Source organism: Brevundimonas sp. NPDC058933 (assembly GCF_049315965.1).
GTDB lineage: Bacteria > Pseudomonadota > Alphaproteobacteria > Caulobacterales > Caulobacteraceae > Brevundimonas.
On the sequence record NZ_JBMOSL010000006.1, the window covers coordinates 1 to 57,671 of the forward strand.

Annotated in this window: 44 protein-coding genes (1 of these 44 running past the window's edge); 23 read left to right on the top strand and 21 right to left on the bottom strand. The window is 66.9% G+C overall.

The features are described from left to right. Positions 1 to 128 precede the first annotated feature (128 nt). The 5 genes from fdxA to gcvA all read right to left on the bottom strand — a co-directional run bounded on the left by fdxA (position 129) and on the right by gcvA (position 5,259). Positions 129 to 473 (bottom strand): ferredoxin FdxA, encoded by a 345-nt coding sequence (gene fdxA / locus ACOZBP_RS11580; protein WP_422676594.1) that lies wholly within the window; start codon positions 471 to 473, stop codon positions 129 to 131. A 27-nt stretch (positions 474 to 500) separates the two neighbouring features. After that, entirely contained in the window at positions 501 to 2,351 is a 1,851-nt protein-coding gene (cysC, locus tag ACOZBP_RS11585) for an adenylyl-sulfate kinase (RefSeq protein WP_422676595.1), read from the bottom strand. Further along, on the bottom strand, positions 2,351 to 3,295 hold the full coding sequence (gene cysD, locus ACOZBP_RS11590; protein ID WP_422676596.1) for a sulfate adenylyltransferase subunit CysD: 945 nt from the start codon (positions 3,293 to 3,295) through the stop codon (positions 2,351 to 2,353). Before cysD ends, cysC begins: the two co-directional genes overlap by 1 nt. Before the next feature lie 109 nt (positions 3,296 to 3,404). Then, a complete protein-coding gene (locus ACOZBP_RS11595; RefSeq protein ID WP_422676687.1) occupies positions 3,405 to 4,211 on the bottom strand; it encodes a ferredoxin--NADP reductase in 807 nt (268 codons plus the stop codon). A gap of 118 nt (positions 4,212 to 4,329) precedes the next feature. After that, positions 4,330 to 5,259 (bottom strand): transcriptional regulator GcvA, encoded by a 930-nt coding sequence (gene gcvA, locus ACOZBP_RS11600; RefSeq protein WP_422676597.1) that lies wholly within the window; start codon positions 5,257 to 5,259, stop codon positions 4,330 to 4,332. A gap of 131 nt (positions 5,260 to 5,390) precedes the next feature. Here gcvA and cysG point away from each other — a divergent pair, with 131 nt between their 5' ends. From cysG to ACOZBP_RS11660, 12 genes are all read left to right on the top strand, one after another. Further along, positions 5,391 to 6,794, top strand: coding sequence for a siroheme synthase CysG (cysG, locus tag ACOZBP_RS11605; protein WP_422676598.1), 1,404 nt, complete (start codon positions 5,391 to 5,393; stop codon positions 6,792 to 6,794). Next, positions 6,791 to 7,078 (top strand): DUF2849 domain-containing protein, encoded by a 288-nt coding sequence (locus ACOZBP_RS11610; protein WP_422676599.1) that lies wholly within the window; start codon positions 6,791 to 6,793, stop codon positions 7,076 to 7,078. Before cysG ends, ACOZBP_RS11610 begins: the two co-directional genes overlap by 4 nt. Further along, positions 7,078 to 8,745 carry a nitrite/sulfite reductase gene (locus tag ACOZBP_RS11615; RefSeq protein WP_422676600.1) on the top strand — a complete coding sequence of 556 codons (1,668 nt, stop codon included), beginning with the start codon at positions 7,078 to 7,080 and terminating at the stop codon, positions 8,743 to 8,745. Before ACOZBP_RS11610 ends, ACOZBP_RS11615 begins: the two co-directional genes overlap by 1 nt. Continuing rightward, positions 8,732 to 9,802, top strand: coding sequence for a phosphoadenylyl-sulfate reductase (locus ACOZBP_RS11620; RefSeq protein ID WP_422676601.1), 1,071 nt, complete (start codon positions 8,732 to 8,734; stop codon positions 9,800 to 9,802). Before ACOZBP_RS11615 ends, ACOZBP_RS11620 begins: the two co-directional genes overlap by 14 nt. Before the next feature lie 58 nt (positions 9,803 to 9,860). Then, positions 9,861 to 10,880, top strand: a complete 1,020-nt coding sequence (locus ACOZBP_RS11625; RefSeq protein WP_422676602.1) for a cysteine synthase A — start codon at positions 9,861 to 9,863, stop codon at positions 10,878 to 10,880. Beyond that, positions 10,880 to 11,908 (top strand): sulfate ABC transporter substrate-binding protein, encoded by a 1,029-nt coding sequence (locus ACOZBP_RS11630; RefSeq protein ID WP_422676603.1) that lies wholly within the window; start codon positions 10,880 to 10,882, stop codon positions 11,906 to 11,908. Before ACOZBP_RS11625 ends, ACOZBP_RS11630 begins: the two co-directional genes overlap by 1 nt. Continuing rightward, positions 11,905 to 12,750, top strand: a complete 846-nt coding sequence (gene cysT / locus ACOZBP_RS11635; protein WP_422676604.1) for a sulfate ABC transporter permease subunit CysT — start codon at positions 11,905 to 11,907, stop codon at positions 12,748 to 12,750. Before ACOZBP_RS11630 ends, cysT begins: the two co-directional genes overlap by 4 nt. Then, positions 12,747 to 13,610 carry a sulfate ABC transporter permease subunit CysW gene (cysW, locus tag ACOZBP_RS11640; protein ID WP_422676605.1) on the top strand — a complete coding sequence of 288 codons (864 nt, stop codon included), beginning with the start codon at positions 12,747 to 12,749 and terminating at the stop codon, positions 13,608 to 13,610. Before cysT ends, cysW begins: the two co-directional genes overlap by 4 nt. Position 13,611: 1 nt before the next feature. Next, positions 13,612 to 14,640, top strand: coding sequence for a sulfate/molybdate ABC transporter ATP-binding protein (locus ACOZBP_RS11645; RefSeq protein ID WP_422676606.1), 1,029 nt, complete (start codon positions 13,612 to 13,614; stop codon positions 14,638 to 14,640). Then, positions 14,637 to 16,025: an FAD/NAD(P)-binding protein gene (locus ACOZBP_RS11650; RefSeq protein ID WP_422676607.1), complete on the top strand. Its 1,389-nt coding sequence runs from the start codon at positions 14,637 to 14,639 to the stop codon at positions 16,023 to 16,025. Before ACOZBP_RS11645 ends, ACOZBP_RS11650 begins: the two co-directional genes overlap by 4 nt. Positions 16,026 to 16,195: 170 nt before the next feature. Continuing rightward, the gene (locus ACOZBP_RS11655) at positions 16,196 to 18,388 is read left to right on the top strand and encodes a TonB-dependent hemoglobin/transferrin/lactoferrin family receptor (RefSeq protein ID WP_422676608.1); all 2,193 of its coding nucleotides are present in this window, start codon (positions 16,196 to 16,198) and stop codon (positions 18,386 to 18,388) included. Positions 18,389 to 18,432: 44 nt separating this feature from the next. Then, positions 18,433 to 19,413, top strand: coding sequence for a DUF6607 family protein (locus ACOZBP_RS11660; protein ID WP_422676609.1), 981 nt, complete (start codon positions 18,433 to 18,435; stop codon positions 19,411 to 19,413). Positions 19,414 to 19,464: 51 nt separating this feature from the next. Here the strand turns inward: ACOZBP_RS11660 and ACOZBP_RS11665 are convergent, their stop codons facing one another. The 3 genes from ACOZBP_RS11665 to ACOZBP_RS11675 are packed head-to-tail and all read right to left on the bottom strand — an operon-like array spanning position 19,465 to position 25,323. Then, entirely contained in the window at positions 19,465 to 20,829 is a 1,365-nt protein-coding gene (locus ACOZBP_RS11665) for a hypothetical protein (protein WP_422676610.1), read from the bottom strand. A gap of 19 nt (positions 20,830 to 20,848) precedes the next feature. Then, positions 20,849 to 23,908, bottom strand: a complete 3,060-nt coding sequence (locus tag ACOZBP_RS11670; protein WP_422676611.1) for a TonB-dependent receptor plug domain-containing protein — start codon at positions 23,906 to 23,908, stop codon at positions 20,849 to 20,851. Positions 23,909 to 23,967: 59 nt separating this feature from the next. Beyond that, entirely contained in the window at positions 23,968 to 25,323 is a 1,356-nt protein-coding gene (locus ACOZBP_RS11675; RefSeq protein ID WP_422676612.1) for a dicarboxylate/amino acid:cation symporter, read from the bottom strand. 236 nt (positions 25,324 to 25,559) lie between these two features. Between ACOZBP_RS11675 and ACOZBP_RS11680 the strand changes: the two genes are divergently transcribed. Continuing rightward, entirely contained in the window at positions 25,560 to 27,386 is a 1,827-nt protein-coding gene (locus ACOZBP_RS11680; RefSeq protein WP_422676613.1) for a sensor histidine kinase, read from the top strand. After that, a complete protein-coding gene (locus tag ACOZBP_RS11685; RefSeq protein ID WP_422676614.1) occupies positions 27,386 to 28,720 on the top strand; it encodes a sigma-54-dependent transcriptional regulator in 1,335 nt (444 codons plus the stop codon). The genes ACOZBP_RS11680 and ACOZBP_RS11685 overlap by 1 nt, the downstream gene beginning before the upstream one ends. 10 nt (positions 28,721 to 28,730) lie before the next feature. Here the strand turns inward: ACOZBP_RS11685 and ACOZBP_RS11690 are convergent, their stop codons facing one another. After that, complete coding sequence (locus ACOZBP_RS11690; protein WP_422676615.1) at positions 28,731 to 29,468, bottom strand: FadR/GntR family transcriptional regulator; 738 nt, start codon at positions 29,466 to 29,468, stop codon at positions 28,731 to 28,733. A 112-nt stretch (positions 29,469 to 29,580) separates the two neighbouring features. Here ACOZBP_RS11690 and ACOZBP_RS11695 point away from each other — a divergent pair, with 112 nt between their 5' ends. Then, positions 29,581 to 31,377 carry an IlvD/Edd family dehydratase gene (locus ACOZBP_RS11695; RefSeq protein WP_422676616.1) on the top strand — a complete coding sequence of 599 codons (1,797 nt, stop codon included), beginning with the start codon at positions 29,581 to 29,583 and terminating at the stop codon, positions 31,375 to 31,377. A gap of 14 nt (positions 31,378 to 31,391) precedes the next feature. On the opposite strand, the gene ACOZBP_RS11700 is transcribed toward ACOZBP_RS11695, so the two are convergent. From ACOZBP_RS11700 to ACOZBP_RS11740, 9 genes are all read right to left on the bottom strand, one after another. Next, positions 31,392 to 32,252 carry a rhamnogalacturonan acetylesterase gene (locus ACOZBP_RS11700; RefSeq protein WP_422676617.1) on the bottom strand — a complete coding sequence of 287 codons (861 nt, stop codon included), beginning with the start codon at positions 32,250 to 32,252 and terminating at the stop codon, positions 31,392 to 31,394. A 1-nt stretch (position 32,253) separates the two neighbouring features. Beyond that, entirely contained in the window at positions 32,254 to 33,111 is an 858-nt protein-coding gene (locus tag ACOZBP_RS11705) for an aldose 1-epimerase (RefSeq protein ID WP_422676618.1), read from the bottom strand. Further along, the gene (locus tag ACOZBP_RS11710) at positions 33,108 to 33,962 is read right to left on the bottom strand and encodes an SMP-30/gluconolactonase/LRE family protein (RefSeq protein ID WP_422676619.1); all 855 of its coding nucleotides are present in this window, start codon (positions 33,960 to 33,962) and stop codon (positions 33,108 to 33,110) included. The genes ACOZBP_RS11705 and ACOZBP_RS11710 overlap by 4 nt, the downstream gene beginning before the upstream one ends. A gap of 5 nt (positions 33,963 to 33,967) precedes the next feature. Then, complete coding sequence (locus ACOZBP_RS11715; protein WP_422676620.1) at positions 33,968 to 35,410, bottom strand: aldehyde dehydrogenase family protein; 1,443 nt, start codon at positions 35,408 to 35,410, stop codon at positions 33,968 to 33,970. A gap of 80 nt (positions 35,411 to 35,490) precedes the next feature. Further along, entirely contained in the window at positions 35,491 to 36,921 is a 1,431-nt protein-coding gene (locus ACOZBP_RS11720; protein WP_422676621.1) for a sugar porter family MFS transporter, read from the bottom strand. Between the two features lie 73 nt (positions 36,922 to 36,994). Next, positions 36,995 to 37,753, bottom strand: a complete 759-nt coding sequence (locus ACOZBP_RS11725; RefSeq protein ID WP_422676622.1) for an SDR family NAD(P)-dependent oxidoreductase — start codon at positions 37,751 to 37,753, stop codon at positions 36,995 to 36,997. Next, entirely contained in the window at positions 37,750 to 38,895 is a 1,146-nt protein-coding gene (locus ACOZBP_RS11730; protein ID WP_422676623.1) for a fumarylacetoacetate hydrolase family protein, read from the bottom strand. The genes ACOZBP_RS11725 and ACOZBP_RS11730 overlap by 4 nt, the downstream gene beginning before the upstream one ends. A gap of 63 nt (positions 38,896 to 38,958) precedes the next feature. Beyond that, a complete protein-coding gene (locus ACOZBP_RS11735) occupies positions 38,959 to 39,963 on the bottom strand; it encodes a LacI family DNA-binding transcriptional regulator (RefSeq protein WP_422676624.1) in 1,005 nt (334 codons plus the stop codon). A gap of 33 nt (positions 39,964 to 39,996) precedes the next feature. Next, the gene (locus ACOZBP_RS11740) at positions 39,997 to 42,984 is read right to left on the bottom strand and encodes a DUF6298 domain-containing protein (protein WP_422676625.1); all 2,988 of its coding nucleotides are present in this window, start codon (positions 42,982 to 42,984) and stop codon (positions 39,997 to 39,999) included. Between the two features lie 115 nt (positions 42,985 to 43,099). Between ACOZBP_RS11740 and ACOZBP_RS11745 the strand changes: the two genes are divergently transcribed. Together ACOZBP_RS11745 and ACOZBP_RS11750 are read left to right on the top strand one after the other, a co-directional pair. Beyond that, complete coding sequence (locus ACOZBP_RS11745; RefSeq protein WP_422676626.1) at positions 43,100 to 44,692, top strand: pectate lyase; 1,593 nt, start codon at positions 43,100 to 43,102, stop codon at positions 44,690 to 44,692. A 147-nt stretch (positions 44,693 to 44,839) separates the two neighbouring features. Next, positions 44,840 to 46,465: a family 43 glycosylhydrolase gene (locus tag ACOZBP_RS11750; protein ID WP_422676627.1), complete on the top strand. Its 1,626-nt coding sequence runs from the start codon at positions 44,840 to 44,842 to the stop codon at positions 46,463 to 46,465. Between the two features lie 39 nt (positions 46,466 to 46,504). Here the strand turns inward: ACOZBP_RS11750 and ACOZBP_RS11755 are convergent, their stop codons facing one another. Both ACOZBP_RS11755 and ACOZBP_RS11760 read right to left on the bottom strand, forming a co-directional pair. Further along, entirely contained in the window at positions 46,505 to 47,812 is a 1,308-nt protein-coding gene (locus tag ACOZBP_RS11755; RefSeq protein ID WP_422676628.1) for a pectate lyase family protein, read from the bottom strand. After that, a complete protein-coding gene (locus tag ACOZBP_RS11760) occupies positions 47,809 to 48,996 on the bottom strand; it encodes a family 43 glycosylhydrolase (protein ID WP_422676629.1) in 1,188 nt (395 codons plus the stop codon). The genes ACOZBP_RS11755 and ACOZBP_RS11760 overlap by 4 nt, the downstream gene beginning before the upstream one ends. Positions 48,997 to 49,220: 224 nt before the next feature. Here ACOZBP_RS11760 and ACOZBP_RS11765 point away from each other — a divergent pair, with 224 nt between their 5' ends. The 4 genes from ACOZBP_RS11765 (at position 49,221) to ACOZBP_RS11780 (ending at position 55,505) form a co-directional block, all read left to right on the top strand. Further along, positions 49,221 to 52,631 (top strand): TonB-dependent receptor domain-containing protein, encoded by a 3,411-nt coding sequence (locus ACOZBP_RS11765; protein WP_422676630.1) that lies wholly within the window; start codon positions 49,221 to 49,223, stop codon positions 52,629 to 52,631. A gap of 112 nt (positions 52,632 to 52,743) precedes the next feature. After that, positions 52,744 to 53,814 (top strand): pectate lyase, encoded by a 1,071-nt coding sequence (pelA, locus tag ACOZBP_RS11770; protein ID WP_422676631.1) that lies wholly within the window; start codon positions 52,744 to 52,746, stop codon positions 53,812 to 53,814. 139 nt (positions 53,815 to 53,953) lie between these two features. Continuing rightward, positions 53,954 to 54,733 carry a hypothetical protein gene (locus ACOZBP_RS11775; RefSeq protein ID WP_422676632.1) on the top strand — a complete coding sequence of 260 codons (780 nt, stop codon included), beginning with the start codon at positions 53,954 to 53,956 and terminating at the stop codon, positions 54,731 to 54,733. Next, the gene (locus ACOZBP_RS11780; protein WP_422676633.1) at positions 54,717 to 55,505 is read left to right on the top strand and encodes a metallophosphoesterase family protein; all 789 of its coding nucleotides are present in this window, start codon (positions 54,717 to 54,719) and stop codon (positions 55,503 to 55,505) included. The genes ACOZBP_RS11775 and ACOZBP_RS11780 overlap by 17 nt, the downstream gene beginning before the upstream one ends. Before the next feature lie 4 nt (positions 55,506 to 55,509). On the opposite strand, the gene ACOZBP_RS11785 is transcribed toward ACOZBP_RS11780, so the two are convergent. Continuing rightward, on the bottom strand, positions 55,510 to 56,403 hold the full coding sequence (locus ACOZBP_RS11785; protein ID WP_422676634.1) for an SDR family oxidoreductase: 894 nt from the start codon (positions 56,401 to 56,403) through the stop codon (positions 55,510 to 55,512). A 186-nt stretch (positions 56,404 to 56,589) separates the two neighbouring features. On the opposite strand from ACOZBP_RS11785, the gene ACOZBP_RS11790 reads away from it, so the two are divergent. Further along, a complete protein-coding gene (locus tag ACOZBP_RS11790; RefSeq protein WP_422676635.1) occupies positions 56,590 to 57,609 on the top strand; it encodes a ligase-associated DNA damage response exonuclease in 1,020 nt (339 codons plus the stop codon). Next, positions 57,609 to 57,671, top strand: partial view of a cisplatin damage response ATP-dependent DNA ligase gene (locus ACOZBP_RS11795; RefSeq protein WP_422676636.1) — the start only. The gene runs 1,542 nt beyond the window's last position; the window shows 63 of its 1,605 coding nt (coding positions 1-63); its start codon is at positions 57,609 to 57,611; its stop codon lies beyond the right edge, outside the window. The genes ACOZBP_RS11790 and ACOZBP_RS11795 overlap by 1 nt, the downstream gene beginning before the upstream one ends.

Here is a 57,671-nt window from a genome sequence, read left to right on the forward strand (position 1 = left end):
GTCTCCAAGCGAGCGGCGGATATACGGACCCAACCCCGAGTCCACAAGCCTACAATGACGGATTCATAAAAAACCGAACGAACGCCAATCGCTCAAACCGCCGAGCCGGGTGCAATAGCATGCAGCCGCTACGGCTCTCGCTGGCCGGGTCTGGAACTGAAGTACTTCTCGAACTTGCCGGTTTCACGCTCGTAATCGCCGCGGTCGGCGGGCGGCACGCCCTTTACAGTGATGTTGGGCCATACCTGAGCATAGTGAGCGTTTATCCGGAGCCACTTCCCATCCGGATCGTCGACCGCGTCCGCGACGATAGCGTCCACCGGACACTCCGGCTCGCACACCCCGCAGTCGATGCAGTCGTCGGGCGAAATGACGAGGAAGTTTTCGCCTTCGTAAAAGCAGTCCACTGGGCAGACTTCGACGCAGTCCATGAACTTGCATTTCACGCAGGCGTCGGTGACGAGATAGGTCAAGGCTGAAAACGCTCCGGCAGCGGCGGACTAGAGCCAGCCGCGCTCTTCGAGAAGACGACGAACCCTATCGGCCGCCAGAGACGGCGACACCTGTTCCGTGGCGACGATCAGGTCGGGCGTGGTCGGCGGTTCATAAGGCGCCGCAACTCCGGTGAAGTCGGCGATCACACCGGCCGAGGCTCTGGCGTAAAGCCCCTTGGAATCGCGAGCGCGGCAGCTTTCCAGCGACGCCTCCACGAAGACTTCGACGAAACGGCCGTCGTCAAATCGCGCCCGCACCGCGTCCCGGTCGGCCTGGCGTGGCGAGATCAGGGCGCAGATGGCGATCACCCCCGCGTCGGCGAACAGCCGCGCCGCCTCCCCTGTCCGACGCACGTTCTCGGTCCGGTCCGCGTCAGAGAAACCCAGATCACGATTGAGGCCGTGACGCAGGTTGTCGCCGTCCAGCAGCACCGTGCGGCAGCCCCGCCCGTGCAGGCTCTGTTGCAGCGCCTGAGCAACAGTCGACTTGCCCGCACCCGACAGCCCGGTCAGCCAGACCACCCCGCCGCGATGGCCGTTCAGCAGTTCATGGGCGTCGCGCGAAACGGCGGCGGGGCTGGGATGGATATGAGCCGCCTGATCCGACACGCCTGTAATCACGCCCGCGGCGACCGTGACGCCGCTACGCCGGTCGATCAAAATGAAAGCACCGTGGGCCGGGTCGTCGCGGAAGGCGTCGACCGCGACCGGCGTCGGTACGGTCAGCCGGCCGTCGGCCACCTCATTGGGGGCCAGCGCAGGCGTCTCGCCCGACAGCGTCAGCAGCGCCGGCAAGGTTCGCGTGCCCAGCTTGACCTGATAGCGAACAGCGGGATCGAACGACCGCTCCCCCATCCATACCAGTCGCACATCCAGTCGATCCGAGGCCGCTGGCCTGTCGGTCGCGTGAGCCAGAACATCGCCGCGCGCCACGTCGACCTCCTCGGCCAGCACCAGCGTCACGGCGTCGCCGGCGCGGCAGGCTGCGACCTCGACATCACCCGCAAGGATACGCGCCAATGTCACCGCCTGACCGCTGGGGCACACCACCAGGGCGTCCCCGACCGCGACCTCGCCCGAGGTGATGGTCCCCGCATAGCCGCGGAAGTCGGCGTGCGGCCGGCTGACGTACTGGACCGACATTCTGAACGGCCTGTCGGCGCCGGTGTCAGCGACAGGGAGGTCCTCCAGCGCCTGGATCAGGCTGGGGCCATCGTACCAGGGGGTGGCGGGCGACCGCGTCGTCAGGTTGTCGCCCCGGCGTGCGCTGACCGGAATAGTCGTCACCGAGCTGAAGCCCAGACCGGCGACCAGCTCGGCATAGGCGTCGCGTATCCGCTCGAACGCCGAGGGATCGTCCGCCACCAGGTCGATCTTGTTCACCGCCAGGATGAGGTGACGAATGCCGAACAGGGCGACGATCCGGCTGTGGCGCGCCGTCTGCGCCGTCACGCCCTTGACCGCATCGACCAGCACGACCGCCGCGTCGCAAGTCGAGGCGCCGGTGGCCATGTTGCGAGTGTACTGCTCATGCCCCGGCGTGTCGGCGACGATGAAGCTGCGGCGCGCCGTCGACATGTAGCGATAGGCCACATCGATGGTGATGCCCTGCTCGCGCTCGGCCTCCAGCCCGTCGAGAAGCAGGGCGTAGTCGAGGTTCGCGCCGTCCGTGCCGAAGCGTCGCGAGTCGCGTTCCAGCGTCGCCAGTTGGTCCTCCGGCACCTGCCCCGTCTCGAACAGCAGGCGGCCGATCAGAGTAGACTTGCCGTCATCCACCGAGCCACAGGTCAGGAAACGCAGCAGATCGCGCTGGGCCCTGCGCGTCTGGGGCGGGAAAGCCGTTACAGCGCCGTCCATCAGAAATAGCCCTCGCGCTTCTTGCGCTCCATCGAGGCGGTCTCATCAGCGTCGATCAGCCGCCCCTGACGCTCGGACTGCCGACTGGTGCGCAGTTCGCGGATGACGGCGTCGAGGCTGTCGGCGTCGGATTCCACCGCCGCACTCAGCGGATAGCAGCCCAGGGAGCGGAAGCGAACGCGGCGCAGTTCGGGCGTTTCGCCTTCCCTCAACGGCAAACGCTCGTCGTCACGCACGATCAGGGCGCCGTCACGCACCACCACAGGGCGCAGGGCCGAGAAATACAGCGGCACGACCGGAATGCCCTCCGCCTGCGTGTATTCCCACACGTCCAGTTCGGTCCAGTTCGACAGGGGGAAGACGCGCAGGCTTTCACCCGGTCCCAGATTCGAGTTCCACAGCCGCCACAACTCTGGCCGCTGACGACGCGGGTCCCAGCTGTGATCCGCGCCCCGGAATGAGAAGATGCGCTCCTTGGCCCGCGACTTCTCTTCGTCGCGACGCGCGCCGCCGATGGCGACGTCGAAACCGTGCAGGTCAAGCGCCTGCTTCAAGGCGTCGGTCTTCATCGCCTGGGTGTGGACCGATGAGCCCGAGGAGATGGGGCTGACGCCGCGCGCCAAAGCTTCGTGGTTGGTGTGGACCAGCAGCCGCGCGCCATAGAGGCCGGTCACGTGGTCGCGATGGGTGATCATCTCGCGGAACTTCCATGTCGTATCGACATGCAGCAGCGGGAACGGCGGGGAGCCCGGATAGAAGGCCTTGGCCGCCAGGTGCAGCAGGGCGCCCGAATCCTTGCCTATCGAATACATCATGACCGGGTTGCGCGCGGTCGCCGCGACCTCGCGCAGGATCTCGATCGCCTCGGCCTCAAGCTGGCGCAGATGCGGGGGCAAGAGGCGACGCGCCGTGGCGTCTCTCTGCTTTTCGACGGTCGCCTGCATAGGCTGCGGTCCTCACTGATCGTCGGGAAACGAAGGATGGTTGAAGCGTGGAGGGCCGGTCCGCGTCGAACGATATGATCTCGCGCCGGCCGATAGAAAAACTGCGCGGTCAGCCGACGAAGGCGCGTTCCAGCACATAGTCGCCGGGATCGGCGTTTGAGCCTTCACTCAGCCCATGGCTTTCCAGCAGGGCCGCCGCCTCGCGGATCATGGCCGTCGAGCCGCACAGCATGACGCGGTCCAACGCCGGATCGAACCGACCTTCGAGACCCAGATCCTCGAAGAAGGCGCCATTGGTGATGCGGTCGGTGATCCGGCCCGGGCGCTCAAACGCCTCGCGCGTCACCGTCGGATAATAGGTCAGCCGCCCCTGCGCGATCTCGCCGACCAGAGGGTCCTCGAACAGCTCCGTCTGCAGGAAGTCGCGATAGGCCAGGTCCGCGACCTGACGCACCGTATGCGTCACCACGACCTGCTCGAACCGCTCATAGGTCTCGGCATCGCGCGCCACGCTGAGCCAGGGCGCCAACCCGGTGCCGGTGCCGATCAGGAACAGCCGACGCCCTGGCTTCAACGCGTCCAGCACCAGGGTTCCGGTCGGTTTCCTGCCCAGCAGCACCTCGTCGCCCGGCCGGATGTCGACCAGACGCGAGGTCAGCGGCCCGTCCTCAACCCGGATGGAGAAGAACTCCAGCTCGTCCGACCACGACGGACTGGCGATGGAATAGGCCCGCAGCGTCGGCTTTCCCGCTCCGTCCAGAGACGGCAGGCCGATCATGACGAACTCGCCCGAGCGGAAACGAAAATCCTCAGGCCTGTCGATGGCGAAGCTGAACAGATGATCGGTCCAGCGCCGAACCCAGCGCACCCGCTGCGGGCTCCAGGGCGCGGGCGCCGCGACACGGGCACGTTCCAGAACTGCGACTTCGCTCACGACCGACCTCCTGCTTGAAGGCCTTTGTCATAGGGCGGGCGGCGTCCGCCGATGAAACGATCAATCCTGTTCTGAGCGTGCAGAAAATCTGCGAGCGGTTTTAAAGCTGGTCCAGATTGTTGTCGTAGTCGATCGCCTGCTTCTTCAGCCAGGCTACAAAGGCCCTGGTTCCGGGCGACACGGGACGGTCCCTCGGCAGGACGACGAAATAGGCGAAGCCCAGCACCTGACTGCCGTCCGGGAAGGGCGCGACCAGACGCCCAGTGGCGAGGTCCGCCTGGGCCAGTGTCCGCTTGGCCAGGGCGACGCCCCGCCCCGCCGCCGCCGCCTCGATCAGCAGGCTGGACTGGTCAAAACGCGAGCCGCGCCTGGCGTCGGCGTGGCTCGCGTGCCGCGCCTTCAGCCACATGGCCCAATCGGGCCGTGAAGCGTCGCCGTCCTCCGACATATCATGCAGCAGGGTGTGCCGGGTCAGGTCCTCAGCCGTGCGGATCGGATGCGGGGCTTCCATCAGGGCGGGCGAGCAGACCGGAATGACCGTCTCGGTCAGCAGGCGCTCGACGATGTGGCCGGGATATTCGCCCGGGCCATAGCGGATGGCCAGATCGACCTTGCCCTTGCCCACCGTCACCGGCTCCATGTCCGCCGAAATCCACACCTCGATGTCCGGGTGGGCCGCATGGAAATCGTCCATGCGCGGCATCAGCCATTTGGAGGCGAAGGACGGCGCCACGCTGATCGCCACCGTCCGGTTCAACGGCGGTTCGCGCAGGATGGCCGAGGCGTCCATCAGTCGCTCGAACCCTTCGCGCAGCAGCGGCGTCGCCGCCCGCCCCAGCTCCGTCAGTTGCAGCCCCCGCGCTTCTCGCGTGAACAGCGGCCCGCCGATGATCTCCTCCAGCAGGCGAATTTGCTGACTGACAGCCCCCGGCGTCACCGACAGCTCGTCCGCCGTCCGCGAGAAGTTGAGGTGCCGCGACGCGCTTTCAAAAGCACGCAGGGCGTTGAGGGGCAAAAGCGGTCGAACCATGCGCTTGTAGAAAACCTATCAGAACGGGGAAGACAATCTGGTTTGTGGAAGGATCGTGCACGACGGATGCTGAATGTCGAGCCGCCACGCAAACATGAGGGCGGAAGACAGCAGATCATGGAACAAGGCCGATGCGCGTCTTTCTGGCATCCATCCCCCTGGAAGGGGCGAAAGTCGTCGTCGTCGGGGCGGGCGAACCGGCGCTGGCGAAGCTGCGCCTGTTCCTGAGCAGCCCGGCCGAACTGGTCTGGTTCACCCCGGACGGCCTGCCCGCCGCGCTGGAAACGCCGCCCGCCGCGCCGACGCCGAACGCCCGCATTCCCGAGCCCGGCGACCTGAACGGCGCTCGACTGGTCTTCATCGCCTTAAGCGATATCGCCCTGGCTCGCAGCATCGCTGAGGTCGCCCGCAAGGCCGGCGCACAGGTCAACCTCGTCGATCAGCCCGGCTTCAGCGACTTCCACACCCCCGCCCTGATCGACCGCGACGACGTCGTCGTGGGCGTGGCCACCGGCGGGAACGCCCCCATCCTCGCCCGCGATCTGCGCTCGCGTATCGAAGCCGTCCTGCCGCAGGGCGTTGCCTCGGTCGCCAAACTCGCCGGCGAACTGCGCGGGGCGGTGAAGGAGTCGATCCCCGACTTCCTCGCCCGCCGCCGTTTCTGGGAGAAGGCTTTCCGCAGTCCCGCCGCAGACCTGGCCGCCGACGGCCGCATGGCCGAGGCCCGCCGCGAGATGGTCCGGCTGCTGAACGTCGCCGCCGCGCCCCGTGATGAGGTCGCTCAAGGCATGGTCCACATCGTCGGCGCCGGTCCCGGCGATCCCGAACTTCTGACCCTCAAGGCCCTGCGCGCGCTGCAGGACGCCGACGTCATCATCCACGACAAGCTGGTCTCAACCGAGGTGCTGGATCGCGCCCGCCGCGACGCTCGGCGCATCTACGTCGGCAAGGCGCGCGGCGACCATTCGGTGCCGCAGGACCAGATCGAACAGCTGATGATCGAGGAAGCTCGCGCCGGCCACCGCGTCGTGCGCCTGAAAGGCGGCGACCCCTTCGTCTTCGGTCGCGGCGGCGAGGAGCTGGAGGCCGTGCGCGCCGCCGGGATCGAGGCCATCGTCGTACCCGGCATCACCGCCGCCCTCGCCTGCGCCGCCTCCGTGGGTCTGCCCCTGACCCACCGCGATCACGCCCAGGCCGTGACCTTCGTCACCGGCCAGCCCAAGCCGGGAGGGCAAGCCGCCGACTGGGTTCGGCTGGCGGCGCCGAACCACACCTTGGCCGTCTACATGGGCGCCGGCCAAGCCGCCGAGATCGCGTCGAACCTGATCGCCGCCGGTCGCGACGGCGCCACCCCCGTCGCCGTGGTCGAGAACGGCAGCCGCCCGGATCAGCACACGCTCAAAGGACGGCTCGACGATCTGGCCGCCCTGGTCGCGCGCATGGACCTGACCGGCCCCGCCCTGCTGTTCATCGGCGAAACCGCCGCCCTGGCCGTCGCCAGCGATGAGCGCGCCCTGATCGAGGCCGCCGCATGAAGCTGCTGACCGCCAACCGCCTGAACGACGGCCGCGTCATCTATCTGGGCGAGGCCGACGCCGTGGTCGAGGCCATCGACGCCGCCCGTCCGCTAGACGACGCCGCCGCCGACGCCGCCCTGGCTCAGGCCCAGTCGCGCCCGGCCGTCTTCGTCAATCCTTATCTGATCGAGGTCGAGGGAGGCGCGCCCTCGGGCCGTGACCGGCTGAAAGAGCGGATACGCTCGGTCGGCCCCACCGTCGGCCACAGCCTCGACTTCGCCGCTCGAAACGAGACCGCCTGATGTACCGCTACGACGAGTTCGACGCCGCCCTGGTCCGCGAGCGGATTGCGGAGTTCAGCGATCAGGTCGACCGCCGCAGCAGCGGCGCGCTGACCGAGGACGAGTTCAAGCCGCTGCGGCTGATGAACGGCGTCTATCTGCAACTGCACGCCTATATGCTGCGCGTCGCCGTCCCCTATGGCGTGATGAACAGCCGCCAGATGCGCAAACTGGCCCACGTCGCCCGCACCTACGACAAGGGCTACGGCCACTTCACCACCCGCACCAATATCCAGTTCAACTGGCCCGCGCTGCAGGACCTGCCCGCCATCCTGACCGATCTGGCCGAAGTCGAGATGCACGCCATCCAGACCTCCGGCAACTGCATCCGCAACGTCACGACCGACGTCTTCGCCGGCGTCGCCGCCGACGAGATCGAGGACCCGCGCCCCTGGTGCGAGATCCTGCGTCAGTGGTCGACCATCCACCCCGAGTTCTCCTTCCTGCCGCGCAAGTTCAAGATCGCGGTCATAGGCGCGGCCAAGGACCGGGCGGCGATCCGCACCCACGATGTCGGCTTGCAGATCGTGCGCGGCGAGGACGGCCAGACGGCGTTCCGCGTCTTCGTCGGCGGCGGTCAGGGGCGTCTGCCCCATATTGCGCAAGAGATCGCCTCGGCCGTGCCAGGCCGTTCGCTGCTGGCCTATCTGACCGCCATCCTGCGCGCCTACAACCTGCTGGGACGGCGGGACAACATCCACAAGGCGCGGATCAAGATTCTGGTCGCGGCCATCGGCATCGACGCCTTTCGCGACGAGGTCGAGCGCCAGTTCGCCATCCTGCGTCAGGAAGACCTGCGCATCCCCGACGAAGAACTGGCCCGCATCCAGGCCTATTTCACGCCGCCGCCGTTCGAGCCGCTTCCCGCGACCAGCCCGTCCTATGACGCCGCCCGCCGCCTGAACCCCGAGTTCGCCCGCTTCACCCGCTCGAACCTGCGCCCTCACAAGCAGACCGGATATGGCGCCGTCATCATCTCGCTGAAGCCGATCGATGGCGTTCCCGGCGACATCACGGCGGATCAGATGGAGGTCGTCGCAGACCTGGCCGCACGCTTCTCGTTCGACGAGGTTAGGGCCTCCTACGAACAGAATCTGGTCCTGCCCCACGTCCGGCTAGAGGACGCCCACGCGGTCTGGAGCCGACTGCGCGACGCCGGCCTGGCCACGGCCAACGCCGACCTGGCCACCGACATCATCGCCTGCCCCGGCCTCGACTATTGCAGCCTGGCCAACGCCCGCTCCATCCCGGTGGCCCAGGCCCTGTCGCGCCAACTGGCCGACGCCGCCCTGCTGGAAAAACTCGGCCCGGTGCGCATCAACATCAGCGGCTGCATCAACGCCTGCGGCCACCACCATGTCGGCCACATCGGCGTCCTCGGCGTCGATCGGAAGGGCGAGGAGTATTATCAGATCACCGTCGGCGGCTCGCCCGACGAACAGGCGGCGCTAGGCGAGATCGTGGGCCGTAGTCTGCCTGCCGACGAGGTCGCCCCAGCCATCGCCAGAGCGCTCGACCGCTATCTGGAGATCCGCAACGACGGCGAGCTGTTCATCGACACGGTCCGCCGCCTCGGGGCCGATCCCTTCCGCACCGCCATCTATGAGCTGACCGATGCAGCTGCTTGAGCAAGTCCAGGACGGCGTCCGCCTGAGCGTTTCGACGCCAGAGGAAGACATCCGCGCGGCGGCCGCCGCCAATGACAGCCTGATCCTGGAGTTCGAGGCTTTCCGCGACGGGCGCGGCTTCTCCCTGGCCGCCGTCCTGCGCGGCCAAGGCTATCGCGGCCGCCTGATCGCGGCGGGCAAGGTCCTGCCCGATCAGGCCCGGCACCTGCGCCGATGCGGCTTCGATGGGGTGGAACTGGCGCCCGGCGCCGACGCCGCGCCCTGGCGGCGCATGGATCAGGTCTTCAGCGCGGCCTATCAGCCCGCGTCCGGCGACGACCGACTGGTCTGGCGGCAACGCCATGCCGCCCCCCAAGACGCCACCGCCTTGGCCGCCCGCCTCAACGCCCAATGGGGCCAGGCCGACGCCGAAGTCCTGCTGCGCGCGGTTCTGGACCCGGCCTTGGGCCGCAAGGCCGCCGCCATCTCCTCCTTCGGGGCCGAGTCCGCCGTCCTGCTGCACCTGATCTCGCGCGTTCAGCCCGACCTGCCGGTGGTCTTTCTCGAGACCGGCCAGCACTTTTTCCAGACCCTGGCCTATCGCCGCGAGCTGACGGACCGCCTGGGTCTGACCGACGTGCGCGACATCAAGCCCGACGCCGCCGCCTTGTCCAAGGCGGACCCGCGCGGCGACCTGTGGCGCAGCGCGCCCGACGCCTGCTGCGCCGTCCGCAAGGTCCAGCCGCTCTCTCAAGCGCTGGCCGGTTTCGACACCCGCATCACCGGCCGCAAACGCTATCAGAACAGCCACCGCGCCGCGCTCGAACCGTTCGAGGCCGCCGACGACGTCCTGACCGTCAACCCGCTCGCCGCCTGGTCAGCCGATCAGATCGAGGACTGGCTGCGCGACCACCAACTGCCGCGCCATCCGCTGGTCGAGCAAGGCTACCCCTCCATCGGCTGCTGGCCCTGCACCCGCGCTGTCGCCGCCGACGAAGACGCTCGCGACGGGCGCTGGGCCGGTCAGGAGAAGACCGAGTGCGGCATCCACGGACGAACCCTGGCTCCGGCCTGTTGACGCAGGCCGCCCGCCGCCTCGCTCGATCCCATCACGCGACCTGATCCAGAGACATCCCTTGTCCATCGCCAGCATCATCAACCTCATCGGCGACACGCCGCTCATTCGCCTGAACCGCCTGTCGGACGCGACCGGCTGCGAAATCCTGGGCAAGGCGGAGTTTCTCAACCCCGGCCAGTCCATCAAGGACCGCGCCGCCCTGTCCATCGTGCAGAAGGCCAAGGCCTCGGACGCGCTGCGGCCTGGCGGCGTCATCGTCGAGGGGACGGCGGGCAACACCGGCATCGGCCTGGCCCTGGTCGGCGCCGCGCTCGGCCACCGCGTGGTCATCGTCATGCCGCGCACCCAGTCCGAAGAGAAGAAGCTGGCCATCCGGGCGCTGGGCGCGCGCCTGATCGAGGTCGACGCAGCCCCCTTCTCCAGCCCCAACCACTTCGTCCACTACTCTGAGGAGGTGGCGCGCAAGCTGAACGCGACCGAGCCCCACGGCGCCTTCTGGGCCAATCAGTTCGACAACATCGCCAACCGCGCCGCCCACTATGAGGGCACCGCCGCCGAAATCTGGGAGCAGACCGGCGGGCGGATCGACGCCTTCGTCAGCGCCGTCGGCAGCGGCGGCACCCTGGCCGGCGTCGGCGCCTTCCTGCGTGAACGCAACCCGGCGGTGAAGATCGCCCTGGCCGACCCGGCGGGCGCCTCGCTCTACAACTGGTTCACCCAGGGCCAGATGACCGGCGAAGGCAGTTCGATCACCGAGGGCATCGGCGTGGCCCGGATCACCGGCAACCTCGAAGGGTTTGCGCCAGACTGCTCCTACCGCATCGAAGACGCTGAATTCCTGCCCATTCTGTTCGATCTGGTGACGCACGCGGGTCTGTCGCTGGGCGGGTCCTCCGGCGTCAACCTGGCCGGCGCCGCGCGGCTGGCGCGCGATATCGGCCCGGGCAAGACCATCGTCACCGTCCTGTGCGACCCCGGCACGCGCTACGCCTCGCGTCTGTTCAACCCGGCCTTCCTGCGCAGCAAGGGCCTGCCGACCCCGCAATGGGTCACCGAGGACGTCAGGGAGTTGGCGTGATGCTTCTTGGATTTGCAACCGATCGGCGCAGACTGCTGCTCGGCGCCGGCGCGCTGGCCCTCAGCGGATGCGCCCAGACCAAGGGGACGCAGGCCGCCCTGCTCAACGTTTCCTACGATCCGACGCGCGAGTTCTATCGCGTCTATAACGAGGCCTTCCTGACCCGCTGGCGCGACGACGGCGGCGCTCCTTTCGAAGTCGAGCAATCGCACGGCGGATCGGGAAAACAGGCTCGCGCCGTCATCGACGGCCTGCCCGGCGACGTCGTCACCCTGGCCCTGGCGTCGGACATCGACGAGATCGCCGCGCGCGGCCTGATCGCCGCCGACTGGCAGACGCGCCTGCCCAACAACGCCTCGCCCTACACCTCGACCATCGTCTTTCTGGTGCGCAAGGGGAACCCCAAGGCCATTCACGACTGGCCCGATCTGCTCAAACCCGGCGTCGAAGTCATCACCCCCAATCCCAAGACCTCCGGCGGCGCGCGCTGGAACTATCTGGCCGCCTGGGCCGACGTCCTGCGTCGTCCGGGCGGGACGGAGCAATCGGCGCAAACCTTCGTCACCGAACTGTTCCGCCGCGTGCCGGTGCTCGACACGGGTGCGCGTGGATCGACCACCACCTTCGTTCAGCGCGGCATCGGTGACGTCCTGCTGACGTGGGAGAACGAAGCCTTCCTCGCCGCCAAAGAATTAGGCCCGGACAAGGTCGATATCATCACCCCGCCCTTCTCCATCCTGGCCGAGCCGCCGGTGGCCGTTGTCGACCGCGTCGTGGACCGCAAGGGCACGCGCGACCGCGCCCAAGCCTACCTCACCCAGCTCTACGACGCGCCGGCTCAGGTTCTGGCCGCCGAGCACTTCTATCGTCCACGCGACCCCGGCGTCGCCGCCCGTTTTTCTGACCGCTTCCCTCAGATCAGCATGGCCGACATTTCCGACTTCGGCGGCTGGAGCGCCGCCCAGAAGCGCCACTTCGCCGACGGCGGCGTCTTCGACCAGTTCTATCAGCCCGGCCGACGACCATGACCCGACAGGCTGACCGACCTGTCTGGAAGGCCCCCAGCCCCCTGCCTGGCTTCTCCCTCTCACTGGGATTCACAATCGCCTATCTGTCGCTCTTCGTCCTCATCCCCCTGACCGCCCTGGCCATTCGGCCTTGGGAGAACGGCCTCGACAGCGTCATCGCCGCCGTCGCCTCGCCCCGCGCCCAGGCGGCCCTGAGGCTCAGCTTCGTCGCCGCCACCGTCGCCGCCGTCGTCAATGCGGTGATGGGCGGGCTGCTGGCCTGGGTGCTGACCCGCTACGACTTTCCCGGCAAGCGACTGGCCGACGCGGTGATCGACCTGCCCTTCGCCCTGCCGACCGCCGTGGCCGGCATCGCCCTGACCGCCCTCTACGCTCAGAACGGTCCCATCGGCGGCCTGCTGGCGCCGCTGGGCGTCAAGATCGCCTACACCCCCTTCGGCGTGGTCGTGGCCATGATCTTCGTCGGCCTGCCCTTCGTCGTCCGTTCCGTCCAGCCCGTGCTTCAGGACCTGGATCGGGAGGTCGAGGCGGCGGCCGAGACCCTTGGCGCCACCCCGCTCCAGCGCGCGACGCGGATCATCCTGCCCGCCGTCCTGCCGGCTCTGCTGTCGGGCGTCGGCCTCGCCTTCGCACGCGGGGTCGGGGAATACGGCTCGGTCATCTTCATCGCCGGCAACATGCCGCTGCGGTCCGAGATCGCGCCCCTGCTCATCGTCACCCAGCTGGAGCAGTTCGACTATGCCGGGGCCGCGACCATCGGCATGGCCATGCTGATCCTCTCCTTTCTGATCCTGCTCGGCTTCAACCGCCTGCAAGGCCTGATCGCGAGGCGAGGCGCATGACGGCCAAAACCCTGCGGCTCCCCGGGGCACGCCCCCGCAACCTCAGCCTCGGTCGCGGCCTGCTCATCGGTCTGGCCCTGCTGTGGCTGACCCTCATCGTCCTGGCTCCGCTCGGCGTCATTCTGGTCGAAGCCCTGCGAAAGGGCCTGGGCGCCGCCGTCGCCAGCCTGTCCCAGCCCGACGTCTGGGCCGCCGCGCGCCTGACCCTGGTGACCACGGCCGTCGCCACGCCGCTCAACGCCGTCTTCGGCCTGGCCGCGGCCTGGTGCGTCACCCGGTTCGACTTCATCGGCAAGACCCTGCTGATGGCGTTGATCGACCTGCCGCTGTCGGTGTCGCCAGTCATTTCGGGCCTGGTCTGGGTTCTGCTGTTCGGCGCATCGGGCTGGTTCGCGCCCTGGCTGAACGCCGCCGGCCTCCAGATCATGTTCACCCCGGTCGCCATCGTCCTGGCCACGGTTCTCGTCACCCTGCCCTATGTGGCGCGTGAACTGATCCCCCTGATGCAGCAACAGGGTTCGGACGAGGAACTGGCCGCCTTGACGCTCGGCGCCCGCCCCTCAGCCATCTTCCTCTTCATCACCCTGCCGAACGTGCGCTGGGCCCTGCTTTACGGCGTGCTGCTGGCCAATGCGCGGGCCATGGGCGAGTTCGGGGCCGTGTCGGTGGTCTCGGGCCACATTCGCGGCCTGACCAACACCCTGCCGCTGCACGTCGAGATTTTGTACAACGAGTACGACTTCGTCGGCGCCTTCGCGACCGCCGCACTGCTGGCGGTTCTGGCGCTCGTGACCCTGATCCTGAAGTCCTTCCTCGAGCATCGCCACGCCGACGACCTCGCCGCAGGGGGGCGGCGCTGACATGACCCTCGACATCCAGTCCATCACCCGCGCCTATGACGGCCTGCCCGCGCTCGACGACGTCAGCCTGACCGTCCGCAACGGCGAGTTCCTGGCCCTGCTCGGCCCCTCCGGTTCGGGCAAGACCACCCTTTTACGCATCATGGCCGGTCTGGATCGTCCGTCCGCCGGACAGGTGCGGTTCAACGGCGAGGACTTCCTGTCCCTCAGCCCGCGCGAGCGCCGGGTCGGCATGGTGTTCCAGAGCTACGCCCTGTTCCGCCACATGACGGTGGCCGACAACATCGCCTTCGGGCTGAAGGTGCGCCCGCGCGGATCACGCCCCGGTCGCGCCGAGATCGCGGAGCGGGTTCAGGACCTGCTCGGTCTGATCCAGCTAGAGGGCTACGGCGCCCGCTACCCCAGCCAGTTGTCCGGCGGCCAGCGTCAGCGCGTCGCCTTGGCCCGCGCCCTGGCCATCGAACCGCGCCTTCTATTGCTGGACGAGCCCTTCGGCGCCCTGGACGCCCGCGTCCGCCGCGACCTGCGCCGCTGGCTGCGTCAGGTCCATGAGCAGACCGGCGTGACGACCGTCCTCGTCACCCACGATCAGGAAGAGGCCCTGGAACTGGCCGACCGCGTCGCCATCCTGCGCCAGGGCAAGATCGAGCAGGTGGACACGCCGCAGGCCCTCTACGACCGCCCCGCCTCGGCCTTCGTCCACGACTTCCTCGGCGAAGGCCTGCAGCTTCAGGCCACGGTGGCGCGCGGCGAGGTCGTGTCGAACGACTGGCGCGCGCCCTCCGACGCCCCCGCTGGCGACGCCTTGCTTTGCATCCGCCCCGAAGACCTGGAGGCCAGCGACATCGGTCTGATCGGCGTCGTCATGTCCAACTTGCGGCGCGGCGACCGCGCTCGCGTCGCGGTGTCCCTGCATGGAAGACGCCTGGAACTGGACCGCGCTATCGGCGACCCGCTGACGATGCTGGCGGCGGGCGAGCCGGTTCGGCTGCATCCCCGCCGCTTTCATGTCCTGGCGAAAGGCGCATGAGCGGGCGGAGCGTCGCCGTGATCGGCGCCGGCTTCAGCGGCCTGCTGACCACGCTCAATATCCTGCGCATGTCGCCCGATGTGTCGGTGCAGTTGATCGAGCGACGCGGCGTCTTCGGCCTCGGTCCGGCCTACGCCACCGGGAACCCCAAGCACCTGCTCAACGTCCGCCTGTCAAACATGAGCGCCTTCCCGGACCGGCCGAACCATCTGGCCGACTGGATGGCGGTCCAGCCCGCATGGTTCGCCCGCGACGACTTCATCACGCGCGGCGACTACGGCCGCTATCTGGCCCATCTGCTCGACGAGGCACTTCGCCCCGATCAGGACGGCGAGCGCCTGACCCTGATACGGGGCGCCGCCAGCGCCATCCGCCCGCAAGGCGCAGGGTGGAAAATCATGCTGGACGACCGCAACTCGACTCTCGCCGACGCCGTGGTCCTGGCCCAGGGCAACCTGACTCCGGCAGCCCCGACCGGCCTCTCTCCCGCCCTGACTGGATCAGGCCGCTATCTCAGCGATCCGTGGAGCGCGCTGGACACCCTGCCGGTCGACGCCGACGATATCCTGTTGATCGGCGCGGGCCTGACCATGGTAGACGCCGCAATCGCCCTTCGTCGTCCCGGTCGCCGTTTCACCGCCATTTCCCGGCACGGGCTTCTGCCGCGCAGCCACGGCTCTACGACCATGCCGCCGCGCCGACGCAACTATGTCGGCAGCCCCGCCGAGGTGTTCAGCCAAGCAAGGTTCGCCGCTCGCGAAAACGATTGGCGCGCCGTCGTCGACGACGTACGCCACTCCGCCCGCGATCTTTGGTCGTCATGGTCCCTGCCGCAACGCAGCCGATTTCTGCGCCATCTGCGGGCGCTGTGGGACAATCACCGCCACCGCCTCGCGCCCGGCGTCGCACGCGAAGTGACGGCCATGCTGGCTTCCGAGGAACTGGAGGTCGTCGCTGCCCGCATCGATTCAGCGTCTCTTCTGGGAGACGAGGTGGATACCGTCTTGAAAGGACGAGGCGATAGGCAACCCTACAGCCGTCGCTTCGATGCGGTCATCAACTGTTCCGGGCCGAGCGGCGACGTCGTCCTCAGCCCCGAGCCTCTCCTGCAAGACCTGCTGAAACAAGGGCTCGCCGCGCCGGCCGCCCTTGCGCTTGGCTTGGCCGTCGATCCAAGTGGTCGACTGATCGACGGTCGGCTGCAGCCCCACGATCGTCTTTTCGCCATTGGTCCGCTGACCCGCAGTCTGTTTTGGGAAGTCACCGCCGTCCCCGACCTGCGCGAACACGCGGTGACGGTGGCCGGCAACGTCGTGAACGCCCTGCAGCCGGCCAGACAAGAGCCTTCGTTCGCCGACCGGTCCATGGCTCTCGAAATCATATGAAGACGTGCGGAAACGCCCGGAAACCGGGGCCGCGACCTTGTTCGGCGGCGTCAGTCCGGCACGCCTAGCTTGGTCGCCTCATGAGCAGTCGACCCCTCCATAATATTTGCGGTTGATTCTGATAATCGTTCGCAGTAATTGCGCAGCCCTCTCCAACCGGGGCCGTAACCATGCGTTCGATTCTGATGTTCTCCGCCGGCCTGACCGCCCTTTCAGCCGCCGCCTTCCCCGCCTTCGCCGACGAAGTCGTCGATCTCCAGAAGGCCGTGCCGGTCGCGCCTGTGACAGTGGTCGGAACGCGCACCCAGCGCCGCGTGGACGATGTCCCGGCCAGCGTCAGCGTCATCACTGCCGAGACGATCGAGAACATCCTGGCCACTGACATCAAGGACCTGATCCGTTTCGAACCGGGCGTCAGCGTCCCCACCAGCCCCGCCCGCTTCTCCGCCGCCCTGTCAGGCGCCGGCCGAGACGGCAACTCGGGCTTCACCATCCGCGGCATGGGCGGCAACCGGGTGCTGATCATTCAGGACGGCGTGCGCGTGCCCGATGGCTTCGCTTTCGGCGCCCAGGCTGTCGGTCGCGGCGGCTACAATGACCTGGACCTGGTCAAGTCGGTCGAGATCCTGCGCGGACCGGCCTCGGCCCTCTATGGCTCGGACGGCATCGCCGGCGCGGTCAGCTTCACATCCAAGGATCCGTCCGACTTTCTCTCCAGCAGCGAAAGCTTTGGAGCGCGTGGCCGCGTCGGCTACAATTCGTCGGACGACAGTTGGGCCGAAGGTCTGGCTCTGGCGGGCCGCACCGGCTCGCTGTCCGGTCTGCTGGCCTATACCCGCCGCGACGCTCATGAGACCGAGAACATGGCCGAGGTCGGCGGCACGGGCGCGGCCCGCACCCAGCCGAACCCGCAAGAGTTCGCCTCCAACGCCGTCCTGGCCAAACTCGTCTGGGACGCCAATAGCCATCATACCGTCCGCCTGACCTATGACCATTTCGATCAGGAGATGGAGGGCGAGGCGCTCAGCAGCTACTCCGCCACCGTCATCGGCCTGACCGCGCAGGACGAGACCCGGCGTGATCGTGTCAGCCTCGACTGGCGTTTTGACGACGTTTTTGGTCTGGATGACGGGTCGGTATCCACCTACTGGCAGGACGCCACGACACGACAGTTCACCTACGAAGACCGCACCCCGGCGGTGGATCGCACCCGCGACGTCACCTTCGACAACACGGTCTGGGGCATGGCGGCGCAAGGCTCCAGGACCTTCCGCGGGGAAGGCGTGCAGCACCGCATCACCGTTGGCGGAGATTGGTCGCGCACGACGCAGGAAGGCATCCGCGACGGCACAGTTCCGCCGGTCGGCGAGCCCTTCCCCGCCCGTCCCTTCCCCAGGACCGAATATGACCTGGCCGGTCTGTTCATCCAGGACGAGATCGAACTGCTGGGCGGTCGCCTCAGCATCATCCCGGCCCTGCGCTACGACTGGTACGAGTTGACGCCCAAGGCGGACGCCCTGTTCCCCACGCCTTCAGAGGGCCAGAGCGACAGCCACCTGTCGCCCAAGATCGGCGCCATCTACTGGGTCGACGACCACTTCAGCGTCTTCGCCAACTACGCCCAGGGCTTCAAGGCGCCCTCGCCCATGCAGGTGAACAACTTCTTCGCCAACCCGGTCTTTGGCTATGAGTCCATTCCCAACCCGGACCTGACGCCCGAAACCAGCGAGAGCGTCGAAGCCGGCTTGCGTTTCCGCAACCTGGATGCGTTCGGCGGAAACCTGTCGCTCTCCACCACGGCCTTCCATACCAACTACGACGACTTCATCAGCCAGATCGTGGTGCGTGGAACGGGCGTGCCCGGCGTCGACCCGCTGATCTATCAGTACGTCAACCTGACCGAGGTGAAGATCTGGGGCCTGGAAGCGCGCGGCGACATCCATTGGGACAACGGCGTCTCGCTCATCGTCGCGGCCTCGTTCGCCGACGGCGATCAGGAAACAAACGGCGTCGAGGGCAAGCTGACCAGTGTCGACCCGGTCAAGGTCGTCGGCGGCCTGAACTACGCCGCCCCCTCGGGCGCCTGGGGCAGTTCGGCGACCGTCACCTGGTCTGACAACAAGACCCGTGCGGGCTGCGGCGGGGGCGCCTGCTGGCCGGGCGAAGAGTTCGCCATCCTGGACCTGACCGCTTTCTGGAACGTGACGGAGAAGGCCACCTTGCGCGCGGGCGTTTTCAACGTCCTGGACGAAAAATACGCCTGGTGGAGCGATGTGCGTGGCCTGTCGCGCACCAGCACCACTCTGGACGCCTTCACCCAGCCGGGCCGCAACTTCGGCGTTTCCGTCAACTTGCGCTACTGAGGCCCGCGGCTAAGATGCAAACGACTCTCATTATGGATAAGCCCATGCGCGCTCTATTGATCGCCGCCGCCCTGCTGGCCGGAGCCACGCCCGCAACAACCGCACTGGCCCAGACCGCCGCGCTGACCGCAAGCCCGCCGGCGTCGCCCGTCAGTCGTTTTGAACAGGATCGCCAGTCGATTCTGGCCCAGGCCGGCCAGTACCGCGTCCACTTCGACATGCGCGAGAACGTCAGCTTCCATGCCGACTACGATCCGATGGAGGGCAAGCTGTCAGGCGGCAGCGAGATCGTTCGCGTCGTCTACGACAAGGGCGACCGCATCAGCCTGCAGCACATCCTGGTCATGGAGCACGAGGGCAAGGCCATCGTCGTCAAGCACTGGCGGCAGGACTGGGTCTATCAGCCGGAGACGGTGTTGACCTACGCCGGACCGAACCAGTGGACGCTGACGCCGGTTTCCGCCGACGCGCGCCAGGGCGCCTGGTCCCAAACCGTCTGGCAGACGGACGACTCGCCTCGCTACGGCGGCGTGGGCCGCTGGACCTATGTCAACGGGCTGAGCGTGTGGACATCCGACCCCACCTGGCGCCCGCTGGCGCGTCGCGACGCGGTGCTGAACCCCGTCTACGACCGCTATCTGGGCGCCAACCGTCACGCCCTGACGCCCGCCGGCTGGGTGCACATCCAGGATAATGTGAAGATGAACGGCCGGGCCGGCGGCGAACCCATCGCCATCGTTCAGGAAGACGTGGTCAACACCTACAACCGGTCCACCAGCTACTCGCCCAAGGCCGGCGACGACTACTGGGCGGCGACGAAGGACTACTGGGCCGCTGTTCGCGACGCCTGGGACGCAGTCATTGCCAGAGACGGCGGCGTCCACGTCCAGGAAGAAGCCCAGACCGGCGTCGTCACCGGCACGCCGCTGATGGACCTGGCTGAGAAAGTTCAGGGGGGCGAACTGACCCAAGACGCCGCCATTGCTCAGGCGCGCACGATCATCGAAACGGCGACCCGGCGTTAACGCCGTGCAGTTTTGCGAAAGCCCTTCGGCCCTCCAGGTCGAAGGGCTTTTTCATGGGCTGTGGTTGGCGCCTCCCTTTGGCGACAGGGGAGCGACCGGGACATGGTTTTCGTCGAAGAGGCAGGCCTCGCCGTAACGGGCTCGCGCGTTTTCACACAGCCCTGCTATCGATTTGACGTCTGGCTTCACGCCCTCGTTCAGCCACCGCATCAGGGCCTCGAATACAGCCACGTATTCCGGAGCGTTGAGCGCGCTGTGTTCGGATTCGTCGGTAAAGGTCTGGACCAGCAGATCCGAACGTCCGGCGGCGGCGACCCGATCGCGATAGGCGGTCTGGTTCGTCACAAAAGCGGTTGGGTCGTACTTGCCATGAATGGTCACGGTCGGCGCCACGATCAGACCCGACAGGTCAGCGTCATAAGCCAGACGCGCCACGCCCATGGGATCCGCCGCAAAGCGCTGCACCCCGGCGTTCAACGCAGCGTCGTCATGTGAGCCGACATGAACCGTGTCGACGTTGGAAAACGGGTTCAGCCCATCCAGTCGCCGCTGCACCAGGTCCTGGAACAGGAAGGTGCCCCAGGCCAGGTGGCTGATCAACTGATCCTCCTCAATACCGACCACCGTCAGAATATCGGCCAGTCGCTGCTTCTGCCCGCCCGAACGTTCGGCCGCCGGCAGGCCGACGCCTGTGCAGGTCTTCACACGATCCGCCAACTGGGCGCGGGTCAGGCGCGCACCTTCGGGCAGGCCCTGCCAGACCGGGTACTGAACCTCGCCCGGCGCGGGGTGGTTCTGGCAATAATACTGATAGACGGCGCGCAGATCGGCGCGGAATTTATAGGCTTGGGTCCCACCCGCCAGAACGCCGCTAGTCAGGACAACCCCGTCCCAGACCACCTTGCCCTCGGCGTCGCGAGCATAAAGCTCCGCCGCCTTGGCCGCGACGTTACCGCCCCAGGACTGACCGTGCAGGATGGTGCGTTTGGGCCGACCGAACGCGTCCCAGAAAATCTGGCGCAGGTCGTCCGTGTCCTCGGCCGCCATGCGCACGCCGTAGCCCCCGCGACGATAGGTCGAGCCCGCCCAGGCGAAGCCCTCCTTCACCGTCATGGAGAAGCGTTCCAGATCCTCGAGCGGATCATCGGCCTTGGGCTCGCCGGTTCGAGGACCACCGTGGGCGTGGACGATCAACGAGCCGTTCCAGTTCTCCGGTACAGCGATCCAGTAGTAGCCGCCCTTGGCCGCCCGCCCCGACCAGCAGTGCGCCTGCTGAGGAAGAAAATCGGGACAGGCGGCCTCGGTCGGAGGCGGCGACGCCGCTACGGTCGAAGCCTGAGCCGACGCGGTTGCAGGGGCGAATGCGCACGCCGCCGCCCACAGCGCCAGTCCAGTCAGTCCATGCCGAAACATCATCGCCGTCTCCATCCCTTGGTCAGAACGACTTGGAGACGTTCACATACCAGTAGCGGCCATAGGGCTGATGCACCGTGCCGCGATAGCCGCCGTCGGCCAGCGAAGGACCTTCGTCCGTCAGGTCGCGCACGCCGAGCCGCAACGTCGTGTTGACCTCCTCGAAGTCGTATTGCCCATAGGCGTTGGCCACCATCTGCGAGCCGACGATCCAGGGTTCACCCGTGCTGCTCAAAAGGCTGATCTGCTCGATCTCGCTGACGTACTGGGTCGATAGACCAACACGCCACGGCCCCTTGTTCCAGGTGAAGTTGGCCGAAACCTTCCATTCAGGACGTCCGTTCTGGGCGATCAACTGGCTGGAGTCCGGCAGGGGCGTCAAAGGGTCGATAATCCCCTGCTCGCGCGCGTCATACAGGCTGTCGATGATCTCGCCCGGCGCACGGGAGAATTCCAGCAGCTTGGAAGCGTTCACACGGAAGTTGAACGAGCCAAGCGCCGTGCGGCGCTTGCGCCAGTTGAAGCTCAGGTCCAGTCCCTCGACGGTCTGAGGCAGCAGGTTGATGAACTGGTCGCTGATCGAGGTCACCTGACCGACCGGCGCCAGACCCGTGCCTTCGAACAGAAGTTCGTCGTCAGCATTCGGCGCGGCGCGCACCACCAGCGGATTTGTCCCGCCCTGGACGCGGTTGAGATATTCCAGCGCCAGCGCCGATTGCGCGCCCAGCAGGCCGACGATGTCGGTCTGCTCGATCTTCCAGCGGTCGACCGTGAAGGTGAAGTCGCCCCACGCCGCCGGCGTGAAGCGCGGCTGGAACACCAGGCCGTAGGAGGAGTTGGTGCTCTCTTCCGGCTTCAGCTCCGGGTTGCCGGCGATCAGCAGAGAGACGCTGGCCGTTCGTGCGCATTCGCTCATGTTGGCGATCGTGCCGTTGCGGATGTCGGCCTCGCAGCGCGTGAAATCCGGGCCGCTGGCCAGACGCGCGTATTGGGTGGCGTTGACCTGTTCGAGGTTCGGCGCGCGGAAACCCTCGGAGTAGGAGCCGCGAACCCGCAGACCGTCGACGATGTCCCAGGCGATGGCGATCTTGGGCTTGGCCACGCCACCGAAGTCCGAATAGTGCTCGACGCGGCCGGCCAGTTGCATATCCAGGCTGTAGACCAGCGGGATGTTCATCTCGGGCGAGACCAACGGCACCGCGAACTCGATGAAGGCGCCGGCGACGTCACGCGAGCCCTTGGTGCTGGGGTTGGGGCTGACCGCCGAGACGTTCGACAGATTGGTTTCGCCCGACACCATGTCGGTAAAGGTGATGGTCCCGTTCAGGTTGTCGTCGCGTTCGTCGCGCTGGGTCTCGCGGCGGATTTCCCCGCCCACGGCGACGCCCACGGGGCCGCCTGGCAAGCTGAACAGGTCCCCGCGCGACAGCTTGATGTCCGCCATGCTCAGGGTCGTGCGCGACACCCGCTTCAGGTCGAAGACGATGGCGTCGATCGCGGCCTGCGAGGACGGGGTGCAGTCGCCCCAGCTGGGCGTGTCCACGCAGCCGCCGCTGAACGGATTGTAGGCGTCCGGCGTAGACAGCGCCATCTGCTGCTGCAGATTGGTCATGTTGATGTTGGGCGAGATATCCTCGGCCTCGGCCTCCGAATAGACCAGCGCCGTCTCCCAGTCGAAGCCCCGCCATTCGCCGCGCAGACCGCCCAGGACACGGGCCTGATAGTTGTTGACCTTCACCTCCTGGAAGCCGGCGTCGGCGAAGCGATAGTTGCCCAGAAGCACGGGCAGGCCAGCCGCCGGAACATTGGTCAGGTTGGGCAGCCGATTGGGGTTCAGCGAGCCGTCCGCGAAGCGCACCGGGCCAAACGGATTGTAGTAGTTGCTGGCCGGGATCCAGATCTTGTTCAGATTGACGACCGGCGGCTGGATGGCCTTGCTCTGAGCGCCATAGTAGCCCAGCTCGCCAAAGGCCTCGATCCCCGAAGTCAGTTCATAGCGACCTGTCAGGAAGACGTTGCCTCGATTGACCGACGGCCGGACCGTGGTGCCGTAACGGGTGTCATAGCGCATGTCGCGGTTGACGCCGCTGTAGGCCACCGTGCCGCTGGTCAGACAAAGACCCGAGGGCACGGTCACGCCTGCCGCGCAGCCGAAGCTCTGGGGCTGGACGTGGAAGGCGCCGGCGGCGGTCGTCACAATCGTTCCGTTGGATCGCGGGCGCAGGGCCGTGGTCGTGCCGGGAATGCTCAGTTGCGCCCAGGGCGAGTGCGACGAGCGACCGTCCGGCACCGCCGAAGTCTCATAGCCAGGGAAGCCCGAGAAGAAGTCACGCATGTCGTCGGAGCGCGTGAAATCCTGCTCATCCGCCATGAGCATGGTGCGGTCGGTATAGTTGGCGAACAGGGACAGGTTGCCCCGTTCGAAATTCTTGCCCGCGAAGATATTGGCTTCGAACTCTCTCAGACCCGTGCCCTCGGCGCCGCCATACCTGGCCTCGACCGTCACGCCCTCGAAGTCATTTTTCAAAACCGTGTTGACCACGCCGGCCACGGCGTCAGCGCCATAGATGGCGGCGGCGCCGTCCAGCAGGACTTCCAGCCGCTGCAAGCCGGATACGGGAATGGCGTTGGAGTTGTAGCTCAGCACCGGCACCGTTCCGGTGTCCGAGGTGCCCTGGCTGGTCGGGTGCTGGACGACCCGCCGACCGTTCAGCAGCACCAGCGTATTGCCGACGCCCAGCGAGCGCAGGTTGACGGAGTTCACATCGCCACGCGCCGAGTTGGACGTCTGGCCATTGTTGGAGCTGTCAAACAGGACGTCGCCCATCTGCGGGATCGTGCGCAACAGTTCATCGCCCGAACTGGCGCCCGTAGCCGCGATCTCTTCGGCGTCAATGACGACGACCGGGAGAGCGGCCGTCGTCGAGGCGCCGCGAATCTGCGAGCCGACGACCACGATGTCCTCGACCTGGGAGGCTTGATCACCTGCGGACGGCGTCGTTTCCTGAGCCATGGCGGATCCGGCGAGAAGGACCGCCGAGGCCGTCGTCGCCATCAGGGCGAATTTCGATTGTATCTTCAATGTCTCGTCTCCCATGCGCTGCCTGTTTTTCGGCAGTCGTTTCGTTGAAGTCGTGTGGGTCAGTCGTCGGCGAGGACCAGGTCGTCGCCGGGTCCGGCCGCAGGATCGGGCGCAGCGGCCAGGGGTTTGGGCCCGCCGTCCAGCGCCGCCTTCAGCGCGTCGCGGTCCAGTTCGCCTTCCCAGCGCGCGACGACGATGGTCGCCACCGCATTGCCGATGAAGTTGGTCAGGGCCCGGCACTCGCTCATGAAGCGGTCGATGCCGAGGATCAGCGCCATGCCGGCCACCGGAACCGTGGGCACGACCGACAGCGTGGCGGCCAGGGTGATGAAACCGGCGCCGGTGATTCCCGCAGCGCCCTTCGACGACAGCATGGCCACCAGCAGCAGCAAGACCTGATCCTGCAAGCTCAGGTCGATATTCAGCGCCTGGGCGATGAACAGGGCGGCCATCGTCATGTAGATGTTGGTGCCGTCCAGATTGAAGGAATAGCCGGTCGGCACCACCAGGCCGACGACCGACTTGGACGCCCCGGCCCGCTCCATCTTGGAGATCAGGCTGGGCAGGGCGGCCTCGGAACTGGACGTACCCAGCACCAGCAGCAGTTCTTCCTTCAGGTAACGGATCAGCTTCAGAATGTTGAAACCGTTGGCTAGAGCGACCAGACCCAGAATGCCGACCACGAAGATGATGGCCGTCAGATAGAAGGTGGCGATCAGGGCGAACAGATTGGCCACCGAGGCGATGCCATAGGCGCCGATGGTGAAGGCGAACGCCCCGAAAGCGCCGATGGGGGCCGCCTTCATCAGGATGGCGACCAGTTTGAAGAAGGCCGCGCTGACCGATTCCAGGAAGGTCATGACCGGCTTGCCCAGATCGCCAATCATGGCGAGAGCGATGCCGAACAGGATCGAGACGAACAGCACCTGCAAGATGTTGCCGGTCGAGAAGGCGCTGACCACCGTGTCGGGAATGATGCCGGTCAGGAAGCCGACAATAGTGCTCTCATGCGCGGCCTGGGCGTATTGCGACACCGCCCCGGCGTCGAGGCTGGCCGGATCGATATTCAACCCCCGGCCTGGCTGCACCACATTGGCGACGATCAGCCCGACGATCAGGGCCAGGGTGGAGAAGACCAGGAAGTAGCCGAAGGCCTTGGCCGCCACCCGGCCGACGCGGCCGATGTCGCGCATCCCGGCGATCCCCGTGACGATGGTCAGGAAGATCACAGGCGCGATGACCATCTTCACCAGCTTGATGAAGGCGTCGCCCAGCGGCTTCAGACTCTCGCCAAACGTTGGCCAGAAGTGTCCGATGGCGCCGCCAAGCGCGATGGCGACCAGCACCTGAAAGTACAGATGGCGATAAAAGGGGCGGCGCACGACGGCTGCCGTCTCTGACGCAACAGGGATCAAGAAGGTCGCTCCTGACAGCGAGCCAGACGCTCGCGAATTTCCTCGGCGTGCTCTTCGTCACGCTTGCGAGCCAGTTTGATAGGCAGGAGAGGCGCCGCCAACCACAAAGAGAAAACGACAGAACCAATTGATTATATAGGATTTATTTCAACTCCTGTTTATTTCGGCCGAAGTACTCGTGCAGAATTCCGCGCCATAATGTGGCGGATTTGTGCGGAATATCGCACAGTGCCGACATGCTCGATCCTGCCCTTACCAAGGCTCGTCTTCGCCGCAGCCGCGCCTGGATCGGGCTGGCCCTTGCATGGATGACAGCAGGAACTGCGGGTGCATACGGTCTGGGCGAAACAGCGCGCCGCGACGCCGTCGCCGAGTTGGCGCGACAGTCCGAAAACGCCGCCGCCCTGCACGCCGCCGTGCTGCGCAGCGAACTTGAAAAATACCGCGCCTTGCCGCCCGCCCTGGCGACCGACGCCGACGTGGCCCGCCTTCTGACCCAGCCAGCAGACGCCGAGGTCGAGGCGCTCAACCTAAGGCTGGAGACCTTGGCGGGCCAGACGCGAGCCTCGGCCATCTATGTCATCGCCGCGAACGGCGTCACGCGCGCCGCCAGCAACTGGCGCGAGCCCATCAGCTTCATGGGCGCTGACTACAGTTTCCGCCCCTATTTCATCAAGGCGATGCACGACGGCGTCGCCGAGTTCTTCGCATTGGGCACCGTCAGCGGACGCCCCGGTCTGTTTCTAGCGCGGCGTGTCTCGGACGCTCAGGGGCGTGCGCTCGGGGTCGTGGTGGTCAAGGTCGAGTTTGACGCGCTTGAGGCGGAATGGCGCGCCTCGGGCGAGCCGGCCTATGTGGTCGATCCCGGCGGCGTGGTGCTGATCACCAGCGTGCCGGCCTGGCGCTTTCGCACCCTGCGTCCCATGGATGCGAGAAGTCGGCAACTGACCCTCGCCGACCAGACCCTGGGCCATGGCGCCCTGACCCCCCTTCCCTTTCCCACGCCCACGACCACCCATCCCCATCTCGTCGAGGCGCCGGTGGATGGGACTGCAGGCGACTGGATGCACACCTCCGCCGAAACCGCGACGCCTGGCTGGACCCTGCATCTGCTGACGCCGACGCGAGGAGCGGTCGAGGCGGCGGTCGCCAATGCGCGGATAATGGCGGCTCTCGTCATCACCCTTCTCTTCGGCGTGCTGGCGGTGCTTTTGCGTCGCCGACAACAGGCGTCCGCGCGCCAACGCGCCGCCGAGCTTGCCCGACAAGAGCTGGAGCAACGCATTGCGGAACGAACCCGAGATCTCAGTCAGGCCAACGACGCCCTCAATCGCCAGATTGAGGAGCGCATGCGCGCCGAGGCCGGGCGCGAGGCCTTGAGAGACGAACTGGTTCAGGCCGGAAAGCTCGCCGCCCTCGGCCAGATCGCTGCAGGCGTGGCGCACGAGATCAACCAGCCCGTGGCCGCCATACGCACCCACGCGGAAACCGCCGCCGCCTATCTTGAGCGCGATCAGGGCGCCAAGGCCGTCCGAACCCTTGGCCGGATCGCTGATCTGACCGCGCGCATCGGCGCCATCACCCAGGAACTCAGAACCTTCTCCCGCAAGTCGGAGCCCCGCCTGGAGCCTGTTTCGCTCAACGCGGCAATCGACGGCGCCCTGCTGTTGTTGGCCGGACGGCTACGCCAAACCGGCGTCCGTCTGGCCCGCGACAAGACAGTCGATGCTATCGTCACGGCCGATCGCTTCAGGTTGGAACAGGTCATCATCAACCTGATGCAAAACGCCATCGAAGCGCTGGAGGGCGTCTCGACGCCGATCATCACCCTTTCGATCGAGCAACAGAGAGACCACGTCGCCCTGACGGTCGCCGACAACGGCCCTGGCGTCCCGGAGTCCATACAGGCTCAGCTCTTCACGCCGTTTGTGACCAGCAAGATCAACGGCCTCGGTCTGGGACTGGTGATCTGCCGCGACATCGCCGCCTCGTTCGATGGCGAGTTGAACCTGTGCGAGACAGACAGCGGCGCCGCCTTCGTCATTATCCTGAGGAGCGCGTGATGGACTTTCCGCGCCTGAATGCGGTCGCCCTGATCGAGGACGACGCAGACTTTCGATCCGCGCTGGTCGAGCGTATGGAGGTCGAAGGGCTGGTCGTGCGACCTTACCGTTCGGCTGAAGCCGCCCTGACAGAGATTGACGCCGACTTCCCGGGCGTCATCGTCACGGATCTGCGCATGCCGGGCATGGACGGACGTCAGGCGCTGAATCGGCTGCAGGCGCTGGATCCGACCCTGCCTGTCATACTGATCACAGGTCATGGCGACATCGCGGATGCGGTCGCCGCCATGCGCGACGGCGCCTATGATTTCGTGGCCAAGCCATTTCCATTCGACCGCCTTCACGACAGTCTGAAGCGCGCGCTCGAAAAGCGAGCGCTCGTGCTCGACAATCGACGACTGACGGCGCTGTCGTCCGAAGCCGGTCTCGAACTGCCTCTTCTGGGCGAAAGCCGGGCGATCCAATCGCTACGCGCCACCATCGCCCAGATCGCTGACGCCCGTATGGATGTCCTGATCGAGGGCGAGACGGGCGTCGGCAAGGAAGCCGTGGCCCGCGCTCTTCACAATGGTGGACGACGCCGCCTTCATCCCTTCGTTGCGGTGAATTGCGGAGCCCTTCCTCAAGGGCTGGTCGAAAGCGAGATGTTCGGACACGAATTGGGCGCTTTCGCCGGCGCCCTGCGTCGCCATGTCGGCCACGTCGAGAGGGCGCACAATGGCTCGCTCTATCTGGACGCCGTCGAGGACATGCCGCCGGCTGTCCAGATCAAGATGTTGCGTGTCCTGGAAGAGCGTGAAGTCCAGCCGATCGGGGCCCGTGAACCACGCACCGTGGATTTACGAGTCCTGGCGTCTTCCACCGAGGATCTGGGCACGGCCGTGGCTGAAAGGCGCCTGCGTGAGGATCTCTACTACCGCCTCAACGTCGTACGCCTGCGAATTCCGCCTCTCAGGGAACGGCGCGAAGACATTCCCCAGCTTTTCGCAAGCCTTCTGGCGCGCGCCCAGGTCGGGGCGGACGGGCTGGTTCCGCCGATCACCGACGCCGTTCGCTCGCGTCTGCTGGAGTCTGCGTGGCCTGGCAATATTCGCGAGTTGTCGCACTTCGCCCAACGCTTCGCGCTGGGCCTTGAGAGCCATGGCGCGGCTGACGAGTTGGACAGCGGCCTTGCGGACCGGGTCGCCCGATTCGAAGGCCGCATTCTTCGCGACACTCTGCGAACGCTTGAAGGCGACGTCGCAGAAACTCTGCTTCAGTTGAAGATTCCGCGAAAGACGCTGTACGACAAGTTGAAGCGTCACGGCCTGAAGCCTTCGGATTTCCGGCGCTAGCGGCGAGGGGTTATTTGGCTGTCGATCGCTCGGCCTCGACCCGCTGATAGCCGGCGTCGATAACGGCCAACATGGCCCGAGCGGCGCCCTCTTCATCCCGGGCGGCGATCCGGTCGACGATACGGGCGTGGGCCTCGACGGTTTCGTGATGCAGGTCGGGCGCCTTGGTCGGCGGGCTGAGCGTGAAAGCCTCCAACAGGGCCGTCTCGATGACGCCGGCTACTGAGCGGATCATCGGGTTCTGCGAGGCGGCCCCGATCGCCAGGTGCAGGGCCAGGTCGGCGCAGGCGAAATCATGGGCCGAGCGATCCTCGCGACGCATCCAGTCCAGCGCCGCGCGCATGGCCTCCAGATCCGCCTGGGTGCGATGCCTGGCCGCGAGCGAGGCGGCTGTGGGCTCCAGGCTCTGGCGGACTTCAGCGAGGTGGCGCCGGAACTGCGCATCCATGCCGACGGCCACTCGCCAGCCCAGCACCTCCTTGTCAAAGAAGTTCCAGTGAACGCTGTCGCTCACACGTGTTCCAACGCGCGTCTTCACACTCAGGAAGCCCTTGGCCGAAAGGGTCTTCAGCGCTTCCCGCAACGCGGTGCGCGAGACCCCGAAGCGCTCCAGCAGATCGGCCTCCATCGGAAGCTTGTCTCCAGGGGCCAAGGTTCCCCCAAGGATGTCCTGCGCCAGCGCACGCACGATCTGGTCATGAGCCGAGACGACCTGACCGCTGTTCCGAGAAGGCGAAGACATATCCATGGCTGATCCTCTACCGGGCCGGTCGCGTCGGCGCAAAGGCGCTGGCCAATCATTAGTATTATGATATTCAAAATCTGTCGCCACCGTCGGCGACGCCCAGCCCTCTGCCCCCATGACCAAGACCTCGCCCAAACCGCTTCGCAGCCGCGCCTGGTTCGACAACCCGTCGAACCCCGACATGACGGCCCTCTATCTGGAGCGGTATCTGAACTATGGGCTGACGCTGGAGGAGTTGCGCTCGGGCAAGCCGATCATCGGCATCGCCCAGACGGGATCGGACCTCAGCCCCTGCAACCGCCACCACATCGAACTGGCCAAGCGGGTGCGCGAGGGAATCCGCGAGGCGGGCGGCATCGCCCTGGAATTCCCGGTCCACCCCATTCAGGAAACCGGCAAACGTCCGACGGCCGGGCTGGACCGCAACCTGGCCTACATGGGTCTGGTCGAACTGCTGTACGGCTATCCGATCGACGGCGTCGTCCTGACCATAGGCTGCGACAAGACGACGCCCGCCTGCCTGATGGCCGCCGCCACCGTGGACATCCCCGCCATAGCCCTGTCGGTCGGGCCCATGCTGAACGGCTGGCACAGGGGCGAGCGCGTCGGCTCGGGCACCATCATCTGGAAGGCCCGCGAGATGATGGCGGCCGGCGAGATCGGCTATGAGGAATTCATCGACCTGGTCGCCACCTCGGCGCCCTCGGTCGGTTACTGCAACACCATGGGCACGGCGACGACGATGAACTCGCTGGCCGAGGCCCTGGGCATGTCCCTGCCCGGCTCGGCCGCCATTCCAGCCCCCTATCGCGAACGGCCCCAGGTCGCCTACCTGACCGGCAAGCGTATCGTGGACATGGTCCACGAAGACCTGAAACCGTCGCAGATCCTGACCCGCGAGGCGTTCGAGAACGCCATCGTCGTCAACTCGGCCATCGGCGGCTCGACCAATGCGCCGATACACCTGACGGCTTTGGCGCGCCATGCGGGCGTCGACCTGCCGCTGCAGGTCTGGGAAGAGGTCGGTCACAAGACGCCGCTGCTGGTGAACCTGCAGCCCGCCGGCAAGTATCTGGGCGAGGACTTCCATCAGGCGGGCGGAGTGCCGGTCGTGGTCGCTGAACTGATGCGCCGTGGCCAGATCCACGAGGGCGCTCTGACGGTCAACGGCCAGACCATCGGCGACAACTGCCGGGGCGCGACCGTGATCCTGCCCGACGTCATCCGCGACTTCGACACGGCCCTGGTCGAGGACGCGGGCTTTCTCGTCCTGTCGGGCAATGTCTTCGACAGCGCCATCATGAAGACCAGCGTCATCAGTCCCGAGTTCCGCGACCGCTATCTGTCCGACCCCGACGGCCGCGACGCCTTTACCGGCAACGTCGTCGTCTTCGACGGCCCCGAGGACTATCACCACCGTATCGACGATCCGGCCGAGGCCATCACCCCCGACAGCATCCTGGTGATGCGCGGCGCAGGTCCGGTCGGCCACCCCGGCGCGGCCGAGGTCGTCAACATGCGCCCCCCGGCCTATCTGATCAAACAGGGCGTTCACGCCCTGCCCTGCGTCGGCGACGGACGCCAGTCCGGCACATCGGGCAGCCCCTCGATCCTGAACGCCTCGCCCGAGGCGGCGACCGGCGGGAACATCGCCCTCTTGAAGACCGGCGACCGGATGCGCATCGACCTCAACACCCGACGCGTGGACGTCCTGATCGACGATGCCGAAATGGCCGAACGCCGCGCCGCGCTCGAGGCCGCCGGCGGCTATGAATACCCCGCCTCACAGACCCCGTGGCAGGAGTTCCAGCGCTCGATGATCGGCGAACTGGAGACGGGCGCCGTGCTGGAGCCCGCCGTCAAATACCACCGCATCGTCGACACCCTCGGCCCGCCCCGCGACAACCACTGAGGCGGGCTCCCCCTTCAGGGAATCAGCAGTCGCCGCATCGACGGGGCGGCCGCGATCAGGTCGCGGGTGACCAGGGCGGCGAAGAAGTCCGCCCCGTCGCGCCCGAGGTGAGTGTAGTCGAAGGACATACGCGCCTGTCCCAGCGGCTCTACGGCGGCGTTGTTCTGGGCTGTCGAGACAGGCGTCCCCGGCGCAGGGGCGACCCCGGTGCTCGAGGCGATGGTGGTGCCGGTCAACAGGGCGGCGGCGACCTCGGGCGACGGCGCGGACTGGGCGAAGCGAGCCGAAAGGACCGGGCCCAGGGCTTGCACCGTCTCAGCGCTGGCGTGGTTGAGATCGACCAGAGGCGTATGGGTCTCGCGCGCGACGGCGCGCACCGCCTCGGCCCAAGGCTCCAGATCGTTCTGTAAGCGACCGTCGATAAACTGGCGCCGAACCAATGGCGTCAGCAGCACCGGCGTGGCGCCACGCGCGCGCGCCTCGGCCACATAGCGTTTCAGATTGGCCGGAAACTCGGTGGCCAGGTCGGTCGAGCGACCCGGCTTGCCCGGCTGGTCGTTGTGGCCGAACTGGATCAGGACATAGGTGGCCGCATAGCCCGGCGTCGCCATCTCGGACAGGGCCAAGTCCCACGAGCCCTCGGCCACATAGCTGCCCGAACTGCGCCCGCCCCGAGCCAGGTTCACGCAGGCTGCAAACGAGGTGACGTGATAGGCGCAAAAACTCGGCCCCCAACCGCCGACCACAGCCGTAGTCGAATCGCCGACCAGAATGATCTTCGATGCCCGGATCGGCTGGACGGGCGGCGCTTCAGCCGGCTGCGCCTGGATCGGTATTTGAGCGAGGGCGGCAGCAACAGTAAGGGCGACGATCATCTCAGGTCTCCGATGCGGTGATGCGGGCGAACAGGGTCAGGGCGCCGCCGGGCGCCAGCCCGGTCAGACCGCTATCCTCGCTCGCCGGGGCGTTGTGAGCGTCGGGGCGATGGGTCACGGGCTCTACGCAGACGAAACCCTCGCCGCGCGGCGCATAGACCTGCGCCCAACGGGCGTTCGGCGCGGCGCTCATGTCGACTCGCCAGCCGTCGTGCAGCAGCGCCGCCCGCCCGTCCCAGTCGGCGTAGGCGTGATCGACAAAGGGCGCCTCGGCCACGGCCACGCCTGCGCTCCAGTCGATCAGTTCACTCGCAGGAACCAGCCGATCCGGGATTTCGCGCGTGTCCGTCAGCCAGACCTTCGACGCCGGCAGCCTCAGCCGCGTCGCGGCCTCGACGGCGAAATAGGGATGCAGTCCCAGACCGGCGGGCATCGGCGCGCGGTCCTCATTGGTGATCGTCAGGCTCATCTCCAGCCCCGCCTCGCTCAGCCTCAAGCGATGCGAGGCGGTCCAGGCCCAAGGCCATTCCGGCCCGGCCTCGACCGCCAGAGCCAGATCGACCGCGCCATCGTGTGCGCGCAGCACGCCCCAGCGCGAGCGCCAGCCGACGCCGTGCAGGGCGTGAGGCTCAAAACCGGGCGTCGCCGGCAGGCGAATGTCACCGCCCTGAAAAGCGAAGGCGCCCCCGTCGATCCGATTGGCATAGGGGACGAGCGGGAAGCTGCCCGCGGCCAGCGGATTGTCCAGAACGTCCGGGGCCGGGCGCAGCACGTCGCGCCCGCGCCAGGTCAGCGCCGTAATCGAAGCCCCCAGATCGGGCCTCAGGCTCAGGCCCCAGTCGCCGCTTTCGATCCTCACAACGCGATCCGATGTTGCGGCAGCCCCGGCGTCTCGACCCGTAGGTGATAGAGGCCGCCCAGCGTCGGCTGAGCCGCGCGCTTGTCCGCATTCCCCAGCCAGGCGGTGGTGCAATAAAGATCTCGCCCGTCCGCCCCGCCGAAGGCGGCCTTGGTCACCGTCTGCACAGGAAAGCGGATCGTGCCGAGACGCTGCCCTTCCGGCGAGAACCGCGCCACGCCCCAGCCGTTGAACAGGCCGACGTGCAGCACCCCCTCGGCGTCCATGCTCGGCCCGTCGCAGTAGCCGTCCTCGGTCATCGCAAACACCCGCCGGTTGCTCAGCACGCCTGCGTCATGATCGAAGGCCAGAACGGTCTTCTCCAGCGTGTCGTGGTGATAGAGGGTTCGTCTATCCGGGCTGAGGCAGGGGCCGTTGGTGACGCCATAGCCGTCGTCCTGGCGCGTCAGCTCGCCCTTGAACCAGCGATAGAGGGCGCCGGTCTTGCCTTCCTCGCTGTCGTCCATCGAGCCGAACCACAGCGAGCCGTCGGGCGCGACAAAGCCGTCGTTGAGCCTATTCTGCGGCCGGTCCGCCTCCACAGGCTGGAACAGGGAGAAGTCGCCCATCTCCACGTCGAAGCGATAGAGGCCGCCGCGTATGCCGCAGATCAACGAGCCGTCCTCGGCCGGAAGCGCAAAGCCGATCTGATCCGGCGCGTCCCACGAGGCCTTGTCGCCGCCCACGGGCGTATAGCGATGCAGCCGCCGCCCCTTGATGTCGACGAACCACAGGCAGTCACGGTCCGCATCCCACACGGGCCCCTCGCCCAGTTCTGCCTGAACATCCCAGACAAGGGTCGGCGTGGTCATGCCCGTCAGCCCGCCGAGTAGCTGGTCTTGATCTGGGTATAGAACTCGACGGCGGCGAAGCCCTGTTCGCGGGCCCCGTAGCTGGACTTCTTCGAACCGCCGAAGGGAACGTGATAGTCGACCCCGGCGGTGGCCAGGTTGACCATGGTCATGCCGGCCTTGGCGTTTCTCTGGAAGTCGCGGGCGTGCTTCAGCGACTGGGTGACGATGCCCGCCGACAGGCCGAACTCGACGCCGTTGGCGACGGCCAGGGCCTCTTCATAGCTGGCGACGCGGATGGTCGAGGCGACGGGGCCGAAGACCTCTTCGGTGTTGATGCGCGCATCCGGCAGGGTGTCGGCGATCAGGGTCGGCTGGACGTACCAGCCGGGCTTGTCGAGGCTGAGGCGCTCGCCGCCGGTCACGACGCGACCGCCGCCGTCGCGGGCGATGTCGATATAGTTGTAGGAGATCTCGCGCTGGGCCTCGGTCACCGCCGGGCCCATCTGGGTGTTGGGGTCCAGCGCGTCGCCGACGCGCAGGGCCGCGACCTTCTCGGCCAGAGCGGCGACGAAGCGGTCGTGGATGCCGTCCTGCACGATCAGGCGGCTCGACGCCGTACAGCGCTGGCCGGTGGCGAAAAAGCTGCCGTCGAGGGCGATGCTGACCGCGCGGTCCAGATCAGCGTCGTCCAGCACGATCAGCGGGTTCTTGCCGCCCATCTCCAGTTGCACCCGCGCCTGACGCTTTATCGCGCCCTCGGCCACGCCCGCGCCGACGGCCTGGGAGCCGGTGAACGAAATGCCGTCGACGCCTGGATGGGCGACGATGGCGCGGCCAACGTCGCCGTCGCCGATGACCATGTTGACCACGCCCCTGGGCAGGCCCGCCTCATGCAGGATGGCGATCAGGGCCTCGGCGGTGGCCGGCGTCGGGCCGGCTGGCTTGATGACGACGGTGTTGCCGAAGGCGATGGCCGGCGCGATCTTCCACGCCGGAATGGCGATGGGGAAGTTCCACGGGGTGATCAGGCCGAAGACCCCGACCGCCTGACGATAGGTCTGGATCTCCACCCCCGGCCGAGTCGAGGCCAGGTTCTGGCCGTGGACGCGCAGGGCCTCCCCGGCGAAGTATTTGAGGATGCGCGCGGCGCGCATGGTCTCGCCTATGCCCTCCGGCAGGGTCTTGCCCTCCTCGCGCGCCAGCAGGCGACCGATCTGGGCCGCGCGCTCCATGATCAGCGAGCCCGCCTTGTCCAGCACGTCGAAGCGCACCTCCGGCGAGGCGTCGGCCCAACCGGGGAAGGCGGCGCGGGCGGCCTGCACCGCCTGATCCACCTCGGCCGCTCCGCCCTTGGGCGTGCGGGCCACCACGTCGCGCGTGTCCGACGGGTTCAGGCTCTCGCCCGCCAAGGTTCCCGCGACCTTCTCGCCGCCGATCCAGTGCGAAAGTTCAAGCGTGTCGGTCATGGAAGAAGTCCTTTCAGAGGGCGACGGGCGGCGGGGGAGCGCCGCCCGTCTTCGGGGAGAGCAATATCAGAACGCGAACGTCAGCTCATGTCTTCCAGTTCGCGACCGCGGGTCTCCTTCACCCAGGCCTGAACGAGGAAGAAGGAGATCAGGGCGCTGACCGAGTAGAAGCCGTAGGTCACGACCAGGCCCAGCGTGGCCGCCATCCAGGGGAAGCTGACCGAGATGGCGAAGTTGGCGATCCACTGGGCGAAGCCGGCGACGGCCAGGGCCGAACCGCGCATCTGGTTGGGGAACATCTCGCCCAGCATGACCCACATGACCGGGCCCCAACTGAGGTTGAAGAAGACCACATAGGCGTTGGCGGCGATCAGGGCGGTCAGGCCCGTCTGGTCGTCCAGATGCAGCGAACCGTCGACCATGACAGCGCGCGAGAAACACCAGGCCAGGACGCCCAGGGTCACGAACATCCCGGCCGAGCCGATCAGCAACAGGGGTCTGCGCCCGATCTTGTCGATCACCGCCACGGCGCCGAGGCAGGCCGCGATCGACAGCACGCCGGACAGGATGTTGATCTGAAGCGCGTCATTCTCGGAGAAGCCGACCGACTGCCACAGCACCGCGCCGTAGTAGAAGACGATGTTGATGCCGACCAGTTGCTGGAACACGGCCAGGATCAGACCGGCCCAGACGATGGGGCGCACCTTGCGTGTGGCAGGGTCCAGCAGGTCGGCGAAGCGGGGCTTGTGGTCGGCGGTCAGCGAGGCGCGGATTTCGGCGACCTTGCGCGCCCCGGCGTCGTAGCCGAACAGCCTGGAGAGGACGGCTTCGGCCTGAGCGTCCTTCCTCTTGACCACCAGGTAGCGCGGGCTTTCCGGGATCGCCAGCAGAGCCAGCAGATAGATGGCGGCGGGAACGACCTGCAACCAGAACATCCAGCGCCAGGCCGGATAGCCGAGCCAGAAGTCGGCGGTCGATCCGCCGGCTGTCTTGGCCAAGGCGTAGTTGGCCACGAAGGCCCCGGTCAGGCCGGTAATGATCATGATCTGCTGGATCGACGACATGCGGCCGCGGATCGAGGCCGGGGTCACTTCGGAGATATAGGCCGGCGACAGGACCGAGGCGGCGCCGACGCCCAGACCGCCGATGAAGCGGGCGATGATGAAGTGGGCCGAACTGTCCGCGGCTCCGGCCCAGATGGCCGAGATGATGAAGAGGACGGCGGCGATCTGCATCACCGTGCGACGCCCGACAGCGTCCGCCAAACGCCCTGCCGCGAAAGCCCCGAAGGCGCAGCCCAGCAGGATGGCCCCGACGTTGAATCCGGTGCCCAGCGCCGACAGGTTGAAGGCCGCCTCCAGCCCGTCCTGCGTCCCGTTGATCACGCCGGAATCATAACCGAACATGAAGCCGCCGATGGTGGCCACCGCCACGATCAGAGCGATGAAGGCCATGTTGACGCGGTCGTCCCCGGCGATATCGGGGCCAGAGCCCCCTGTCGGTCCTGCCATCTTCTTCCCTCCCCAGGGTCTATAGTGTTGGCCGCCCGTCGTTGATCGCGGGCGGTGATGAACCAGATTTGCGTCAGCGCCAGCCTGCGTCCACGAAATACTCATGTCCGGTGATGAAGCGGGCGTCGTCGGAGGCCAGGAACAGGGCCAGGGCCGCCACGTCGCGCGGCTCAATCCGCCCCTTCAGGCACTGGGCGGCGACGATCTCGGCCTCGCCTTCGGGCGTGTACCACTTCATCTGACGCGGCGTTCTGACATTGCCCGGCACGATGCAGGCGACCCGCACCCCATCGACGCCCAGCTCGCGCGCCAGCGCTCGCGTCATGCCCTCAATGCCCGCCTTGGCGGTCTCGTAGATCGACAGGTCGGGCAGCCCCAGATGCCAGCTGATCGACCCCAGGTTCAGGATCACCCCTCGCGCCTGCTGGCGCATCTCAGGCGCCACGGCCTGGGCGGCGAAATAGAGATGGCGCAGATTCACCGCGATCCGATCGTCCCAATAGGCGGGCGTGACCTCGGTGAGAGCGTGCCGATCGTCGCTGGCGGCGTTGTTGATCAGGACGTCGATAGGACCGAAGCGCGCGCTGACCCTGGCCAGACCCGCTTGCAGAGCCTCGACCTGCGTCAGGTCGCAAGCCTCAAAGATCGGCGCCGGATTCAGATCGGCCAGCGACGCCTCCAGCGCACGCGAGTCCGTCTCCGCGATGTCAAAGAAGACGACACGCGCGCCCTGTCGGGCGAAGGCCTCGACCACGCCGGCGCCGATGCCCGATCCGCCGCCGGTAACGACGACCAGACGACCCTTCAACGAGGGATAGACGGCGCTGCTCATGCCGCGCCACCCAGAAGACCGCGTGCCGCCAGATTACGCATCAGACCCATCACGCCCAGGGTCCAGGCCGGCGCCTGATCGCAGGTGGCGACAACGTTCTCGAGCAGACCCAGCTTCTCCGACGACACCCTCACCCGGTCGCCGACCTTGTGGGTAAAGCCCTTGCCCGCCTCGCCGCGATCATCGACCGGTGCGAACATGGTGCCGAGATAGAGGGCGAAACCGTCGGGGTACTGATGCGCGCTCAGGGTCTGGGCGACCAGATCCTCGGGATCGCGGCTGATCAGGCGCATCGAGCTCTCGCCTGTCATGACGAAGCCGTCCTGTCCCTCGACCTCCAGCCGGACCGTGGCGGCGCGCACGTCGTCCATGGTGAAGTCAGCGTCGAACAGACGAATGAAAGGCCCGACCGACGCCGAGGCGTTGTTGTCCTTGGCCTTGCCCAGCAGCAGGGCCGAGCGCCCCTCGATGTCACGCAGGTTGACGTCATTGCCCAGGCCGGCGCCGACCGGCCGACCGGCGGGATCGCAGACGATCACCACCTCGGGTTCGGGATTGTTCCAGGCCGAGTCGGCCCGCACACCGACCGCCGCGCCCGCACCGACCGAGGCCAGCACCGGCGCCTTGGTGAAGATTTCGGCATAGGGACCGATGGCCACCTCCAGATACTGCGACCAAAGGCCGTCGGCGATCAGTTGCGCCTTGACCGTTTCGGCCTGGGCCGAGCCGGGCTTGAGGTCCTTCAGCTCGCCGCCGATCCGCTCCTGGAGCCCCTGACGGATAGCGTTGGCGGCGGCGGCGTCGCCGCGCGCCCGCTCCTCGATCACCCGTTCCAAAGCCGAAACCGCAAAGGTCACGCCCGAGGCCTTGATGCATTGCAGGTCCAGCGGCGACAGCAAGAGCACGCCGTCGTCGCCCCAGGCCGTGGCGATCCTGATGTCCTCGACCGCGCCCAGATCACGCCCCTCGGCGGCGGCCAGATCGGGTCGCGCCAGAGCCTGCGCCGTTGTCGGCGCGTAGGCGGAAATGTCGATCAACCGACCGCTCCGCACCAGCACGGGCGTCGGCCCGTCAGCGGTCTCGATCCGTCCCAAGAGGACAGCCGCGCGCCAGTCGCGCGGCAGAATGGCGGTCATATCCAAGGCGCGTCTCCCACACGATCTGACGTCGTGTTAGCGCTAACATTCTTCACTTGGATCGCGGTGTCAACGGGGCGGCGCGGTGCTCTCGCGTTCGATCAGTCGATGCTCGACGAATTCGCCCCCGATCTCTTCCTTGCCCGCCAGACGCAGGGCGGCCCGGTGCGCCATCTCGGCCACCGGCTGGCGGATGGTGGTCAGGGCGGGCCAGACGCTGGCGGCCAGATAGGTGTCGTCGAACCCGGCCACCGAGACATCGCCAGGCGTCTGCAGGCCTTCGGCGTGGACGGCGGCCAAGGCGCCGGCGGCCATGTCGTCATTGCTGGCGAACAGGGCGGTCGGTCGCGGACGCGCCGCAAGCAGCCGCCGCGCCGCCTCGAAACCGGAGCGATAGGTGAAGTCGCCCCGGGCGATCAGCAGTTCCACACCCGGAACCTCGTCCACAGCGGCTTGCGCACCCCGCAGCCGGTCGGCGCTGGCGCTCTGATCCGCACGGCCCTCGATCAGCCCGATGCGGCGATGGCCGAGTGCGATCAGCCGCCGCGTCATCTCGGCGGCGGCACTGACATCATCCACCCGCAGGGCGTCGAACAGACCCTCGACCGGGGGCGCGGCCAGCAGGACAGCCTTGAGGCCCGCATCCCGCACCGCGTCCAGCGTGGCGGCCGACTCGCCCAGAGGCGGCGGCACGATCAGGCCCTGCGCCCCGCCCGCCGCAAGACGCCGCACAGCCTCGGCTTCCTGCGCTGGATCGCCCGCCTGCGACGGCTCGATCATCAACAGCAGGCCCGCCGCCCTCGCGCCGGCCAGGGCCCCCGACAGAACCTCGGCCAGATAGGCGTTGCTGGGGTTGGCGTAGAGCAGACCAATCCGCCCCGCCCCGGCCCGCGCCAGAATTCGCGCCGCCGGATCGGGGACATAGCCGGCCGCGTCGATCACCGCCTGCACCCGCTCACGTGTCGCTTCGCTGACCCGCGCCCCGCCATTGATGACGCGCGACACCGTCATGGCCGACACTCCGGCGCGGCGGGCGATGTCGTCGATCGTCGGGTTGCGGTCGTCAGCGCTCATGTCCGCCACTGGTCGCGACAAGCGCCGCCGCCGTCAAGGCGCGGGCGCAATCCACAGGGCTGTCGGTCGGCCCGCCAGGGCGGCCGGCGGCGGCAGATGCGTCGAATCCTCGGACGCAACAACCTCGACCACAGCCCCTTCGGCGATCCACTTCAACGTCCGTCCGGCGATCGGTCGGGTCAGGTCCACCGCCGCGCCGTCTAGGCTGTAGATCAGGATGGCCCCATCCGGCGCCGCAGAGGCCCAGGCCGCGCTGGTCGGCGACATCAGGTTCGCGTCAGGCCTCAACGACGCCCGCGCCTCGGCCCCGACCGCCGCCTCGACGGCGCGGCTCAGGCCCGGAAAGTCGTCGTCGGCGTCCAACACCACCAGATCGACGCGCCGGTCGCGATACTCGCGGTAGGCGCGGTAACGCATGGCCGGCGTCGAGCGCCACAGCGTCCGCCGCACCTCGCCTGCTTCAGCGCCCGCTTCCAGATCCTGCGGTCGGGCGATGGCGTCCACCTGTTCGCGCGGCGCCTTGTCCAGCCCGCCGCGCACGGCGAACAACGTCCCATCGGGGCGATAGACCCAGTGGTGGAAGGCGACCGCATCGACAATCCGCGACCGCGCCGGATCGTCCAGAATCGCGTCCATCTGATCCTTGGGCGCCTCCAGCGCGACACGCATATCCACGCCGGTCTCGGCCTCCCAGGCCGCGATCTCGTCCAGCCAGAACTGCACGAAGGACAGCGGTCCGGTGTATTCAGGATCAAGGCCGATCACGACATTGGAGCGCCCCTTCAGCGTCTCCAGCGTATGGCGGATATAGCGTCGGTGCAGGTCGCGCCGCACCGGATCGGACACGTCCCAGAAAACTTCCGCCGCCGGAACCTCGTTGGGCATTCCCGTCGCCTGCACCGCATTGACCGGCCGCCAGGGAAAGTCGACGTAGTGGGACCGACTCTCCAGCAGCCAGTGCTGCAGATAGAGCTTGTGGTACAGGACCACCCCCTGCTGCTCGGCCAGATCGGCGAAGCGGGCGATGCGGTCAAAGAACCAGGGATTGAAGCGTTCCAGATCGAACTTGCTGAGGCCGTCCCAGGCTCGCCCCTGCCCGCTACGCGCCCAGGGCAGCTCCATGAACGGCCCCCAGACCTCGCCGTCGCGCTGATCCGGCGAACCGTAGAAGTCATGGTCCACGCGGCGGCGATCATACCAGAGGCCGTAGTTATGATGCACTACATCGCCGGTCTTCAGCCCGGCGGCGAAGGCGTCCAGATCATCGGTCAAGCCGCGCCCTTCAAGCCCCGGTGCGAAGCGCGTGAGAAAGGGACCGGACGCCTCGGCCAGAGCCGGGATCATCTGGGCCTGGAAGAAGGCGAAGCCGATGCGGCGACGCCAGGCGGACTGGCCGTCGATGACGAAGCGGCCGTCCACGACCGTCAGGGGATGGCTGCTGACCGGCGCTGACGTCGCTGTTCGCCAGGCGGCGACCTCGGCTCGGGTCAGAGCCGGAACGCCCGACGGCTCGACGGGAAGGACGACCGGGTCCAGCGCCGCCAGACCCGCAGCCCCCAGTCGCCGCTCAAGTTGCATCCGATAAAGGCTCGCCGGTTCCTGCGGCTGGGCGCGGTGGAAGTCGCGGCCGGGCATGACGCGGGCGTCTTCCAGCACCCCGTCGCCGACGCGTTCGCCGCGACAGCCGACGGCGACATTGGCGGCGTCCGGCGGGCTGCGGACCTCGATGAAGGTCGCCTCGCAGTTCCACAGGACGGAGTTGGCCGCCGACCAGCCGACGCCTTGTCCATCGCGCCCCCGGTTCGTCAGGGTCAGGCCGCCGCCGCGCACCTTGACCCCGTCGAACAGGACGCCGGTCGCCCAGCTTTCCTGCGTCCCGCTGTCGCCGTGAGCATCGACCGCCGTGCAGTCCAGAAACACATTGGGACCGGCGGCGACATGGCCCACGGCGAAGTCATGGATGCCGTCCACGCTGGCGCAGCGCTGGAACAGGGTCTGCTGACCCGCCGTGTAGAAGGTGCGACGACGCAGGCCGCCGATCTCCGACACGGGGCGGCGGGCGCTCACGTCCTGAGCCGTCACCCGGCGGCTGTCCGGCCCCAGGTCGATGGCCGAGCCGACAAAACCCTCGAACGCAACATTGCGGATCCAGACGTCCTCGGCCCGGTCGACGGCGATCCCGGTCCAGCTGTGGTCCTCGTCGGCGGTCCGCGCCGGATCATGGCGCGAAATGAGCGACAGGTTCTCGATCCCGACCTCGCGGATCCGCGACGCCGAGGCGCCTCGACGGACGACGCCCTCGCCCGCCGCCAGGGCCATGGTCAGCGGCGAATCCAGAACGATAGCCCGCCCCTCCACGGCGATGACGCGGCGCTCCCAGATCAGGTCGCGCGATCCCGGCTTCCAGTTCAGGCGGCCTTCCGGCCGCCAGCCGACGAAGGCGTCCATGCCGAGGGCGGCGATCCACTCGGCCGTGCTGGGACGGCGGACGACCACCGCATCGCCGGGCGCCAGCCCCTGGGTTGTTTCCAGGGTCAGGCGCGACGCGCCGACCGGCGTCTCGCCCACGATCTTAACCTCGCCGGCGTCGGCAGGATCAGAGACGGCACCCCGCTTGCCGACCGCGACCAGAGCGCGCCTGTCCACGCCCGTCGCGACGATGACCGTCGCCTGCTCGCCCTCGCCGCGCAGAACCAAGCCGTCGATGTCGAGCCGAAGTTGGCCCGCGACCTGGAACTCTCCCGCCCCCAGCAACACCGCACCGCGACGGCCCTCCGCATCCGCCGCCCTGCTCGCCGCGCGAGCCAGCGCCGCCATGATGCGGTCGGTGTCGTCGCCCTCTCCGGGCTCGACGCGGATCAGGGCCGGCAGGACCGGCGCCGCCACGCCCCCGCCGCGATAGCCCGCATGCGAAAAGTCGATGGGCGGCGTCATGGCGACGAAGTCAGGCGTCGTCCCGGCCTGCGCCCCGCCCACAACGGACGCTGCGACGATCAGTCCCGCGAGCCACAACCGGACCATGTCTTCCTCCCCTAGGCACGAACTGAAAAGTATTATTATATTAGCTGATGAGTCCAGCGGTCGCAGCTCGAACCGCGCCGTCGTCAGAATGGCAGGACCAAGGGGAGGGAGGATCATGCTGACCCGACGCGCCTGTCTGGCCGCAGCCGCCGCGACGCCGCTTCTGGTTGCCGCGCCCGCCGTGACGGCGGGGGAGGTCGAGGCCGCGCGCGACGTCATGCGCCGCGCCACCCGCTTCATGACCGACAAGGCGGCGACCAACGGCGGCTACGTCTGGTCCTACCTGTCCGACTTCTCGCGGCGCTGGGGCGAGATGGAGGCCCTGCCGCGCATGATCTGGACCCAGGCGCCGGGCACGCCCGAAATGGGTCAGATCTTCCTCGACGCCTGGCGCGCCACCGGTGAAGCCCAGTATCTGGAGGCCGCCGTCGCGGCGGGGGACGCCCTGATCCAGGGGCAGCACCCCAGCGGCGGTTGGAACTATGTCATCGACTTCGATGGCGAGGGCTCGCTTCGTCGCTGGTACGAAACCATCGGCAAGAACGGCTGGCGGCTGGAGGAATTCCAGCACTACTACGGCAACGCCACCTTCGACGATCACGCCACGGTCGAGTGCGGACGCTTCCTGCTGCGGTTGGCCCTGACCACCGACGCCCCGCGTTTCCGCGCCGCCACAGACCGAACCGTCGATTTCGTCCTGAACAGCCAACTGCCCGGCGGCGGCTGGCCCCAGCGCTGGCCGCGTGCGGGCGAGTTCCGCAACCACGGTCGCCCCGACTACACCGGCCATATCACCCTCAACGACGAGGTGATGGACGAGAACATCGACTTCCTGCTGCTGGTCCTGCAGCAATGGCGGCGTCCGGATGTCGAGCCCGCGATCCGCCGCGCCATGGCCTGCTATCGCGACCTGCAACAGCCCGCGCCGACGCCGGGCTGGGCGCTGCAATACACTGCCGATCTCAAACCCGCCTGGGGCCGGACCTATGAGCCGGCGGCGGTCTCCCCCCACGTCACCGCCGTCGCGGTCGGCCGGATGCTGGACTTCTACCGCCTGACCGGCGACCGCAGCTTCCTGTCCCGGCTCGACGAGGCGCTGGACTGGCTGGCGCAGGTCGAAGCCCCCGCGGCGGCCCACCACGAGGGCCGCAACTATTTCCGTTTCGTCGAGCCGGGGACCAACCGCTTCATCGCCGTGCATCGGCGCGGGTCCAACGCCCAGAACGGCGAATACTTTGTCGACTACGACATGACCGGACAGCGCGGCGAAAAGCACATCGACCTCGCCCGCCTGCGCCGCCAGGTCGAGCAGGTCGCCGCCCTGACGCCGGACGACGCCGTGCGCCAATCCGCCCTGATGGAGCGCGGCCCCAGCCTGCTGCCCGACTATGTCATCACCCGCCCCCAGGGCGGTTCGGACCTGAACGTCACGGCCTCGCGTCCGGGAATGACACCGGTTACATCTCTGATCGAGGGGCTGAATGCAGAGGGATACTGGCCGGTGGAATTGCGTACGACCAGCCATGCCTATCGCGGCGATGGCCCGACCGAACCGCCGCCCGGCTTCGTTGATCGCGGTCAAGTGGGGGATGAGTGGGACACCTCGCCCTTCACCGAGGCCAGCGGCCCGATGGGGATTTCGACCGGCGCCTACATCAACAACATGGCCCGGCTGATCGCCCATGTGCGCGACGCGAGGCCAGCATGAGCGGGCGCCTTGTCCTGGCCGGCGCACTCGCGCCATCACCGGCGCCGCCGCCGCCGCCGCACAGGACCGCGCGCCCGAGGGCCGCGCCTATCGCGCCTTGACCCCGGTTCAGTCCGCGTAATGCATAACGAAAAAGAGGAAACGTCCATGAGCCCCATCAATCGTCGCACCGCCCTGAGCAGCCTGCTCGGCGGCGTCGCCGCATCCGCTCTGCCGGTCGGCGCCGTCTTCGCCCAGACCAACGAAGAGGCCGCGCCTCTGGGCCGCGAATGGGCCGGGATGAAGTGGCGCAAAGGGATCGAGGGCCAGCGCATGGCCGATCTCGGCGACGGGACCTTCCTCAATCCCATCATGTCGGGCGACCACCCGGACCCGTCGATCCTCAAGGACGGCGACGACTACTACATGACCTTCTCGTCGTTCGAGTCGGTGCCCGGCATCCACATCTGGCACTCGCGCGACCTCGTGAACTGGCGGCCGATCACGGCGGCCCTGACCAGGAACATCGGCTCGGTCTGGGCGCCCGAACTGATCAAGCACGAGGGCCGCTTCTACTGCTACATCCCGGCGCGCTTCCCCGACTACCGCTCCAACTACGTCATCTGGGCCGACAAGATCGAAGGGCCTTGGAGCGAGCCCATCGACTTGAAGATCCCGGCCAACATCGACCCGGGCCACATCGTCGGCGAGGACGGCAAGCGCTACCTGTTCCTGAACGGCGGCGACCGGGTGCGGCTGACCGACGACGGCCTGGCCACCGACGGCCCGCTGGAACAGGTCTATGACGCCTGGCGCTATCCCGAGGACTGGATCGTCGAGGGCCACGCCCAGGAAGGGCCGAAGCTGCTGCGCCACGGCGACTACTTCTACATGATCACCGCCATCGGCGGCACGGCGGGGCCGCCGACCGGCCACATGGTCATCGCCGCGCGGTCCAAGTCGATCCACGGCCCGTGGGAGGAATGCCCGCACAACCCCATCGTCCGCACCAGCAGCGGCGCCGAAAAATGGTGGTCGCGTGGCCACGCCACCCTGGTCGAAGGCCCCACCGACGGCGACTGGTGGATGGTCTATCACGGCTATGAAAACGCCTACTGGAGCCTGGGCCGCCAGACCCTGCTGGACCCGATCGAGTGGACCGACGACGGCTGGTTCCGCGCCAAGGGCGGCGACCTGTCCAAGCCCATCGCCATGCCGCGCGGCGGTCAGGCCGTGCCGCACGGCATGGCCCTGTCGGACGACTTCTCGACCGACAAGTTCGGCGTCCAGTGGAGCTTCTACGACCCGCAGCCGAACGAGAAGGACCGCCTGCGTCGCGAGAACGGCGTCCTGCACATGAAGGCCAAGGGCAAGTCGCCGGTCGACTGCTCGCCGCTGACCTTCGTCCAGGGCGAGCAGGCCTATCAGATCGAATGCGAGATCGAGATCGACCCCGGCGCCGTGGCCGGACTGATCCTGTTCTACGACCGCGCCCTCTATGCCGGGCTGGGCTTCGACGCGACGCGCTACGTCACCCACCAGTACGGCATCGAACGCGGACGGCCCGCCAATCCGCACGGTCGTCGCATGTTCATGCGCCTGACCAACGCCTATCAGAACGTCTATTTCGACACCTCGGCCGATGGGGTGAACTGGAAGCGTTTCGACCGCGGCATGGAGGTGTCGGGCTACAACCAGAACGTCCGCGGCGGCTTCATGATGCTCCGTCCCGGCCTTTACGCCGCCGGCGAGGGCGAGGCGCGGTTCAAGAACTTCAAGTTCCGCGCCCTGTGATGCGAAAGGGGCGGAGCCGATACGCTCCGCCCCTCATTCCTAGCTTGACGCCCCGTCCTTTCGCGTCAGGGTCGCCAGGTCCCAGTCGGCCTCGACGAAGGACCGCTGCGTCTCCGCCATCACCGGATAGCCGCCGACCTCGCCCTCGTCGTCGATGATGCGGCCGGCCCCCGTTTGCACCTCTTGCAGAATCCGCCGGTCAACGGCGTCGCGCGCCCAGGGCCGCGCCCCCGCCTCGGCCATGACCCAGGCCTCCACCTCGCTTGACGGCCGCGCCCGGAACCCGGCTGGCCAGTGCGGGGAGGCCGCCAGCCGCGTGATCCTGGGCTCGCGGTCGGAGATGATCCCGACTTCCTGCATCACCCGCCCGTCGGCGTGGCGTGCCGGGTTGTCGAGGGCGTAGAGGTCCAGATCGCCCTGCCCTTCCACGATCAGGAAGGGCAGATCAGCCCGCGTCGAGGGACCGCCGCGCGTGACGTTGCCGACGATCGACAACTGGCCCACCTGCCACGGATGATCGCCCCACTCCGAGGCATTCAGCGCATAGTGCATGCAGCGATTGCCAGGGTTGTAGATCAGGTTGTTGGCGCTGACCGCATGGACGCCGCCCTTGAACAACTGGTTCCGCTCATAGTCGTGGGCGTACAGGTTGCCGACGATCAGCACCTGGGTGGCGTTGTCGTGGATCAGCGTGCCCTTGGAATGCTCGCCCTTGGCGTGGCTGGCGTTCGACAGACCCTCCGCCACGATGTTGCGGCTGAAGGTGATGCGGCGCGAGGTGTGCTGTCGCCATTGCTCGACCGTGGCACCGCCGTCGAAGCGGGGGCCGGAGGCCGACAGGTTCTCATCCGTCGCCCAGCTGAAGGAGCACTGATCCACGATGACGTCGTGCGCGCCCGACGTGGTCAGGCCGTCCACCTCCCAGCCGCTTTTCGCCGCCGCCCCGTCCGCGCCGGGCCGGATGCGCAGGTGCCGCACGATCACGTCATGGGTGCGCAGGCTGATCCCGCCCCGGATCAGGGTGATCCCCGGCTCGGGCGCCGTCTGCCCGGCGATGGTCAGAAACGGGTTCTGCACCCGGATGTCGCGGCGCTTCAGGTCGATCACGCCGCCGACCTCGAACACCACGATGCGCGCCCCTTCGGCCTCCAGAGCCGCGCGCAGCGATCCCGGCCCCTCACCCGCCAGGGTCGTCACCCGGATGATCCGCCCGCCACGCCCGCCCGGCGTCGAGGCGGCCCAGCCCATGGCGCCAGGAAATGCCGAGACCTCGCCGCCAGCGAGGGCTGGCAAGGGCAGAGCCCCGACCGCTGCGGCGGTCAGCATCAGGCGGCGACGGTCGATCATGTCAAAGCCTCCGGCGGCGGCAGGGGTTTGGCGAAGGGCTGGTCGTCGGCCACGACGATGCGGCCCTCGGCGTCGAAGTCCACCCGGATCAGGCCCGGCTTCTCGCGGAAGTGGCTCTGCTCGTCATTGCCGAAGAAGGTGGACCACCACCGGCCCTCATGGTCCTTGAAGACATTGCCGCCGCCGGCGCAGGGCGCAGCCTCGTGCTTCATTCGATAGGGGCCATGCAGACGTTCTGACACGGCGAAGACGAAGGAATAGCGCCCCTCTACATTGCCCACCGCGCCCAGATAATAGAGCCCGTCCTTCTTGAAGAGGGTCGCGCCCTCATAGCCCAGAGTGTTCTCGCCTTTGAGACAGCGGGCGCGGTCGCGCGCGACGATGCACTGGGTGTCGGCGAAGCTGATCCGCTTCCAGTCCTCGGCATAACCTGACAGGTCGTCCTTCAGCCGCACGATCTCGTCGCCCGAGCCATAGGTCAGATAGACGGCGCCGTCGTCGTCCTGGAACAGGGTGGCGTCGATGCCCCGGCGCAGATGGGCGTCGGGCGAAAAGGCGTATTCATACGGCCCCTCGGGCTTGCCCGTCGTGCTGCGCAGGATGCCGAGCCCTGCCCGACTGACGCTGAAACAGAGGAAGTAACTTCCAGAGACGTAATGGATTTCGGGCGCCCAGATCGCGCGGAAGGGCACGCCGCGACGCATCCGCCATTCCTTGGCCCAGCCGCCTTCCCGGTCCAGGCTCCAGACCAGGCCGAGATAGGTCCAGTTGATCAGATCGGTCGAGCGCCACAGCTCGATCCCGTCGTTGAAAGCCCAGATGTTATCGCCGGTCGACCCGGTCATATAGTAGGCGCCGTCGCCGCCGATGCAGATTTGCGTGTCACGCAGGTGCAACGCCATCAGAGGATGGATCGACGGCAACAGGCCCTTGTCCACCGCCGAACCCGTCGCGGCCTCGCCCCACGGCAAGGTCGGATAGGTCATCGGCCGCACGCCGCGATAGCGCACCCCGATCAGCCCCGACATCCAGCCGCCGCGGGCATCCGCAGGCGCCGTGGCGACGCCGGGACCGCTGATGCCCCTGTACGGATAGGGATTCCGCTCGGGCGCCGGGATCAATCGCCCGGAATCATCCGCCGGCTGAGCCATCACCCGCGGCGCGATCAGGCCTGCCGCGGCCATGCCCGCCAATCCGATCAGAGTTCGGCGATTCTCCATAATCATGGCGGGTCCCCCCTTGCCGTTTCGATTCAGGCATGATCATCAATGGGATGACACCGGTATCAGAAATCGCTTGGCGACATAAAAATATTATAATACTTTTCAAATGAAGCCCGGCAATCGCCTGGCGGCAGAATGATCAACAAGGCCCGTCAGAGGCGTTGGGATCGAGGAGGAGGGACCCCATGATAAACAACTCAACGCTACAGTTGCGCGCGGCGGCATCGCCCATCGCACTCTGTATGGCCGCCATGCTGGCCGCCTCGCCGGCCGTCGCCCAGACCCAGTCAAACGATGAGACCACCACCGTGGACGAGATCGTCGTCACCGGCCTGCGCGCCTCCCTGGCCAGCGCCCTGAACGAGAAGCGGCGCTCGAACACCATCGTCGACGTCATCAACGCCGAGGACATCGCCGACTTCCCCGACGCCAACCTGGCGGAATCCCTGCAACGCATTCCCGGCGTGTCGATCGACCGCGAGAACGGCGAAGGCAACTCGATCTCGGTGCGCGGTCTGGGCGGCGACTTCACTCGCGTGCGCCTGAACGGTCTGGAAACCCTGTCGACGTCGGGCGCCAGCAATGCTGACGGCGCTCTACGCCGCGACCGCGGCTTCTCCTTCAACACCTTCGCCTCGGAACTCTTCAACTCCCTGAAGGTGCAGAAGTCCGCCGACGCCATGACGGACGAAGGCTCGCTGGGCGCGACCGTCGATCTGATTTCGGGACGTCCCTTCGACTTCGACGACCGGCGCTTCGCGCTGACGCTGCAGGACGCCTATTACGAGAACGGCGGCACGCATAACCCCCGCGTGGCCCTGCTCGGCTCCGACCGCTGGACCAGCAAGATCGGCGAGTTCGGCATCCTCGGATCCCTTGCCTACAACAAGCGTGATCAGGCCATCGACAGCTATACGCGCGGCGTCGGCTCCAGCGATTACCTGTATCGCGGGGCGACCTTCAACAACGTCGGAACCAACGCGGCTGGCGACCATCAGGGCTTCGCCCTGCCTACCGGCACCAATCCGGCCACGGCCTTGCCGCGCGTGACCAACCCCGAAGCCCTGGCCTACCTGATCGGCTCGAACCCGGCGGCCTACGCTCTGCTCAATGGCGGCAACACCAGGGGCTCCCTGGTCCGCATTCCGGCCCTGTCCACCCTGAACCACCGCGAGGTCGAGCAGGAGCGCCTGGGCGTCACCCTGTCAGGGCAATGGCGGCCCAGCGACCGCACGACGATCAGCTTCGACAACCTCTATTCGGAGATGACCCAGGTCTCGACCAACTACCAGATCGGCGCGGTCGGCCTGAACCGGAACAACACCAACGGCAACCGCACCCTGACGTCGTTGAGCTATCAGACCTATCCCACCACCAGCGCCGCCAACAACAGCTACCGGAACCGCCGAGGCATTTACGCGACCTGCGCCAGCCAGGAAGCCAACGAGTTCCGTGACGCCATTGACTGCGGTCAGGGCATGTACGGCAGCACGCCGATCTTCACGACAGCGCCAGGCGCCAACGTCAACAACCTGCTGGCCGGCACGGGCAGCTTCAATCCGAACAACCTCGAAGTCTACGACTACTACAATCAGCCGGGTTCGGTCGGCTACGTCGCCCACCCCAACTATCTGGCCATGCGCGGCGCCTTTATCGGTCGCCCCTCTGTGCGGGTCCTCGACGCCGCCCTCAGCGAGAACGGCGACAACGCCGCCTATCTGAAGCTGGCCAATGTCGACATGCGCTCGGCTGTCGACCAGGGTGGATACACCACCGAGTTCCGCCAGAACTCGATCAACCTCGAACACGAGTTCAACGACCGGTTCCGCATGACGGCGCTGATCGGCGACTCCAAGTCGACCAACGAGAACACCGGCCTGCTGGCCGACTTCATCCGCCTGGACTCCGGTCAGGGCGTCGCCGGCAACGACTACTTCATCTACGATGAGCGCGATGGCGGCGACATGCCGTTCATGGACTTCGGCTTCGATGTCGCCGATCCGACCAAGTGGGACTTCGTCAAGGGCTACTCGGCCCTGCGTCACTACAAGACGGTCACCGAAAACGGCTATCGCACCGCCAAGGCGGATTTCGCCTGGGACTACAACGACGACATCACCTTCCGCTTCGGCGGCGGCATGCGGGAGTTCGACTTCTACTATACCCGCTACGAGCGCCTGATCGGCGACACCATGAACCCCAGCCTGCTGGAAGGCGTGCGTTCCGGCCTGGCCCCCGCGACGACGGTGGCCCAGATGGGCCAGGTGGTCGAATGGGGCCAGGGCCTGAACGTGCCTGAAGGCATGCCGTCCCAGTTCTTCGTCCCGAACCTCCAGGCCTTCCAGAGCCGCTTCGGTTTCGATTGCAACTGCATCAATGAATGGGGCGACTGGCGCCTTTCGGATCTGCGCAACGGCGGGGTCAACACCTTCTGGGTCGATGAAAAGACCACCAGCCTGTACGGCCAGGTCGACTTCCATATCCCCCTGTTCGTCGGCGACCTGCGCGGCAACGTGGGTCTTCGCTACGCCAAGACCGAAGTTGACGCCCGAGGCCGTTCACCCAGCGGCCGCGGAGTCGAAAACACCAATGAGTACGAAGATTACCTTCCCTCGCTGAACCTCGCATGGGAGCCGACGGACAAGCTGATCCTGCGTTTCGCAGCAGCCAAGGTCATGGCCCGCCCGCAAATGATGGCTCTGCATCCCGGCGTCACGGCCTTCAACGTCCCGGCCGGCATCGGAACCGCGCCTGCCGACTTCGACGGCAGCAACGCCGCCATCACCCTGGGCAACACCCGACTGAAGCCGTTCCGCGCCACCAACCTCGACTTCAATGTCGAATGGTACTTCGCTCGCGATTCCCTGCTGTCGTTCGCCTACTTCTGGAAGGAAATCGAAAGCTTCCCGCAGGTCGTCTTGAGAGAGGCCAGGCTGAGCGAGATCTTCGACACCGAAGCCATCGCCAATCTGCGCGCGACCTGGGACGGCCTGGTCGATGAAGCCTCGGCCAGCCGCCGCGCCTATCTTGACGGCGACAACCCCTTCCAGATCCGCCAATACAACGACGCGCCGGGCGGCACTCTGGACGGTTTCGAAATCGCCTATCAGCAGAACTTCACCTTCCTGCCGGGGCTGCTGGAATATACGGGCGTCCAGCTGAACTACACCAAGATCAACTCCGAAATGGAGTATATCCTGGATCCTGCCCGCGGCCTGACCGGCATGGCCCCCTTCCTCGGCGCCTCGCCGGAATCATTCAACGCCACGGTCTTCTATGAAGACACGAAACTCAGCGCCCGCGTGTCGGCCGCCTATCGCGCCGCCTATCAGACGACCTACCCGCTGGCTTCGGGGGGTTGCGATCCGGGCGTCTGCGACTCGCCGCTGATCAACGACTTCATCGGCAGCGACGAGACGCTGAACGTCGACGCCTCTCTTTCCTACAAGCTCACGGACCACGTCACCCTGACTGCAGAGGCGCTGAACCTGACCAATCAGACGGATAGCCGCTGGGCCTATCAGAACGACCCCGTCGTTCAGAACTACGCCAGCACGGGCCGTCAATACTTTGTCGGAGCCCGGTTCACCTTCTGATTTCCAATCGGCAGAGCCTCCTCCCAGGAGAGCTGTCGCACTTGAGGCGCCGTGGAGACACGGCGCTTCCTTTTGTCCGCCATCCAGCTTGCAAGCCGCCCAAGGAGTCGTCGTGGTGATTTCCCATTCCTGGCTCGCCGCCGCCGCAGTTGCGGCCCTGTCCTCGACTGCGGCACCGCCTGTGCAGGCTGCCGACACGCCCGTCGTCTGGAGCGCCGCCGTGCTGGCCCAGGCCGGAGACTGGTATTCCAGTCCCTCAGCGCGCCGCATCGCCGACAACGTCATCTCCCATCAATCGCGCGAAGGCGGCTGGCCAAAGAACACCCGGCTGGACGAACCTGTGCGCGCTGACGCAGACCCCGGCCTGGCCAACACCTTCGACAATCAGGCCACCACCTTGCCATTGGCCTTTCTCGCCAGAATGACAACGGCCACCGGCGACGCAGCCTACGCGACGGCCTTCCACCGGGGCCTAGACTACGTCCTGAAGGCCCAGTATCCCAACGGCGGCTGGCCACAATACTATCCGCTTCGGGGCGGCTACCACGACCACCTGACCTTCAATGACGACGCCATGGTGCGGATTCTGAGCCTGCTGAAGGATGTGGCAGCGGGCCGCCAGCCCTATGAGTTTGTCGACGCCGCGCAGCGAGCCCGCGCCGCCCTGGCGGTGGAGAGGGGCGTCGATGTCATTCTCAAGGCTCAGGTACGTCAGGGAGACCGCCTGACCGTCTGGTGCGCGCAACACGACGCCGTCACCCTTGCCCCCGCATGGGCGCGCAAGTTCGAGCCGCCTTCATTGTCAGGCAGCGAAAGCGTCGGAGTGGTGCGTCTTCTTATGTCGCTGGACAATCCCTCACCCGAGATTATCGCCGCCGTAGACGCCGCTGCGAGGTGGTTTGAAGCGTCAGCGATACGTGACACACGCCTTGAGACCTATACGAACGCCGACGGTCAGCCGGACAGGCGGCTCACGTCCGCGGCCGGCGCCCCTCCTCTTTGGGCCCGCTTCTATGACCTGACGACCAACGCCCCGATATACATGGGCCGGGATTCCGTGCGTCATGTCGATCTGGCCGATATCGAACGGGAGCGACGGATGGGATACGCCTATGTGGGGGTTTGGCCTGCTCCGCTTCTGATGGAGGTTGAGGCCTGGCGTGATCGGCGCAACAGGAGGTGAGATCTTTCTGTCTGTGATCCATCCATCCTGATCATGGCTATGGACGATGGCCCGGCAATGAGTTGCCGCAACCGTCGTATCGGGCGGAACCCTCGCCCTCACGGCTCCGTTTCCCTGCCCTTGCAGGAAACATCACGCCATGTCTGACACCGTCGCCGAACCCGCCTTCGAACCGCCGCCCGAGGCCATGGCCTTCTATGAGGAAAGCCTGCGGCTGCTGAAGGAATCCGGCGTGCCCTTCCTGCTATCGGGTACCTATGCGGTTACGGCCTATACGGGCATCCGACGCCCGACCAAGGATCTGGACGTCTTCTGCAAGCCCGGCGACTATCCCCGCATCCTCGCCTTCTTCCAGGCGCGCGGCTACCGCACGGACGTCGAGGACGAGCGCTGGATCGCCAAGGTCTGGAAGGACGACAAGCACTTCTTCGACGTCATCTTCGCCATGTCGAACGGGACGATCGCCGTATCCGACAGCTGGTTCGGCAAGGATCGCATCACGGTTTACGGCCATGAGGTGACCATCACCCCGCCGACAGCGCTGATCCTGTCCAAGGTGTTTATCCAGGATCGCTACCGCTATGACGGCGCCGACGTGAACCACGTCATTCTGAAGCAGTCAGACGCCATCGACTGGCAGTCGCTGCTGGATCAGATGGACCTCTACTGGGAGGTGCTGATGGCTCATCTGCTCAACTTCCGTTTCGCCTACCCGACCGAGCGCGGCCGTGTCCCCGCCTGGTTGATGACCGAGCTCCTGGAAAGGCTTCAGGCCCAGGTCGACCTGCCGGCGCCGCGCGTGAAGGTCTGTCGCGGCCGGCTGTTCAGCCCGCGCGACTATATCGCCGACATCACGGAATGGGGCTTCGGCGACGTGGTCGGCAAGGGACTGGAGGAACGTCATGACCCCGTCGCCTGAATCCTCTGCAGTCGCCGAATCCCAAACCCCGCAACCGGGCATGGAGTCCGGTCCGAAGAAGAAGCTGCGCATCGCCGCAGTCGGCGACCTGCATGTCGGAGAGACCTCTCACCGGGTCTATCGCGACCTCTTCGACCGGGTGCACGAAGACGCCGACGTCCTCTGTCTGTGCGGGGACCTGGTCAATTTTGGCAGGACGACCGAGGTCGAGAATCTGCTAGAAGACCTTCGCGCCTGTCGTATCCCCATGGTCGGCGTGCTTGGAAATCATGAGCATGAGTGCGGCCAGCCCGAAGAGGTCGCCCGGCTGCTGTCGGAGGCCGGGGTCAGAATGCTGACCGGCGAGTCCTACGAGATCGAGGGCGTCGGCTTCGCAGGCGGCAAGGGCTTCGTGGGCGGCTTCGGCCGTTACATGCTGAGCCCCTTCGGCGAGGCCTCTATCAAGCACTTCGTGCAGGAGGCCGTTGAGGACGCAAACCTGATCGAGAACTCCATCCGCACCCTGCGGACCGAGCGCAGCGTGGTCCTGCTTCACTACTCACCAGTAGTGGACACCGTGGTTGGCGAGCCGCCCGAGATTCATCCCTTTCTCGGTTCGTCGCGCCTGGGCGAAGTCGTTGATCGCTACGAGAACGTCAAGCTGGTGGTCCACGGTCATGCCCACAGGGGCGCGCCGGAAGGCCGCACGGCGCGCGGCGTTCCGGTCTTCAATGTCGCCCTGCCTGTTCTGCGCACGCTGGGCGACACGCCCTATCGCGTATTCGAAGTCTGAGCCTTCAGCCGACGCCCGCCCCGCCGGTCACGCCCCAGACCTCGCCGGTGACGAAGCTGGCTTCCTGCGAAGCCAGAAGAACATAGATGGGCGCGATTTCCACCGGTTGGCCGGGACGGCCAAAGGCGCTTTGGGCGCCGAACTGCTCGACCTTGTCCTGGGGCTGGCCGCCGCTGGGCTGCAGCACCGTCCAAAAGGGACCGGGCGCGACCGCGTTCACCCGAACGCCCTTTTCGATCATCTGCTTGGCCAGAGCCTTGGTGTAGGCGACGATGCCCGCCTTGGTGGTGGCGTAGTCGAGAAGGATGTCGGACGGCTCGTAGGCCTGAATCGAGGCCGTGGTGATGATGGCCGCGCCAGGCGGCAGATGAGGCGCGGCGGCCTGACATAGCCAGTGCAGCCCATAGAGATTGGTCTTCATCGTTGCATCAAAATCGGCGGTCGAAACCTCTGACACGCTTTCGCGAAACTGTTGATGACCGGCGTTGACGACCAGAATGTCCAGGCCGCCGAATGTCTCCACGACGCGGGCGACCATGGCTCTGTTCCAGTCCTCGTCGCGGATATCGCCCGGCAGGGCCAGCGCCTTGACCCCCGCCTTCTCGATCAGGGCGATAACCTCTTTTGCATCCGCTTCTTCGGACGGCAGGTAGCCGATGGCGACGTCTGCGCCTTCGCGGGCGTAGGCGATGGCGGTCGCCCGCCCGATGCCGGAGTCCCCGCCGGTGACCAGCGCCTTACGACCTTTTAGACGGCCATGCCCTTCATAGCTGTCCTCGCCATGATCAGGACGAGGCGTCATCCTGGCGGCCAAGCCGGGCTCGGGTTGCGGCTGACGAGGAAAGGGCGGCCGCGCATACTGATTGCGCGGGTCCTGCATGGTGAAGCGATCGGACATGGGTTTTCCTCATCTTCTGGTTGGCCCGGCCAGATGCAGCCAGCGGGATGACCTCCTAAATGTCTGCTTGCGCCAGGCCGTTCCGTCGCCCTGACGGCCCTTGCAACGCGGGCGGACAAGCGACGTTCTTCCTTCCCGACCGACTGCCCTTGTCTGTAGCGTTCACCAGAAGCGGACCGCACGCGCATGTCTCTGCCCGACCACGGACCCGCCTCTGTCCTTCGGCCGACGCCCGCCGGCCTGTGGTGCCCGAAGGGCGACTTCTATATCGATCCCCCTCGCCCAGTAGACCGAGCCGTCATTACCCACGGCCATGCCGACCACGCCCGCGCGGGCCACGGAGCGGTGCTGGCCACGCCCGAGACCCTGGCCATCATGAGCGAGCGCTACGGCGCAACTTTCGCTGGCCGGACGCAGGCGCTGGCCTATGGCGAGCGCGTCAAGGTCGGCGGCGTGGAGGTCTCTCTCGCCCCCGCCGGCCACGTCCTGGGTTCCGCCCAGGCCACAGTGCGTGAAGGCGGGCTGACTGTTACCGCTTCCGGCGACTACAAGCGACGGCGCGACCCGACGTGCGCACCCTTCGAACCGGTGCCCAGCGACGTCTTCATCACCGAAGCCACCTTCGGCCTCCCCGTCTTTCGTCATCCCCCAGACACGCAGGAGATCGGGCGATTGCTGCGCTCGGTGCAGCAGTTCCCCGAACGCGCCCACCTGGTCGGCGCCTATGCGCTCGGCAAGGCGCAACGCGTGATCCGGCTGCTGCGAGAGGCGGGCTACGACGAGACCATCTATGTTCACGGCGCACTGGAACGTCTGAACCGTCTGTACGAACATTTCGGCGTCGATCTGGGACCGCTGGCCCCGGCGACGGGGTCAAAGGCGGACTTCGCCGGGCGCATCATCGTCGCGCCCCCATCCGCCATCGCCGACCGTTGGAGCCGGCGCTTCCCCGATCCGGTCACGGCCTTCGCCTCGGGCTGGATGAGCGTCCGAGCGCGGGTGCGCCAGCGCGGCGTCGAACTGCCGCTGATCCTGTCGGACCACGCCGACTGGGACGAACTGACCGCCACCCTGACCGAACTGTCGCCGCAAGAAATCTGGATCACCCACGGCCGCGACGACGCCCTGCGCCGCTGGGCCGAGTTGCAGGGGTTGACCGCGCGCGCCCTACATCTGGTCGGTTATGAAGACGAGGACGACGACTGATGCGCGCCTTCGCCGTCCTGCTGGATCGCCTGTCGTTCACGGCCTCGCGCAACGCCAAGCTT

Bases quoted from the DNA above. Each gene is read 5' to 3' on its own strand.
- cysC (WP_422676595.1), bottom strand. From the start codon at position 2,351: ATGGACGGCGCTGTAACGGCTTTCCCGCCCCAGACGCGCAGGGCCCAG.
- cysD (WP_422676596.1), bottom strand. From the start codon at position 3,295: ATGCAGGCGACCGTCGAAAAGCAGAGAGACGCCACGGCGCGTCGCCTC.
- gcvA (WP_422676597.1), bottom strand. From the start codon at position 5,259: ATGGTTCGACCGCTTTTGCCCCTCAACGCCCTGCGTGCTTTTGAAAGC.
- cysG (WP_422676598.1), top strand. From the start codon at position 5,391: ATGCGCGTCTTTCTGGCATCCATCCCCCTGGAAGGGGCGAAAGTCGTC.
- ACOZBP_RS11610 (WP_422676599.1), top strand. From the start codon at position 6,791: ATGAAGCTGCTGACCGCCAACCGCCTGAACGACGGCCGCGTCATCTAT.
- ACOZBP_RS11615 (WP_422676600.1), top strand. From the start codon at position 7,078: ATGTACCGCTACGACGAGTTCGACGCCGCCCTGGTCCGCGAGCGGATT.
- ACOZBP_RS11620 (WP_422676601.1), top strand. From the start codon at position 8,732: ATGCAGCTGCTTGAGCAAGTCCAGGACGGCGTCCGCCTGAGCGTTTCG.
- ACOZBP_RS11630 (WP_422676603.1), top strand. From the start codon at position 10,880: ATGCTTCTTGGATTTGCAACCGATCGGCGCAGACTGCTGCTCGGCGCC.
- cysT (WP_422676604.1), top strand. From the start codon at position 11,905: ATGACCCGACAGGCTGACCGACCTGTCTGGAAGGCCCCCAGCCCCCTG.
- cysW (WP_422676605.1), top strand. From the start codon at position 12,747: ATGACGGCCAAAACCCTGCGGCTCCCCGGGGCACGCCCCCGCAACCTC.
- ACOZBP_RS11645 (WP_422676606.1), top strand. From the start codon at position 13,612: ATGACCCTCGACATCCAGTCCATCACCCGCGCCTATGACGGCCTGCCC.
- ACOZBP_RS11650 (WP_422676607.1), top strand. From the start codon at position 14,637: ATGAGCGGGCGGAGCGTCGCCGTGATCGGCGCCGGCTTCAGCGGCCTG.
- ACOZBP_RS11655 (WP_422676608.1), top strand. From the start codon at position 16,196: ATGCGTTCGATTCTGATGTTCTCCGCCGGCCTGACCGCCCTTTCAGCC.
- ACOZBP_RS11660 (WP_422676609.1), top strand. From the start codon at position 18,433: ATGCGCGCTCTATTGATCGCCGCCGCCCTGCTGGCCGGAGCCACGCCC.
- ACOZBP_RS11665 (WP_422676610.1), bottom strand. From the start codon at position 20,829: ATGATGTTTCGGCATGGACTGACTGGACTGGCGCTGTGGGCGGCGGCG.
- ACOZBP_RS11680 (WP_422676613.1), top strand. From the start codon at position 25,560: ATGCTCGATCCTGCCCTTACCAAGGCTCGTCTTCGCCGCAGCCGCGCC.
- ACOZBP_RS11685 (WP_422676614.1), top strand. From the start codon at position 27,386: ATGGACTTTCCGCGCCTGAATGCGGTCGCCCTGATCGAGGACGACGCA.
- ACOZBP_RS11690 (WP_422676615.1), bottom strand. From the start codon at position 29,468: ATGGATATGTCTTCGCCTTCTCGGAACAGCGGTCAGGTCGTCTCGGCT.
- ACOZBP_RS11695 (WP_422676616.1), top strand. From the start codon at position 29,581: ATGACCAAGACCTCGCCCAAACCGCTTCGCAGCCGCGCCTGGTTCGAC.
- ACOZBP_RS11700 (WP_422676617.1), bottom strand. From the start codon at position 32,252: ATGATCGTCGCCCTTACTGTTGCTGCCGCCCTCGCTCAAATACCGATC.
- ACOZBP_RS11710 (WP_422676619.1), bottom strand. From the start codon at position 33,962: ATGACCACGCCGACCCTTGTCTGGGATGTTCAGGCAGAACTGGGCGAG.
- ACOZBP_RS11715 (WP_422676620.1), bottom strand. From the start codon at position 35,410: ATGACCGACACGCTTGAACTTTCGCACTGGATCGGCGGCGAGAAGGTC.
- ACOZBP_RS11720 (WP_422676621.1), bottom strand. From the start codon at position 36,921: ATGGCAGGACCGACAGGGGGCTCTGGCCCCGATATCGCCGGGGACGAC.
- ACOZBP_RS11725 (WP_422676622.1), bottom strand. From the start codon at position 37,753: ATGAGCAGCGCCGTCTATCCCTCGTTGAAGGGTCGTCTGGTCGTCGTT.
- ACOZBP_RS11735 (WP_422676624.1), bottom strand. From the start codon at position 39,963: ATGAGCGCTGACGACCGCAACCCGACGATCGACGACATCGCCCGCCGC.
- ACOZBP_RS11740 (WP_422676625.1), bottom strand. From the start codon at position 42,984: ATGGTCCGGTTGTGGCTCGCGGGACTGATCGTCGCAGCGTCCGTTGTG.
- ACOZBP_RS11745 (WP_422676626.1), top strand. From the start codon at position 43,100: ATGCTGACCCGACGCGCCTGTCTGGCCGCAGCCGCCGCGACGCCGCTT.
- ACOZBP_RS11750 (WP_422676627.1), top strand. From the start codon at position 44,840: ATGAGCCCCATCAATCGTCGCACCGCCCTGAGCAGCCTGCTCGGCGGC.
- ACOZBP_RS11755 (WP_422676628.1), bottom strand. From the start codon at position 47,812: ATGATCGACCGTCGCCGCCTGATGCTGACCGCCGCAGCGGTCGGGGCT.
- ACOZBP_RS11760 (WP_422676629.1), bottom strand. From the start codon at position 48,996: ATGGCCGCGGCAGGCCTGATCGCGCCGCGGGTGATGGCTCAGCCGGCG.
- ACOZBP_RS11765 (WP_422676630.1), top strand. From the start codon at position 49,221: ATGATAAACAACTCAACGCTACAGTTGCGCGCGGCGGCATCGCCCATC.
- ACOZBP_RS11775 (WP_422676632.1), top strand. From the start codon at position 53,954: ATGTCTGACACCGTCGCCGAACCCGCCTTCGAACCGCCGCCCGAGGCC.
- ACOZBP_RS11780 (WP_422676633.1), top strand. From the start codon at position 54,717: ATGACCCCGTCGCCTGAATCCTCTGCAGTCGCCGAATCCCAAACCCCG.
- ACOZBP_RS11785 (WP_422676634.1), bottom strand. From the start codon at position 56,403: ATGTCCGATCGCTTCACCATGCAGGACCCGCGCAATCAGTATGCGCGG.
- ACOZBP_RS11790 (WP_422676635.1), top strand. From the start codon at position 56,590: ATGTCTCTGCCCGACCACGGACCCGCCTCTGTCCTTCGGCCGACGCCC.